This is a genomic window from Alteromonas abrolhosensis (assembly GCF_001953635.1).
Lineage (GTDB): Bacteria > Pseudomonadota > Gammaproteobacteria > Enterobacterales > Alteromonadaceae > Alteromonas > Alteromonas abrolhosensis.
In genome coordinates this window covers 519,044-576,714 of the sequence record NZ_MEJH01000003.1, presented here as the reverse complement: position 1 = coordinate 576,714, position 57,671 = coordinate 519,044, and the positions used below count along the sequence as shown (strand labels likewise).

The 57,671-nt window shown below is 42.8% G+C and carries 52 protein-coding genes (1 of these 52 cut by a window edge); 23 read left to right on the top strand and 29 right to left on the bottom strand.

The genetic code is table 11. The features are described from left to right. On the bottom strand, positions 1-1,068 hold the 5' portion of the coding sequence (locus BGK61_RS04680) for an XrtA system polysaccharide chain length determinant (protein WP_014999109.1). 501 nt of this gene lie to the left of the window's left edge; the window shows 1,068 of its 1,569 coding nt (coding positions 1-1,068); the start codon lies at positions 1,066-1,068; its stop codon lies off the left edge, out of view. A gap of 26 nt (positions 1,069-1,094) precedes the next feature. Further along, complete coding sequence (locus BGK61_RS04675; protein ID WP_014999108.1) at positions 1,095-1,727, bottom strand: XrtA/PEP-CTERM system exopolysaccharide export protein; 633 nt, start codon at positions 1,725-1,727, stop codon at positions 1,095-1,097. A gap of 151 nt (positions 1,728-1,878) precedes the next feature. On the opposite strand from BGK61_RS04675, the gene BGK61_RS04670 reads away from it, so the two are divergent. From BGK61_RS04670 to BGK61_RS04635, 8 genes are read left to right on the top strand one after another with little or no spacing between them, the layout of a single operon-like run. After that, the gene (locus BGK61_RS04670) at positions 1,879-3,291 is read left to right on the top strand and encodes a TIGR03013 family XrtA/PEP-CTERM system glycosyltransferase (RefSeq protein ID WP_014999107.1); all 1,413 of its coding nucleotides are present in this window, start codon (positions 1,879-1,881) and stop codon (positions 3,289-3,291) included. A 29-nt stretch (positions 3,292-3,320) separates the two neighbouring features. Beyond that, complete coding sequence (gene xrt / locus BGK61_RS04665; protein WP_076010970.1) at positions 3,321-4,685, top strand: exosortase; 1,365 nt, start codon at positions 3,321-3,323, stop codon at positions 4,683-4,685. Further along, the gene (locus BGK61_RS04660; RefSeq protein WP_014999105.1) at positions 4,682-5,761 is read left to right on the top strand and encodes a GNAT family N-acetyltransferase; all 1,080 of its coding nucleotides are present in this window, start codon (positions 4,682-4,684) and stop codon (positions 5,759-5,761) included. The genes xrt and BGK61_RS04660 overlap by 4 nt, the downstream gene beginning before the upstream one ends. Then, entirely contained in the window at positions 5,761-7,107 is a 1,347-nt protein-coding gene (locus BGK61_RS04655; RefSeq protein WP_014999104.1) for an O-antigen ligase family protein, read from the top strand. The genes BGK61_RS04660 and BGK61_RS04655 overlap by 1 nt, the downstream gene beginning before the upstream one ends. A gap of 17 nt (positions 7,108-7,124) precedes the next feature. Then, a complete protein-coding gene (locus BGK61_RS04650; RefSeq protein ID WP_014999103.1) occupies positions 7,125-8,045 on the top strand; it encodes a glycosyltransferase family 2 protein in 921 nt (306 codons plus the stop codon). Position 8,046: 1 nt separating this feature from the next. Next, the gene (locus tag BGK61_RS04645) at positions 8,047-8,988 is read left to right on the top strand and encodes a sulfotransferase family protein (RefSeq protein WP_014999102.1); all 942 of its coding nucleotides are present in this window, start codon (positions 8,047-8,049) and stop codon (positions 8,986-8,988) included. Continuing rightward, a complete protein-coding gene (locus BGK61_RS04640; protein WP_014999101.1) occupies positions 8,988-9,917 on the top strand; it encodes a glycosyltransferase family 2 protein in 930 nt (309 codons plus the stop codon). The genes BGK61_RS04645 and BGK61_RS04640 overlap by 1 nt, the downstream gene beginning before the upstream one ends. A 56-nt stretch (positions 9,918-9,973) precedes the next feature. Next, positions 9,974-11,557: a hypothetical protein gene (locus BGK61_RS04635; RefSeq protein ID WP_014999100.1), complete on the top strand. Its 1,584-nt coding sequence runs from the start codon at positions 9,974-9,976 to the stop codon at positions 11,555-11,557. On the opposite strand, the gene BGK61_RS19785 is transcribed toward BGK61_RS04635, so the two are convergent. Both BGK61_RS19785 and BGK61_RS04625 read right to left on the bottom strand, forming a co-directional pair. Continuing rightward, complete coding sequence (locus tag BGK61_RS19785) at positions 11,554-12,090, bottom strand: acyltransferase (RefSeq protein WP_014999099.1); 537 nt, start codon at positions 12,088-12,090, stop codon at positions 11,554-11,556. The genes BGK61_RS04635 and BGK61_RS19785 overlap by 4 nt on opposite strands. Before the next feature lie 84 nt (positions 12,091-12,174). After that, positions 12,175-13,023, bottom strand: a complete 849-nt coding sequence (locus BGK61_RS04625; protein ID WP_076010969.1) for a sulfotransferase family protein — start codon at positions 13,021-13,023, stop codon at positions 12,175-12,177. 208 nt (positions 13,024-13,231) lie between these two features. Between BGK61_RS04625 and BGK61_RS04620 the strand changes: the two genes are divergently transcribed. Then, positions 13,232-14,671, top strand: coding sequence for a lipopolysaccharide biosynthesis protein (locus tag BGK61_RS04620; RefSeq protein ID WP_076010968.1), 1,440 nt, complete (start codon positions 13,232-13,234; stop codon positions 14,669-14,671). Positions 14,672-14,887: 216 nt separating this feature from the next. On the opposite strand, the gene BGK61_RS04615 is transcribed toward BGK61_RS04620, so the two are convergent. The 10 genes from BGK61_RS04615 to BGK61_RS04570 form a co-directional block, all read right to left on the bottom strand. Then, positions 14,888-15,736: a glycosyltransferase gene (locus BGK61_RS04615; RefSeq protein ID WP_234349437.1), complete on the bottom strand. Its 849-nt coding sequence runs from the start codon at positions 15,734-15,736 to the stop codon at positions 14,888-14,890. Between the two features lie 269 nt (positions 15,737-16,005). Further along, positions 16,006-17,049, bottom strand: coding sequence for a glycosyltransferase family 4 protein (locus BGK61_RS04610; RefSeq protein ID WP_076010966.1), 1,044 nt, complete (start codon positions 17,047-17,049; stop codon positions 16,006-16,008). 1 nt (position 17,050) lies between these two features. After that, entirely contained in the window at positions 17,051-18,013 is a 963-nt protein-coding gene (locus BGK61_RS04605; RefSeq protein ID WP_240498940.1) for a polysaccharide deacetylase family protein, read from the bottom strand. Between the two features lie 19 nt (positions 18,014-18,032). Further along, on the bottom strand, positions 18,033-19,196 hold the full coding sequence (locus BGK61_RS04600; protein WP_076010965.1) for a hypothetical protein: 1,164 nt from the start codon (positions 19,194-19,196) through the stop codon (positions 18,033-18,035). Next, entirely contained in the window at positions 19,193-20,365 is a 1,173-nt protein-coding gene (locus tag BGK61_RS04595; RefSeq protein WP_014999092.1) for a glycosyltransferase family 2 protein, read from the bottom strand. The genes BGK61_RS04600 and BGK61_RS04595 overlap by 4 nt, the downstream gene beginning before the upstream one ends. A 5-nt stretch (positions 20,366-20,370) precedes the next feature. Further along, a complete protein-coding gene (locus BGK61_RS19780) occupies positions 20,371-20,883 on the bottom strand; it encodes a serine O-acetyltransferase (RefSeq protein ID WP_014999091.1) in 513 nt (170 codons plus the stop codon). 2 nt (positions 20,884-20,885) lie between these two features. After that, a complete protein-coding gene (locus BGK61_RS04585) occupies positions 20,886-21,782 on the bottom strand; it encodes a ThiF family adenylyltransferase (protein ID WP_014999090.1) in 897 nt (298 codons plus the stop codon). Between the two features lie 23 nt (positions 21,783-21,805). Beyond that, a complete protein-coding gene (gene prsT / locus BGK61_RS04580; RefSeq protein ID WP_076010964.1) occupies positions 21,806-24,538 on the bottom strand; it encodes an XrtA/PEP-CTERM system TPR-repeat protein PrsT in 2,733 nt (910 codons plus the stop codon). A gap of 172 nt (positions 24,539-24,710) precedes the next feature. After that, positions 24,711-25,607: a PEP-CTERM sorting domain-containing protein gene (locus tag BGK61_RS04575; RefSeq protein ID WP_014999088.1), complete on the bottom strand. Its 897-nt coding sequence runs from the start codon at positions 25,605-25,607 to the stop codon at positions 24,711-24,713. 167 nt (positions 25,608-25,774) lie between these two features. Next, positions 25,775-26,596, bottom strand: a complete 822-nt coding sequence (locus BGK61_RS04570) for a PEP-CTERM/exosortase system-associated acyltransferase (protein ID WP_014999087.1) — start codon at positions 26,594-26,596, stop codon at positions 25,775-25,777. Positions 26,597-26,867: 271 nt separating this feature from the next. Here BGK61_RS04570 and BGK61_RS04565 point away from each other — a divergent pair, with 271 nt between their 5' ends. Together BGK61_RS04565 and BGK61_RS04560 are read left to right on the top strand one after the other, a co-directional pair. Continuing rightward, positions 26,868-27,587 (top strand): S1 family peptidase, encoded by a 720-nt coding sequence (locus BGK61_RS04565; RefSeq protein ID WP_157187955.1) that lies wholly within the window; start codon positions 26,868-26,870, stop codon positions 27,585-27,587. 13 nt (positions 27,588-27,600) lie between these two features. Beyond that, a complete protein-coding gene (locus tag BGK61_RS04560) occupies positions 27,601-28,617 on the top strand; it encodes an NAD-dependent epimerase (protein WP_076010963.1) in 1,017 nt (338 codons plus the stop codon). Positions 28,618-28,641: 24 nt separating this feature from the next. Here the strand turns inward: BGK61_RS04560 and BGK61_RS04555 are convergent, their stop codons facing one another. From BGK61_RS04555 to BGK61_RS04540, 4 genes are all read right to left on the bottom strand, one after another. Continuing rightward, a complete protein-coding gene (locus tag BGK61_RS04555; RefSeq protein ID WP_076010962.1) occupies positions 28,642-29,535 on the bottom strand; it encodes a patatin-like phospholipase family protein in 894 nt (297 codons plus the stop codon). A 405-nt stretch (positions 29,536-29,940) separates the two neighbouring features. After that, positions 29,941-32,136: a malate synthase G gene (locus tag BGK61_RS04550; RefSeq protein WP_076010961.1), complete on the bottom strand. Its 2,196-nt coding sequence runs from the start codon at positions 32,134-32,136 to the stop codon at positions 29,941-29,943. Between the two features lie 98 nt (positions 32,137-32,234). Next, the gene (locus tag BGK61_RS04545) at positions 32,235-33,179 is read right to left on the bottom strand and encodes a LysR family transcriptional regulator (RefSeq protein ID WP_014950208.1); all 945 of its coding nucleotides are present in this window, start codon (positions 33,177-33,179) and stop codon (positions 32,235-32,237) included. A gap of 282 nt (positions 33,180-33,461) precedes the next feature. After that, a complete protein-coding gene (locus BGK61_RS04540) occupies positions 33,462-35,057 on the bottom strand; it encodes an isocitrate lyase (protein ID WP_076010960.1) in 1,596 nt (531 codons plus the stop codon). A 438-nt stretch (positions 35,058-35,495) separates the two neighbouring features. Between BGK61_RS04540 and BGK61_RS04535 the strand changes: the two genes are divergently transcribed. The 3 genes from BGK61_RS04535 (at position 35,496) to glsB (ending at position 39,178) form a co-directional block, all read left to right on the top strand. Continuing rightward, on the top strand, positions 35,496-36,455 hold the full coding sequence (locus BGK61_RS04535) for a chemotaxis protein CheV (protein WP_076010959.1): 960 nt from the start codon (positions 35,496-35,498) through the stop codon (positions 36,453-36,455). A gap of 234 nt (positions 36,456-36,689) precedes the next feature. After that, positions 36,690-38,168, top strand: coding sequence for an alkaline phosphatase (locus BGK61_RS04530; protein WP_076010958.1), 1,479 nt, complete (start codon positions 36,690-36,692; stop codon positions 38,166-38,168). Positions 38,169-38,269: 101 nt separating this feature from the next. Next, entirely contained in the window at positions 38,270-39,178 is a 909-nt protein-coding gene (glsB, locus tag BGK61_RS04525) for a glutaminase B (protein ID WP_014999079.1), read from the top strand. 77 nt (positions 39,179-39,255) lie between these two features. Here glsB and BGK61_RS04520 read toward each other — a convergent pair whose 3' ends face one another. From BGK61_RS04520 to BGK61_RS04480, 9 genes are all read right to left on the bottom strand, one after another. Further along, the gene (locus BGK61_RS04520) at positions 39,256-39,957 is read right to left on the bottom strand and encodes a VC0807 family protein (protein ID WP_076010957.1); all 702 of its coding nucleotides are present in this window, start codon (positions 39,955-39,957) and stop codon (positions 39,256-39,258) included. Positions 39,958-40,003: 46 nt separating this feature from the next. Continuing rightward, on the bottom strand, positions 40,004-40,543 hold the full coding sequence (locus BGK61_RS04515; protein WP_076010956.1) for a rhomboid family intramembrane serine protease: 540 nt from the start codon (positions 40,541-40,543) through the stop codon (positions 40,004-40,006). Positions 40,544-40,562: 19 nt separating this feature from the next. Next, entirely contained in the window at positions 40,563-41,729 is a 1,167-nt protein-coding gene (locus BGK61_RS04510; protein ID WP_076010955.1) for a glutathionylspermidine synthase family protein, read from the bottom strand. Positions 41,730-41,731: 2 nt separating this feature from the next. After that, positions 41,732-42,400, bottom strand: coding sequence for a DUF1190 family protein (locus BGK61_RS04505; RefSeq protein WP_014999076.1), 669 nt, complete (start codon positions 42,398-42,400; stop codon positions 41,732-41,734). Positions 42,401-42,410: 10 nt separating this feature from the next. Then, positions 42,411-42,827 (bottom strand): DUF350 domain-containing protein, encoded by a 417-nt coding sequence (locus tag BGK61_RS04500; RefSeq protein WP_076010954.1) that lies wholly within the window; start codon positions 42,825-42,827, stop codon positions 42,411-42,413. Between the two features lie 16 nt (positions 42,828-42,843). Beyond that, positions 42,844-43,488, bottom strand: coding sequence for a YjfK family protein (locus tag BGK61_RS04495; protein ID WP_014999074.1), 645 nt, complete (start codon positions 43,486-43,488; stop codon positions 42,844-42,846). A gap of 11 nt (positions 43,489-43,499) precedes the next feature. Further along, on the bottom strand, positions 43,500-44,555 hold the full coding sequence (locus BGK61_RS04490; protein WP_014999073.1) for a potassium channel family protein: 1,056 nt from the start codon (positions 44,553-44,555) through the stop codon (positions 43,500-43,502). Between the two features lie 147 nt (positions 44,556-44,702). Further along, on the bottom strand, positions 44,703-45,383 hold the full coding sequence (locus tag BGK61_RS04485; protein WP_014999072.1) for a PspA/IM30 family protein: 681 nt from the start codon (positions 45,381-45,383) through the stop codon (positions 44,703-44,705). Between the two features lie 23 nt (positions 45,384-45,406). Continuing rightward, positions 45,407-45,796, bottom strand: a complete 390-nt coding sequence (locus BGK61_RS04480; RefSeq protein WP_014950192.1) for a DUF2170 family protein — start codon at positions 45,794-45,796, stop codon at positions 45,407-45,409. 268 nt (positions 45,797-46,064) lie between these two features. Between BGK61_RS04480 and BGK61_RS04475 the strand changes: the two genes are divergently transcribed. From BGK61_RS04475 to secF, 6 genes are all read left to right on the top strand, one after another. Next, positions 46,065-46,340, top strand: a complete 276-nt coding sequence (locus BGK61_RS04475) for a DUF6471 domain-containing protein (RefSeq protein ID WP_014950191.1) — start codon at positions 46,065-46,067, stop codon at positions 46,338-46,340. 434 nt (positions 46,341-46,774) lie between these two features. After that, positions 46,775-47,821 carry a tRNA preQ1(34) S-adenosylmethionine ribosyltransferase-isomerase QueA gene (gene queA / locus BGK61_RS04470; protein ID WP_014950190.1) on the top strand — a complete coding sequence of 349 codons (1,047 nt, stop codon included), beginning with the start codon at positions 46,775-46,777 and terminating at the stop codon, positions 47,819-47,821. Between the two features lie 172 nt (positions 47,822-47,993). Continuing rightward, a complete protein-coding gene (gene tgt, locus BGK61_RS04465; RefSeq protein WP_014950189.1) occupies positions 47,994-49,106 on the top strand; it encodes a tRNA guanosine(34) transglycosylase Tgt in 1,113 nt (370 codons plus the stop codon). Positions 49,107-49,130: 24 nt separating this feature from the next. Further along, positions 49,131-49,466: a preprotein translocase subunit YajC gene (yajC, locus tag BGK61_RS04460; RefSeq protein WP_014979840.1), complete on the top strand. Its 336-nt coding sequence runs from the start codon at positions 49,131-49,133 to the stop codon at positions 49,464-49,466. A gap of 55 nt (positions 49,467-49,521) precedes the next feature. Beyond that, on the top strand, positions 49,522-51,366 hold the full coding sequence (gene secD / locus BGK61_RS04455; RefSeq protein WP_014979839.1) for a protein translocase subunit SecD: 1,845 nt from the start codon (positions 49,522-49,524) through the stop codon (positions 51,364-51,366). Between the two features lie 9 nt (positions 51,367-51,375). After that, a complete protein-coding gene (gene secF / locus BGK61_RS04450; RefSeq protein ID WP_014977044.1) occupies positions 51,376-52,317 on the top strand; it encodes a protein translocase subunit SecF in 942 nt (313 codons plus the stop codon). A gap of 74 nt (positions 52,318-52,391) precedes the next feature. Here secF and BGK61_RS04445 read toward each other — a convergent pair whose 3' ends face one another. Continuing rightward, positions 52,392-53,288 carry a LytR/AlgR family response regulator transcription factor gene (locus tag BGK61_RS04445; protein WP_076010953.1) on the bottom strand — a complete coding sequence of 299 codons (897 nt, stop codon included), beginning with the start codon at positions 53,286-53,288 and terminating at the stop codon, positions 52,392-52,394. Between the two features lie 109 nt (positions 53,289-53,397). Here BGK61_RS04445 and BGK61_RS04440 point away from each other — a divergent pair, with 109 nt between their 5' ends. Then, the gene (locus tag BGK61_RS04440; RefSeq protein WP_076010952.1) at positions 53,398-54,675 is read left to right on the top strand and encodes an acyltransferase family protein; all 1,278 of its coding nucleotides are present in this window, start codon (positions 53,398-53,400) and stop codon (positions 54,673-54,675) included. A gap of 147 nt (positions 54,676-54,822) precedes the next feature. On the opposite strand, the gene suhB is transcribed toward BGK61_RS04440, so the two are convergent. Next, positions 54,823-55,599 carry an inositol-1-monophosphatase gene (suhB, locus tag BGK61_RS04435; protein WP_014950183.1) on the bottom strand — a complete coding sequence of 259 codons (777 nt, stop codon included), beginning with the start codon at positions 55,597-55,599 and terminating at the stop codon, positions 54,823-54,825. A 255-nt stretch (positions 55,600-55,854) separates the two neighbouring features. Between suhB and trmJ the strand changes: the two genes are divergently transcribed. Both trmJ and cysE read left to right on the top strand, forming a co-directional pair. Beyond that, the gene (gene trmJ / locus BGK61_RS04430; protein ID WP_014999064.1) at positions 55,855-56,619 is read left to right on the top strand and encodes a tRNA (cytosine(32)/uridine(32)-2'-O)-methyltransferase TrmJ; all 765 of its coding nucleotides are present in this window, start codon (positions 55,855-55,857) and stop codon (positions 56,617-56,619) included. A 5-nt stretch (positions 56,620-56,624) separates the two neighbouring features. After that, positions 56,625-57,449: a serine O-acetyltransferase gene (gene cysE, locus BGK61_RS04425; protein ID WP_076010951.1), complete on the top strand. Its 825-nt coding sequence runs from the start codon at positions 56,625-56,627 to the stop codon at positions 57,447-57,449. Positions 57,450-57,671 lie beyond the last annotated feature (222 nt).

Sequence of the window (57,671 nt, the reverse complement as noted above, 5' to 3'; positions counted from 1 at the left end):
CTCAGCGATTTTTGTTTTTAAATCTGCCTCTTTAACGCTTAACGAAGCGATTTCACTTTGAAGACGGCTCATTTCTAGGCGGATTTCTTGAGTTAACTCATTCATCGGGCCCTGAATGTCACCCTCAGCAGCGGCGAGAAATGCGTCAACCTCTCTTTGTCTTGAGGCTTCCAAGCTTTCCAATAATTGCTTAGTTTCCACTACATCTGGGTGTTTATCAGTAAATCTTAGCTTTAACTTATCAAGCTCTTCTTCTAAGTTCTTAATTCGGTCGTCGTACCGGGTTTTAAGAACGCTATCTTCCTGATTAGTAACACCTAGGTTTGTTGAAGCAACTTGATTTTTAATTTGAGATTTTAAAGAATCAACTTGTTCATTAGTTTGGCGAATAGAAAGTACCGTTGCTTCAAGCTCTGAATTAAGCGTTTGTAGTCTCGAGTAGTATGTGCCCGATAGGGGAAGTATATTGTTATACTGTCTTTTGAAGTTAGCTAGCCGCTGCTCGGATTCTGATAGCCGGGCTTCATATTCCGCAATTTGCTCATCCAAAAAACGTCCCGCTGTGTCGGTATCTCTCCGATTGTTGCCTAGGGAGCCTTCCACAAATAAATCTAGTGTTTCTTGAACAACACGTTGTGCGGTTACTGCATTCGTATGTTCGTAAGATATATTGTAAATATTATCGCGACCCGCAGACTTGAGCTGAATTTCATAGGCTAACTGCGTTACCAAGTCTTCAAATTCGTTGGCCGTATTTGTGGTGATATCTAAATCACTTTCTCTTGCTATAGTCTCAACGTTTGAGCGACTAAGAAGAGTGCGCGCCATCATTTTTACTTCTGAATCGGGATCGGATTGAATCGCTAAACCTTTAAGTAAAGGTTGAAGGACTGACCGAGTATCCACATAAACTTGCGCCTTAGAGGTATACTCATCGGGTAGGGTGGCTACCATTAGGAAGCCAAGTGGGCATATAAGCCACGACATAATAATGACGTGGCGTTTCTTTATCCATATCCCTTTAGCTAAATCCAAGAACTGGAGAAGCGTTTGTTGTAAATCCTGCATTAAATTGTTCCGTTAACTGCTTAGAACTAAAACCATGCTTCCGGGATGATGACAATGTCGCCCGGTAAAATATCAACATTCTTTGATATATCTCCGCTGCGAATTAAATCATCAATGTCTAGGGTATAAGTTTTCTGTTGCCCATTGACCACGCGAACTAATTTCGCGCCATTACCATGGGCAAACTCTGTTAGTCCACCTACAGCTATCATGAGGTCAAGAAGCGTCATATGTTCAGTGTAATTAACGGCACTCGGGTTAGTTGCTTCCCCGATAACGCGCACTTGTTCACTGAGTGGGCCAGAAAAGCTGTTTACACTAACCGTAACACGTGGGCTATTAATATATGTAGAAAGCTGCTCTTCAATTTCACGGGCAAGCATTGACGGAGTTTTACCTGCCACATCAATGTCTTCAACTAAGGAAGTGGTTACTTTCCCGTCTGGGCGAACTACAAACTGGCCTGATACTTCGGGGTTCCTCCACACGAAGATAGTTAATGTGTCACCAGGACCTATTAAATATTGATATTGATTCACATCAGTGGTGAGTGATGCGCGGGTTGTAGCCTGTGGAAGTGTCGAGTTACTCGAACATCCAATTATTGTAGTGGCTAACGCTACGGTGGAAATAAAACGGAACGACTTAAAGCGATACATAAGAGATCATCCTACACTCGTATGGTTAATTTTTAGCGTGCTTTTTTGTTTACCCTACGGGAATTGACACTATAATGCCAACATCAATTCTAGTCTATTAGAATAAATCCCTTTATGATGGGTAATATAAAGTAGTTTTGGGAGGCCAGGGGTGGCAGTAAATAAGCGAAATCAGAATAAACGCTCAAATATATTAGTTATAACCGAAGCATTACTTATTGCTTATATAGGGTATATTACCCACTTTATATTGACGCAAATTGGGCTATCCTCCCAAGTTCCTATTGAAAAGCTCTTGGTAAATACCGGGCTATTAACGGTCGCGATTCTATTATGCTCCTTGTCGGTAGGACTCTATGAAGCAAAACTTCGCGAAACATTTAGAGGAATAATTCGACGAATTTTTGTAAGTGTTGGTTTGAGCTACTTTTTAGTTGAAGTAGTCAGCCGTGCTTTATTCGATCGACTGTTGATGGATAGCTACTTCTTACCTGCATCAGTTAGCGCAATCATTATAACGCTCGTTGTCTTCAGATATTTTACAAATCGTCTTGGTCTACTCGGACTTGGAAAAGTCAGAATTATCGTTTTAGGTGCAGGAGAGCGTGCTTCCATTATTGAAAAAAGAATGCGTCGTGATGTTGATCGCATTGGTTTCGAGTTGGTTGGATTCATCCCTATACCTGGCGACAATCGCGAAGACGGAATTCATAAAGAAAAAATTATTCATGTAAAAGTAGATGAAAATTTCCAACAGTTTATTGCTGATAACGAGATTGAAGAAATCGTTATCGCGTGTGATCAGCGTCGAGGAACGTTACCAGTAGAAGTCTTGTTTGATTGCAGATTGCGTGGCATTGAAGTTACCGAGCTTCTCGACTTTATGGAAAGGGAAACAGGGCAAATTGTCGTGAATCTCATGTATCCGAGCTGGGTTATCTACTCAAATGGTTTCAAGAGTCAAAACTATCTTCGCGACGCCTTAGATTATTCTATTAACGCAATTCTCGCCTTCATCATATTTTTCTTTGTTTGGCCAATTATGCTTGCTACAGCCATTATCATTTACTTCGATGACGGGCGGCGAACCGGTGTTTCTGTATTTTATAAACAAGAGCGTGTTGGCTTGAACGGACAGCTTTTTAAAATAATTAAATTTCGCAGTATGCGCCCCGACGCGGAGAAAGATGGCGCTAAATGGGCGAGTAAGAATGATGATCGAGTAACTCGAATTGGTCACTTTATTCGCAAATACCGCGTTGATGAATTACCTCAATTGCTTAATGTGTTTAAGGGTGAAATGTCTTTCATCGGCCCTCGTCCTGAGCGTCCAGAGTTTGTAGAGCAACTTGTTCGAGAAGTGCCGTATTATAATCAACGTCATAACGTTAAGCCTGGTTTGGCGGGTTGGGCACAGCTCAATTATCCGTACGGAGCGAGCGTTGAAGATTCAATGGAAAAATTGAAGTTTGATTTGTATTACGTAAAGCATCAGAGCTTGCTTTTGGATATTCTTATTCTCATCAGAACGGTAGAAGTTGTGTTGTTCGGTAAGGGCAGATAGCGCATTTTAATTGAATTAGGGAAGTATCAATGGAACTGAGGGTGCACAGACATTTTTGGGTTTTAATTTTTATCACACTATTGTGGTGTATATTCAACTACCCAATTATGGGCTCTTTATGGGCATATAGTTTCGATGATGGGACTTATTCACATGCTTATCTCGTACCCTTCATCATTGTTTACCTCTTCTATATTCTTGAAGAAGAAAATCGCGTCCTATTCCGAACACAGCCGAGCTTAGTGTGGATAGGGCTCGCGCTCACAACTGGCGTAGGTCTTGTACTCGCCACGTGGTCACAAACTAGTTTGCTTTATTGGGCTGCTTCCTTGGCTGTTCTATATTCGCTGATATTTTGTGTATTCAGATTTAATGTCTCTACTTTTTTCCCCTTTGCGTTCTTAGTTTTTATTTTCCCTTTTTGGGGGGCGCTTGCAGTTCCATTGCAGTCATTGTCGGTTTATGTCGTTACGGCGATAATGGGTTTAACGAATATCCCGGTTTATGTAGAAAATGAGTTCGTTACTATACCTGCAGGTGTATTTGAAATTGCCGAAGGGTGCAGTGGTTTACGATATGTGATTGTTTCCGCTGCGATTAGCAGCTTGTACATATTTCTATATCTTAAAACATTTCGCTCTGCTTTTATTTTTACCGCAGTTTCTTTACTTGGGGCTCTTGTTACGAATTGGCTTCGTATCGCTGCGCTTATCGTAATTGGTCATGAAACTGATATGCAAAGTAGTTTGATGACGGATCACAATAACTTTGGTTGGTACATCTATATTCCCGTCGCAATCTTTCAGTTTTATATAGGTAGGAAACTTGAAGATAGGGAGCATGCGGCAGGAAAAAGCGGAATAACCAGTAAACGCGATTTGAATTCGTCTTTATCACGTAGTGCGCTGATCATCGCATGTGGGCTTTGTTTAGTCCTATCCTCTAGCGTTGCCTTGATGATTGCAGATGATGTGTCGAATGAGGATTGCTCGGCTGCGACACTCACCATAGAGCCTAGAATATATAACTATGCGAGAGTTTGCAGTGTAACAATAGAAGATATTGAACTCGTAAATTTTGAGTTCGACGGAGAGCATTTAGACGATAAGGCCTCTTATTATTTGAATAACCCTATACCAGAAGGGTTTAACGTAGTTCGAAGTCTCGATACTGACAAATGGAATGTTCGGGAAGTTCGTGATAAATATACGAAGCGATTTTTGATCGCATATCGATATGGCACATCGTCTGGCTTCTACAAGTCGCCGTTTGGTTTAAAAAAATCCCGACTTAAGAACGCTCTTTCCGGCGATATGTCATCATCTATTCAGTGGATAATTGTGCCTTGCGAATCTAGTTGTAACCTGAGCAATATCGAAAGAGCGCTGCAGTGAATAGTGTGATAAGCACACGAATTATAAATAATGTTCATGAAATGAAGGCCATTCGCTCCTCTTGGTTAGAGTTGGAGCGCAACGCCCAGTTTAAAAGCGCATTTAATAGTTTTGATTGGGTATCCACATGGGCGGAATTTTACACAGAACATATCGAAAAGCTGCTTATTTTTACTAGTTGGGATGCTGAAGCGCTTGTTTGTGTATTACCACTTTATATAAGCAAAAGTAATTTAAAAACCGCTTGCTACATAGGTAGCTATGAACCAACAGACATAGAGACATGCAGTGAAGCACAGGACTTTTTGATGCGCTCTTCAGCAGTTGATGTGAGCGAACCTTTATCGGTCATTCAATCAACAATGAGGAAAGAAGGATTAAATTCCATTCGGTTAAGTAATGTGAGTCCCAATGCATTGATACTAAGCGCAGTGGAAAGAAGTGATTTTCCCACAACGATTAATCTGGTAAGAAGGCGCTATCTTGTTGATATCCCTGATGGTGCAGAAAAGCTTATACGAAAAACGAAAAGGCTTCGGAATGCCGCGCTTCGGGCAGGGATGCGTATTTGCCAAGTAACAACTGAGCACGACCTTGAACGAGTATTTAATGCTCTAATCACCCTAAATAGGAAAAGGTGGATAAGTAGGGGATATAAAGCGATATTCGATGCTCATGTGTTTCGAGAATTTCACCGTAATATTGCTCGTAAGCTATTAAGTACCGGCAGCTTGTCTATGTTGTATTTGGAGCAGGGAAGTGAAGTTATCGGCGTAAATTACGGTATACGCTCAAACAATACCGTCATTTTTTACCAAAGTGGTTTCGACGAAGACAAAAAGCCTAACGTATCTCCCGGTAAGTTGTTGCATAGCGCACAAGCCCAAAAGGCTAGAGAACAATCGCTGTCTCATTATGACTTTATGTCTTCATCACTTGATGAGACCTATAAACAGAGTTTGGCATCGAGCTCAGAGCCTGTTTATGAAGTAGAAATACATGCACATAAGCTTACCTGGGTTTTAGCTAAATTTAAGGTTTTTGCCAGAAAAATAAAAAGGCGTTTAGTTTTCTAATGGTTGCAGTTCCCCAGAAAAAAGCGTCGTTTGGCGCAAGTTCATCTACATCTGATGCTAAGTTCGGTTTTTTCTTACTTTGTGTATATACCGCGTTAGTCCTTATAAGACCACACGAGTGGCCCGTGCTGAATGTACAGTTTCCACTGCTTAGAATAGTCCTAATAATTACCTTTTTTGCTTATTTAGTTTCGTTAAGGCCGAAGGCATGGAACGTTCAATGCACAATTTTAATATTGATGTTCTTCTCAATGTTGCTTTCAGAAGTCCGAGCGTCACGTTACTTTAATGACCTTGGATATGTTATCGACTGGATCAATGCGAATATTATCCCCTTCATTCTCTTCTTAGGCTTTCTCACATCCTTCGGCCGACAAAAAGTCATTCTATTTATCTCTCTAGTTGCTTGCGTGATTATGTCTCAGCACGCCTACGTTCAGATATCCTCGCCATTTGGAGAAGGTTGGGCTGAAACAGTTATTTATCGAAACGACGGTCCTAATCAAATGGCCCAGGCGCGATACATTGGGGTGTTTAATGACCCGAATGACATGGGGATGTTTTTGGTAATGAATATCCCCATCGCCATTTTCTTTATGGTCAATACTCAACGTTTTCTCATGAAGCTTATGTGGCTTGCAGTAGCTGGTGTACTGGTGATGGGTATTTACTGGACAGGGAGTCGAGGTTCGCTAGTGGGTGTAATGGCTGTTTTATTTTCATTTTTCTACCTTAGGTTTGGTCGCGTAAAATCTTTGGTGCTAGCTAGTCTTTCAGTGCCAGGCGTAATTATCGTTATGAGTTCATTTAGGACGATAAGCAAAGACGATGAAAGCGCCATGCAGAGACTGACGGCGTGGTATGAAGGCATTCAAATGTTGTTCCACAGGCCACTGTTTGGATTTGGAAAAGAACGTTTTCTGGAGTATCACTACAAAGTCGCCCATAACTCATTTGTCACTGTGATGGCAGAATTGGGAGTTGTAGGTTACATGTTGTGGATGACCTTTGTTCTTCTGTGCATGATCATGTTGCTTAAAGTCATAAATCTCAAGAAAACGGAACACGCCAAAGATCCTAAACTTTCTCGTGAAATTTCACTTGCAATATTTTTGCAAGTTTCTCTAATTGGATTTTGTAGTACAGCTTTCTTTATTAGTAGAAGTTACGTAATCTTTTTCTACATTTTTGCAGCTATGACTGCAGCGTGCTTCATCCGTGTTTCGAAACAATATCCCGACTTAGGTCTATCAATTTCCAATAAAGAGATAGCCCAAACTTTTGTGCTTAGTTTGATGAGCTTGATAGGTTTATATCTAATAATAATATTTTTGATGAGGCTTTAGTCCTCAAGGAGTAAGAAGTGAGCAGCGTAAAAGCAAGTGTAATCGTGGCTGTCTACAATGGGGCGAAGACACTTACCCAAACAATTGAAAGTATATTGTCTCAAACCTACGATAATTTTGAACTGCTCCTTATTGACGATGGCTCCACTGATGAGTCGAAAAACCTAATAGAAAAGTATCTGGAAGATGAGCGCGTTAAATACTTTAAAAAGCAAAATGGTGGCGTAGCATCTGCTCGAAATTTTGGTATTGCACGAGCAACTGGTGAAGTTATTGGCTTTTGCGATCAAGATGATCAATGGCTTCCTCAAAAACTTGAGAAACAAATTCCACTTTTTAGCGACCCCGATGTAGGGTTGGTTTATAGCTGGGTGGACATTGATAGGCACGGCAAACGTGAATGCTCAACCCCTGAGTTTGAGGGGGAGTGTTTTGAAGCGCTCCTGAACAGAAATTTTGTCTCTTGTTGCACTGCTATGGTCCGTAGGACAGTGTTAAATCAGGTGAATGGGTTGGATGAAAGCCGAGAGCTACACGGAGTGGACGATAGGCACCTTTGGCTCAAGGTAGCGAGAATATCAAAACTTGCCGTCGCTAAAACCCCCTTAGCCATTTACTTTATTCATGGGGAAAACTACTCCTTGGATAATAAAAAAATGCTAATCGCTGACCTCTCCTGCATTGAAAAAATAGCGTCTATAGAAGACCTGACACCTCGAGAAAAGTCGCTCTGCAAAAACGCCAAGTACAATGCTTACAAGCATTACGCTAATAATTTTTTATATAGAAATTCACCACAATTATCGGCAAGCTGCTTCCTATCTGCTTGGAAGGTAAAGCCTTGGCATTTAGAAAGCCTAGTTGCAGCGTCATTATTATCAGTGATGCCTTCTAACCTACTCATTAAATTAAAACAAACCAAAAATCGAGTCCAATAGAATGCAAAATAAAGCACTTATCGTTATCGGGATGCACAGAAGCGGAACGTCCGCGCTTTCTGGTTTACTTGATGAACTAGGTATTTTTATGGGCAAAACTTTATTCGCAGCACAGAAAGGGGTAAATGAAAAAGGCTTCTTTGAAAACGCGGAATTGGTAGCGCTTAATGATCTCATGTTAGATGAACTAGCATCTTCTTGGGATGATCCGATAGCGGACATTGGCGATTATTCTATCGGCAAGGAGTCTTTCTTTATAGAAAAAGCTCACTCTTTGCTTAAGGAAGATTACGATAATCAGGCCTTTTGGGGAATGAAAGACCCCAGAACTACCTTGTTACTTCCTTTTTGGAAAAAGGTACTTAAAGAAAATGAAAAGGTATTACCTCATTATATACTGATGCTGAGATCTCCGTTCGAGGTATTCGGTTCACTCAAAAAGCGAGATGATTTTTCTTTGGAAAAGTCACTAATGTTGTGGATGAACTATACGTTGAGTGGGTATTATCACTCAATGCACGCACCTCGATTGATTGTTCATTACGACAAGCTCCTATCATCTCCGGAATCCGTGGCCAAAAACATTGCTGCATTAATCGATAAACCTTTTGATATCGCTGCATCACCGTTGTCTTTCGTAGATAAAAAGATGCGAAATCAACGCACTGAGCCTACTTTAGAAATTCCGCTTGCTGTGATGGCGCAGTCACTTTATGAACAGCTATCGAAGGATAAAGTAGATGAAGCAGAAGTAGATAAAATTAGAAATGATTACTTGAGTTATCAATCTAGTCTATCCAGCGTATTAAAAGAACACTTATTAGCAGTAAAAAAGGAAGAAGTGTTTTATAGGAAATTATTCGTCGATGCATACAATTCGTTTTGGTGGAAATGCAGTTGGCCAATTAAGAAAGTAGAAGAGTTGATTAGAGGGAAAAAGTGATGAGACACGTCGTTGTGGGGGTTATAACTTGTAGAAGGCCTGAATGGCTGTCTCGACTCCTCGATAGTCTACTCAAACAAAAAGTGCGAGAGGAAATAAAAATCACAATTGCCGTCGTTGATAATGCAAATGACGACAAAACCCGAAAAGTGGTTGAATCAAAAAAAGTTTCAAATGCATCAATTAACCTTCTTTACGATATCGAGCCTGAGCCTGGGATAGTGTTTGCAAGAAATAAATGCGTTTCCCTATGTCAGTCATTAGATGCTGACTTTTTAGCGTTTATAGATGACGACGAGTGGTTAGAGCAAGATAATTGGATTAACACGTTGCTCGAAGCATCTGAGCGATATAACTGCGATATTGTGACCAGTCGGGTTGTTTCAGTTGGAGAGAGTGGCACCCCTGATTGGGCTGTTAACCTCATTTACGGAAAAAATCCTTACAGTGAAGGCGAGCAAGTACCAGTGTTTTATACCAATAACTTACTGCTTTCAAAAAACGTTCTCGAAGCTACAGTTCCCTGTTTTGATAAGCGTTTTGCCATGACGGGAGCCAGTGATTATCACTTTGCATTAAGGTGTAATCATCTTGGGTTTCGTTGCGTGTACACAGAGGCTCCTGTACACGAAGAATTTCCTAAGAGTAGAGCAACAGTTAAGTGGTTTTGCAGAAGGGGATTTCGTTCCGGTATAGGATATACGCGATCTCACCTTTTTGAAGAAACGTATATCAAAGCGCTAGTTCGGGTTACCTTCATGACCATGGTCAGATTGGGGCGAAGCCTTTTGAGTTTCGTACAGGGCATCGTTACACTGAACAAAACAAAGTTAGTAGACGGCCTGTTTAGACTTTGTTCTGCGGCTGGTTCAGTTGCCGGCTTTTTCGGTATCAAACATGAAGAATATAAAGTGATTCATGGTAAATAATTCCGCACTGTGATTTTATGATAACGAAATAGCGGTTAAAGTTTACGAGGCTCTTTATGCAACGTTTTTACAATACAATATTCTTTTTCGTAGTGCTATTGAGCGCTCATTGCGCAATAGCCTCGGAAGGTGACTGTATAGAAAAAAATATTGCAGTGTATCAATGGGGAGTAAGGCACTATGCTGCGATGCCAGCATCACTATCTGTTCCTCCCGGAGATACACTAGATGCCTGCATTAAACTCACGGGTATTGGTACTAAACCTCTTGAGATAACGCCTAAGCATTACGATTTATCTGTCAACGGTGGTCCCTTTACAACAGGCAAGACGTTACAAATATTCGATAATGACGTGTTGCGTATAAAGCTTTTAGCACCCGCAAAACACAATGACCACAAGGTAACTCGTCTTGAGTTTTTTGAAACTGATAAAACTATGCGACGAGACGTTTTACGAATTGCTTGGCAAGTTCAAACTGACAACAGTAATACACTCCCTACCACGTGGTATGTAGGTTCAGACAAACGCTTTACTCAAGTATCTCAAGTTCTGGCGAAAGTACGCAGTGGAGATACAATTGTACTGAATAAAGCTGAAGTTTTTGAGCCATTCGAAATTAAATTTGTTTCGGGAAGTAAGGAGCATCCAATTACTCTGACTTCCAATGCAGAAAGTGCTAATGAGCGTCCGATCATAAGTGGTGGGGTGCCCCGTTTTGGCTGGGCAGTTGGTTTACGTTCATCCCATTTCTGGGTAGTTGAAAACATTGTAATTCAAGATGCTGCAGTATGTTTTCGAAATGAATCCCACGGTACGGTGTTGAAGCAAGTACTTATAAAAGGGTGTCATATCGGAGTGATGGGAACGGACTATAATGCTGGCAGTTTGACGATTGCTCACTCGGAAATAACTGAAAGCGGTGGGAGAGAAGCGGGTAAAAAGTGGGGCCACCCTATTTATGTGGCAAGCGACCCCCATACTTTTCCTCAAGCGCAGCTAGTTTTAGCGCATAACTTCATACACGATAATCAAGGAAACAACGTAAAGTCCAGATACGAAAAAAGCCTCATTCACAATAACTGGATAGAAGCCGGCAACGATAATCAAGCCCGTTATGTGCTTGAGTTAATTGGTTATGATGGGCACTATGATTTTACGGGTCAAGAATACGTTGTGCAAAATAATTTCCTTATTCACAATCGATACGGCTTAGGGAGCAGAGTTGGAGGCGACGGTAAGGGACCATCCAGAGGAAGCGTATCGTTTAAAAATAATTTATTTATAATTGGTTCGGGCTTTTCGTTTCCGCTTATTAGAACTTTTCAGGGACTTGGTGAATTAAACGTATTGAATAATTCTGTAGCGTATACAGGAGAGACAGCCCCTATTACTTTCGTGCAGGATGAGTTAAACAATACGGACTGGGTAAAGGGTAAGGCGAAAATTTCTGTTATTGGTAATACAGTTAATCAATCTGTTACTCTGCTAACTACGCTAGAGCGCAGCAGCAAAGCTGATCAAAGTTTAGTTGAAATAGAGAAAAACCGTAATCTTGAGCCTTTACAGTTATCAAGAGATATCCTCAATTCAAATCGTCCCATCCCCAAAGAATATGTCGGTGACATAGGGTTGAACTAGACAACGTAACCTACGCCTTTCTCCATGTCTTTATTCATAGACGCTTTAAGGTGAGAGGGAATATTATTTTCCGCCGTATATTCAGCACCGAAAATGGGAGAGTTTTCCATTTCCGCACGCCTTTTTTCAATATACGCATCATAAGAGCAAATGTGGCGAGCGGGCACGCCTCCGAAAACGCTATTTGAAGGCACGTCGGAGCTTACAACACTGCCAGCACCAATAATGACCCTATCACCTATCGTAACACCTGGTAATACGATACTTCCTGCCCCGATAAATACCTTATTTCCAATAGATACCTTTGCTAAGCGTGTATACCCTAATTCGTGTTTTGTACTGGCGTCATGAGCGAGAATATGAACATTTGGAGCCAAGGTTACATTATCGCCTATGGTAATGTGCCAAGCGTGATCCGGATCAATAATTACACCGCGCAACATATTAAAATGCTTACCAATTTTAGCGCCATTTTGAATTGCTACGTTTACAGGGTTCACCGGTCGCAATTTTCTCAAAATTTTTCTAATCATTTGGCTTCCTCTACGTTTACTCAATTTGAGTAAGTACGCACTTCAGTACCTAATTTATTGTCAGTAGAACCCGACGTACTAAACCTACTTTTTCCAATGTTGACTGACTAGGAAACAGTCTGCGAATTCACTTTGCAATTTACAAAAATCTTCCTCGAAAAGCACGTTTAATTGGGCGTAAGTTTTCTCATCTAGTGAGGGTACAGGTTTTGTAGCAGAGTTCTTTATACTGGCGATAATCTGGCCTGGTAAAACTCTCTTTAGAAACTTAGTGACTTTTTGTATATGCACGGGATTAACATGTTTTAGCACGCTAGCTGCTCCACGCCACTGGTAAGATTTATTTTTAGTTTTTTCTGTTTCGCCTTGCTGCATATCAACAGGGGAAAGTGAGAGAAAAGTGAGCAATTGCTGAAACACGTCATCAGTATTCTTCACAAAATCTTCAAAGAACAAAACCCGAATCTGTGTTTTAGGAAATACTTCCGCTATTGCGCTTAATTGCTGATAGTAACACGAGCCATTAAAGTGAGGTGAAGTGGGCGATGAGATAGCCTCTAAAGGCTCACCTCTTTCTACACCGTTTCTAATATAGTGCCAATACGACGACCAGGCACGCTTTGCCGGATCTCTTACTAGATAAATAATCTTAGCAGATGGATCAACCTTAAAGAGTCGATTAGCAATGTCCACAGTTTCGGATGTTTCGGTATAAGATGTTGACGCATCAACCCTAACCGAGGACGTACTATCGAATAGTGCATCGTACTGTTGCAGGCTACTTTCATTTACTTCATGAATTGCGAAAGTATCAGGCTCTTTTCCTTTAGCGAGCGACACATCGGGGTGTAAATCAAGAAGATCTGCAAGTTTTGTAGTTCCCGACTTCGCAGCCCCAACAAGATACGTATACCTTGCCTTTCCATTTTGCATTTAAAAAGTCTCACTCGTTATAAATTGATGTACTCACATGCATCAATATGAAAGAATAATTTCAATATCATACAGTTGTATCTGGCTAAGTAAAATAAGGTTGAAGCATCTTCGTGTAATTTTTATCTGTCAGTTCGAATGTTGTAACTCGATAATGAATTCGTTCATCTAGTTTGAGCTAAACGTATTTTTCAACCGAGAAGGTGCAATGAGAGAAACCGTACTCCACTCCCTTAAATGGGTCGCTTTTGGTAAGGCTATAGGTCAATCTGTAAGATGGGTTACCACCATCTTTACCCTGCAATTTTTGTTTCCAGAAGATTATGCAGTAATAGCACTCTCAACATTTTTTATGGCGCTTTCATGGTCATTTAGCCGAGGCGGTATTGCCCCTGCGCTTATCAGAGAAAAAAATATCGATGACCACCTGGTAGGGGAGTTCTTCACTTTATCAATAATTGCACACTTTCTGCTCTTCATCCTTTTGCAAATACTCGCGGAGCCGTTAGCGACATTCTATGGAGACGCGAGACTTGAAGATGTTATAAGGGTCACCTCACTAACTTTTATCATTTCACTAATAGGTTTTATTCCAAGTACTCTGCTAAATAGAGAAATGCTGTTTAAAAAACTTGCTATGGTAGATGCCATTGCAGAGTCTATAGGAGCATTGGCCACCGTTACTTTGGCTTGGTTGGGTTATGGTTATTGGTCTATTGTATTTGGCGTGGTGCTCACAGAGATTCTTAAGCAAGTTGGATACTTATTCAGATCACCCTCTTGGATTTGGCCTAAAAAGTTTACTGAAAGAATTAAGAATACATACGAATTTGCGTGGCGCGCTGCTACTCAGTCAGCATTAGGCTATATCATTTTTAACGTAGATGTTGCTATCGCAGGCGTCTTTCTGAGCATTACTGAGTTAGGAATTTATCAATTCGCGGTAGTGTTGGCGATGATGCCCGCGGCTAAAGTACTGCCTATGCTCCGACAAATCGCGCTACCGGTATATGCGAAGATCCAAGATGAACCTGCATCGTTAGAATGGTATTTCCTCAAAACTCAGCGTATCAGCGCGTTGATTTTCGTTCCTGTATTCTGGGGGATGGGGGGAACTGCGTTTGTACTTATCCCAACTGTTTTTGGAGAAAAGTGGAGTGACGCTGCAATGGTCATAGCGGTTTATTGTATTTCTATGCCTATTAAAAGTTTACAGCAACTCTTCAGCCCACTTATGAAAGCGACCGGCCATATGAAGGTGGTTCTCTCCAATACGCTTCTGTATGGCCTTATTCTCATACCAAGCTTTTTTGTAGGCGCTCAATTTGGTGGGGTAGGTATCGCCATATCCTGGTTAGCTGCTTTTGGTTTTGCCTTCTTTCTTGCGACTTACCGTTCTTGTAGAGCACTTAATATAAGTTTTAGGCACTATCTTGGCAGCATATATAAAGTGCACCTGTACGGTGGTGTTATGGCGGTAGCGTGTTTACTAATAGGGCACTATATTGACTTAGTCCATCCACTTATCACTTTGGCTATACAGGTGATAGCAGGAGCGCTCATCTATTTGGGTCTCATCTGGATTTTCTCACGTGGATACTTAAAAGAACTAGTAGAGATGTTCAGAGGAAAAATAGCTAAAACGTAGGCAGTTTATGCAATTCTTTTGCATTTGGCGTGTTGTCTGTTCGGGTAGACTTCTTTTGGGGATAAGATGGAAAAATTTAGTGCTTACCCTCAATCATGAAAAATGAGTAGGCTTGGGTAGTTCACTACCCAAAAGCCTTCCCTCCAAGTGATAGGGTGTGACTCTGTCTTTTGAGAGACACCGCGCGTTATCTGAATAGATATATCCGATATCCAGTTAGCGAAAAAGAGACATAATCTGTTTTGCTGAGTTATCCCACGTGTACTTGGAGATAGAATTCCTTATTTTTTCTTTGATCCATGTAGACTTAGGCAAGGTCAGCAGTGCTTGGGTAACCGAGTGAGCGCACTGAGGGTTAATGAATATACCTCCCACCTCAGGTATGAGAACCTCTGAAATACCTCCGACATCTGTAGCGATAACTGGAGTTCCTGTTGCTAACGCTTCCATAATAACGTTTGGTACACCTTCTCTATAGCTAGGCAAAATAAGTGCGTCTGATTGATGAAGTTCTTTTACCAGTGACTGATGAGGGATAGCACCTAAAAATGTAACGGCCTTTGTGAGTGATTTAGCACTTACTATCTTCATTAGGGCGTCTCTGCTTGCGCCTTCCCCAGCAATCCTTAGCGTCATGCGAGGGTTTAGATTAAGCGCTTCTTCAAAGCCTTCAACTAGTTCGAATACCCCTTTTGTAGCAATGAGTGAGCCGACAAATAAAAAGTGGTTAGATGGGGAAGAGAAAGGCTCTGTCTGTCTGAGCGCAAAAACGTCAAAATCAACCCCATTATAGATAACATGAGGATTTACATCTGGCACATGCTGCTTCACTGCATTAGCTAGAGCGACACTTTTAGTTGTAACTGCCGTACTCTTCCTAAATGCCCAGCACATCTGTCTCTTATGCAGGGGCTGTTGCATAAGAGCATTCACATCGCTACCTAAGCACTCAATTACTAATTTATATTTAAATAGCGCTTTGCCAAACGCCGCAACGACTGCCTCTGCATAGGCCCAACTTGCAATTACATTTTCACTTTTTGCTAGCCAGATTAGTGGCTTCACACTGATAATCAGAGAAATTAAAAGAAAAAGCGGGTGAAAAGATGTGAGTATTTTGGGCACATAGAAAAAAGGAAACAAACAAAAGCCTTCGGGACTTCTATAGCCTTTCAATACGACTTGCTTGAACCATGTAAACCAAGGTACAGGCATGAGCACCCTCACGTTTGCATGCGCCTTTAGGTTGCGTATTTCCTCGTAATTATACGTTGCCCGTGTGGGTTGCCAAGGAAGTGGATGTAGATTAGTAAAAAATAGAATACGCTTTTTCATTACTTATACGTGACTTCATAGATGGCTGAAACATTATCGATTGCATAGCATTGTTTTGTGAATGCAAACGCATGGCGTCCATTTTGTTTTAACTTACTTCGATCTTCTATCAACGAAAGTAAAATTGAATACCAAGACTCAATATCATCAACAGAGTATACAAAGCCCGTGTGATTATTCTTTATCAAGAGAGGAATTTGTCCCACAGACGTTGATAGGGCCGGGATGCCTCTTGCCATGGCTTCAAGAAGAGACATGGGTAACCCTTCAGTTGTAGAGTTAATCAAGAGCAAATCTTGTTGGGCATAGATCTGGTCTTCATCCAAAACCTCACCGTGTAAAATTACAGAACTTTGTAATCCATATTTCTCAACTATCTGTTCTATCTTCGACCTTTCAGGCCCATCACCAAAAATATTCAAGACAGCGTGATTACCAAGATTGCGGCGCCCAAACTCCTCTACAAGCTGAGTGATATTCTTCAACGGAACAAGTCGGCAGACTGTACATAAATGAAGTAGAGGTTGCTGTGCGATATCCTGTGGAATAGGGGGGCAGTAAACACCATTATTTACTACCGTTACCGTGTTTGAATTCCAGCCATAGCGCTTATTGATGCCAGACTTGATGCTTTCTGACACACCGAAAACCTTATTGATATAAAGTTGAGCAAGTGTGTGAGACCCCCTTACAAAGCTTATAGGCGGCTCGACTTCACCATGAATTGTGTAGATTACTCTCTTAGCCATCAGTACGGGAAAAATGGGAGCAAAAGCCTTTATCACGGCAGGAGAGTGAATGTGAATAGTGCTGAAGGACAGTAGTGTTCGTACTGTCTTCATAAGTCGGACAAAAATGTTGCCTTTGATGTTTGTAACCTTTACTCCAAGGGCCTTGATATCGTGCTGAAATGCGTCACACTCGTTGCCAAAAGAAAGCACCTCTACATCAAGACCTTTTTCGGACTGCGCTTTGACCAGATTCTTTACGCATTTTTCCGCCCCACCTACTTTCAGGCTACTTACGCAATGTAATATACGCATTTTAGTACCTCTTTGCGTAGCTGAACATACGTTTTAGGTCGTCTAATGACATGCCTGGCGCTATTGGAAATCGGTGCAAGTCATAAGGATTTTGACTGGGCGAGGTATTTATTCCAGGTTGGAAATTAAATGCGAGCTTATATCCAGTGTTCTTCAATCCCTCAATCACTTTTTTGTTGTAGGTAGACTTGTTGCCAACTGGATAAGAGAATGCAGAAATATCGCATTTTAGCTTTGTCTCCAGCAGCGTCTTCGAATGGCTCAATTCGTAGAAAAGCTCGTCTGCGGATAGTTTTGTCAAAATGTCATGGTTGTGAGAATGGGCTCCAAGTTCCATACCTGCGTCTATCAGTGCTGCTAAGTGATGCCAGTCCATGAATTCTGCTGGAGGGTAACCGTTTTGATGAAGTAATTCTTGTTCTAGCAAATTTATTTGTTGCTGAGCGGGTAATTGACAGCTTTTTATGGCTCGTAAAACATTCCGGATAAAACGCTCTTGGCAGTTTTCAAAAATCACTTCTTCTCGCCAGGCGTGCAAATGTAACTTACGAGGTTTGTGATTTTTTATTAGGTAAGCAACTTTATCCCACCAAGGCACCACGCTGTTCCCAATTAAGCCAGTAGCGATAAAAAAGCTAGCCTTAACATTATTTGCTTCCAAAACTGGCAATGCATCATTGAAATTATCGATATAACCATCGTCAAAAGTAAGACACATTAGCCTTGAAGAAGGTCTGATATCACTATCTAAAAGATCAGGTAACGTCTTTGGGTTTATGATGTCAAAGTGTTGTTTAAAGAATTTGATATGGCGGTCGAGTTCTTCAGAGGTGCATGAGTACACACAAGGATCAAACGCAGTCTCACTACTATTTCCAATTCTATGAAAGTTAACACTGTACAGTCCGTTGGGACGCGAGCGCCACGTAATTTCATCGAGGCCGAGTAGTCGACCTACTTTCATTTTAATTCTTGAAAACATGTTAAGAAAGCTTTTTAAAACTTGGAGCTGGAAGGAGATAATCCCTAAAATCGTTAGGGTTTCCTTCTTCTCCTGCTTCCGCAGCTTTTATTATGTTGTACATTTCACGAGCCGAAACGTAATGAAGTGCATAATCACGGCCGTCATTGTACTGCGTGGTCAAATGTCTGTGCATCTCTTTGATAGGATCGCCAAGCAACGTGTCCATATCTCCATCTTGCGCGCCATGAGTATGGACTTTAATGAAAATCCAATCCGGCTTGCCTTCGACATGAATACCTTCTTTAACCCAAAGGTCTACGCGATTAGGTGTGGGAGGAAATGTTTTTCTCACATCTGAATTTTCAATTTGTGGGAAAATGCCTTTCTTTCTCACTTTCCAGTTCAAACCTAATATTCCTTGAATAAGCAAAATATCACCCCACGCTTTACCGCCTTTAACTATCGCTTTGCCGGTTTCATATGATTTTGGCTTTTCAGGATCGTCTTTAGCGTAGTAGATGGTATTCAACATGGCAGGTTGTGATTCGTCTGGCGAGGGGAACGTAAAGTCTGCGTAGCAGCCAGTCTCTTTTAATACGATAAGTTCGTCGTTAACGCCACACCACTTTCCATGAGGGTGAGAGTTATCTAACACCCAATTACCGTGTATAAACGCATAAACTGGCTGACCTGTCTTGGGGTCGATACTCAACGCATTATGCTCTTCGTGAAGGCACTGTGCAAAGCCCGAAAGCGTGGCTCTTAGATTTTCACTAGTGTCGTTATCATGATGCAGATGAATCTCTATTTCACCGAATCCTTTGGCGCAAAGGTCTGAAATTTTGTCTAAATGTTCTTTTCGGTATTCTTCTTCAGGAAAGAAAAAACTGTGCTTGGGGTGATTGCCATCCGCATCCGTAAATTGGCTCGCCATCTTGGGGTAATCAACCATCCACCTATCAACGCGCTGCCTTTCAAGTTCAATATTATCTTTGTTCTTCCACTGGGGTTCGTAGTGGTCTACAAAGCAAAACATTACGTGTGTAGTGCCATTCACAGTAGGTTTGCTTGAAAATCGACTCTTCGTATAATTCCAAAGCCAACTTTGCATTTTTTTCTTCTTAACAATAATGCTAAATGCCACTGAAAATAGAATTAAAAATATCAGTAAAAACGCGATCATCTCGATGTCCTTTGCCATGTCGCTGTTAAATTAGTCGATAGAAAACGAATGAATCCTTTAAAGAGCGATATATTCATTGAAACAAAAAAGGTTATTAAGCTAACTATTTTTCCAATTATGGGAGTATTCTTGAAGAGACTAAGCTCACCCATGACCCAAAATGCGTAAAAACCAGCCTGACAGGCTAGTAGCAACTCATAAGTAGAGTTAGAATGCCAAATAAGAATAACATTAAGTATTAAAGCAATAATCATAAGGTGTGGGACAAACCAGCGAATGACCTTATGACTTAAATATGAAAACCACCGCCACTTATAGCGAGGGTGAAGTAACCACTTTAAACGTGAGAGCGATTGGTAGTTACCAGCGCCAATGCGAATACGTCGACCAGCTTCTTCTTTAAGAGTAGGGGCGATTTCCTCAGAAGCTAATGCTTCCTTGTTGTACACAATTTTGAAGTTATTTTTTGCGACGTTCATCACAATACAAAAATCATCTATGATGGTATTGTCTGGAAGAGGTTCGTATAGTGTGGTCCTTATCGCATAAATACCGCCGTTAGCACCTAGCAACGCGTCAATTTCAGACTCGTGAAACTTCAAAAATTGCTCATATTTCCAATATAGGTTGTCCTTGTTGTCACCTGAAAAAACATCAATTAAGTTGAGCTCACCACAAACCGCCCCCACTTGGTCTTCACGAAAAGGTGCAACAAGGTTCAATATCGCATCGTTTTCAAACATCGTATTCGCGTCTGAAAATACCGTAATCTCTGAAGTTACACGTGATAAAAGATCGTTTAGAACATTGATCTTGCCCCGATTCTCTTCAAAGCAAAAAACAGCAAGGCGTGGGTCGTCAAAACTATTTAGTATTGCATTTGTGTCGTCTGTACTACCGTCTGATGCAATTAGAAGACGAATTTTGTCATGGGGATATTCAAGAGATAGTAAGTTTTTAATGCGCTCTTCAATACATGCCTCTTCATTATAAGCGGAAATGACCACCGAAACTGAAGGCAAAGAATCGTCATTTTGCCTGACAACGAAGGTTTGGTTGTCCTTTTTAGAAAGTAAGCGACTAAGGGAGAATAGGATAACGGGATATAGCAAATAGCTGTAAACAATAAGAAAGCTAGCTACCCAAAAAAAGAATTCAATGTACTTCATATTATTTACTTAACAGTTGCTGGGATCCCTAATGCAGTAGAGTTTGAAGGGATATCCTTGACTACTACGGCATTTGCGCCAATTTTCACATCAGTTCCAATACTGATACCGCCGAAAGCTTTAGCGCCGGCTCCAAAAAAAATATTATCCCCCAGAGTTGGAGACTTTCCTTTTTCATCACCAATTACCACGCCACTTTCAAGCGTTATATTTTTACCCCCAACGACCTTTGAGTTAACTACAACCCCTATGGGGTGCATAATCACGAATCCTGGGCCAAAGTTTGCGTTCACGCCTATCACGCAACCATTGTATACTCGGTTGATGTGAGACAGAATTAATGCAAAAGGAGTGAGTAATTTCGATTGCGCGCAACGAAAAGCTAATCTATACAAAATATTAGCGCTCGTGCCATCAGTAAGCAAAGTGCGGAACGTTGATATACTCGCACCATCGTTCAGAAATATCTGCTTTTTTTGCTTTATGTCCGATTTGATAAGTTTTATTGTCTCAGACATTCTTAGTCTTCTTTGCTATCTTCTAATATTTGTTTGACTTTTTTGAACATATATTTCTGAAGCGGGTTTTTATTTCCCCAAGGACGCCAAGTTTTAATTAGATTATTTCTATAAGCATCGAAGTGCAGTCCTCTAGGAGCACAAACGACCTCTCCACGACCTAACAGTAGTTTTAATACATTGGTACAGAGAACCCCCGCGGCCAATGAAATCCCCATGCAGGTGGAAGGGACTTTCTTTTTCATGAAGTTGACAGAGGAGTTCTTAACTAAATAATGTCGCTGTTGAACTGACGGCGAAACGCCAATCACAAACCGTACAATATTATTTTCAAAATACTCTTCTTTTTCCTGTTCACTGGCATTCGAAGGAGCATCAACCATAGCAAAATAGTCATCAAAAGACATTTCACCCGGTTTGAAGCACAACATTGCTGTGCCCATTCCCATCGGGGCTGCAGTTATTGTAGGAATCCCCAATTCGTAGCAGCGTCGGAAAACCTGCCTGCGGATTTCGAGTGCAAATATATCTAAGCTATCTATGTAAACATCCACACCATCGAGAAATTCGTCAAGGTTTTCGAGAGTTATACCGCTCTTAAAATTCCTAATTGTCGCTTCTGGATTAATATCCTTCAGGGTGTTTTCCATCACCTCAGATTTTTCTTTACCGATTGTTGAAACAAACGCACCAGCTTGGCGGTTGAAATTGGCATAGTCGTAAGCGTCAAGATCTGAGATGTTAAAATTGCCTATCCCCATACGAGCACAAACAATGGCGTGGTCGCCACCAACACCGCCCAAGCCACCAATGGCAACCTTGCTATTTTTGAGTTTTAGTTGTTCTTCTTCCGTTACCCAACCAATATTCCTTGAGAAAGCATCATTGTAATCAAACATAATTGTCGAGCCCCAGGTTATTCCTAAAGTTGGAATTGTTGTTTCACTTGATTGAGCTGCGTTTCTTGCGCAGCGGTTACTGGAATAATAGTCGACGCTACTCGTTGTGCATCAATTTTTCTTCCGCCCCTCGCTAAAGCTCTAACGTATTCTATGCCGATAGAGACATTTTCTTTACTTATCACGAATGCTTCCTTTGCTTTCTCTATTGCAGCTTCGTGTTTTGATAAAGAGGAGAGTACAGCTCCGTAAGTGGATAAGATGTTGGGGTTGTTTGGAACGAGCTCGTTAGCTCTCTCAATGAGCTTTAAAGCTTTAGATGGTGAACCATTTTGATTAAGCAACCAAGCAAGGTTGTTTAACACGAGTGGGCTCTCTTTCTTCACGTTATCAACAAGATACGTATACTGTTCGATTGCAAGTACTGGTTCACGCTCAAGAAGATAATTGGCAAAGAGAAGACGGACTTTGTTGTCACTTTGCGCTCTTTCAAGGTGTGCTTTTGCAAAGCTAAGTATCTTTTCGTGCTGCTCTAACTGCACATATGAAGTAAGTAGCAGCAGTGCTAACTCACTAGATGGCGCGTCTTCGTACAACGGCTCTAGTGTGGATATTGCAGACTGGTAATTACCTTCAGTAATAGCTAAGCGTCCTTTTACTACCTGACCAATTAATGACTTTTTCGCTTCGTCAGGAAGTGCGTTATAAGCTTTACTTGCGTCTTTGTTTTTGCCTTGAAGTAGCTTTAACCTAGCAGCCAGCAGCTCAATGGTTGTATTCTTACCAAGGTTTCTGCGCGCTTCCTCGATAACCTGTTCCGCCTTGAGGTAGTCACGTTCAATTTCTTCAATTTGTATACTCTGTACAAACGAATTTTGAGAAGGCTCCAGTTTTCTCCATTCAGTGAATGCCTTTCGCGCTTCCTTGTAATTAGACTGTTTTGCATAGGCATTACCCAGCAACATCCAATATTTAGGGGTATCTTTTAGCTTTTGTTGATTTTCCGAAAGGTAATCCACTACAGTTTTGAATTGATTATCTAAAGAAAGCGCAGCGGCATAAAGGAGAGCGTATTTTGGTTCTTTCGATTTCCCTTGAGCTTCTTTCAATTGTTTAATGGCTGGTTTGATATTTCCTAAGCGCTGAGCCACTTGGAAAGAGCGTATTAACAGGCGAGTGCTCAAAGGATAGTTATCAATAGCACTTGAAAGCTGTTTCGATGCTTTTTCAAGCTCTCCATTTTTTATTGACTGCTCTATGAAAAATAGGGCCGCTTCAAGGTTTTTGGGGTCTATATCTTTTAGTTTTTGATAGGTTTGTTGTGCAGACTCAATGTCTCCGGCTGTCTGTTGAACAAAACCTGTTGCATTCAATCGCTCAATTTTATTCTCTTCACCTGTTAAGCGCGAATCTATAAGCTCGTAGGCTTTGTCGTAGGCCTTATTTTCAACATAGGCCACTAATAGCAGGTAGAAACTGTTTTCAGATTCAGGTGATATATCTAGGTTTCGCTCTAGCTCGGAAAGACCTTCCTTGCCAGTAATAAGTTTCAACAAACCGATATTTTGAAGCATCTTGGAGTCCGAAATTTGGTCCGACTCAATTTTGCCAATCAAGCGTTTTGCCTCGTCAAGCTCGTTCTTTTGAACAAGTAATCTGGATGTTTCAACGATGTACAATAGATCGTCCTGTCCAAGATCAGACATTGTATTAATTGTATCAATACCGTCCTGAACGTAGCCTAATTTCAGTTGAATGCTCGTATAAAGTCTTTTGGCGTAATGATCTTTAGGCAACGTGTCAATGATGACTGAAAGGTTCTGATATGCCTGCTCAAAATTTCCCAGTTGATAATGAGATATGGCGGAAAATAACCGAGTAATTTGGTTTGAGCGTCCATTTTTTATTGCTTTATCTAGGTAAAGAATTGCGCCCTCATAGTCCTTTTCAGAAACCAACAAGGTACCCTTTAACTGGTTAAAATAGGCTTGCTCAGGACTCAGACGTAAAAGTTGTTCAACAACAGGTTTTGCCTCTTCGAATTCACCAGCGTTTATTAAAACCGTTGCTAGTTGGGTTTTTACCTTATAATCAGCGGGCCTTAAAGAAAGCAATTTTTTACTGGTATCAATAGCACTCGACCAATCATTAACAAAGTTTTCTAGGGTAAATTTTAACTGAAGCGCTAGCGGCGAGTCTTCTATTTGTGCTGCATTGTCAACCAATACCTTTAAAGCTGCAGCAGGTTTCTCTCTTATCGTAGCGTTGTAAGCTTTCGCAAGAGATGCAATATCTTCAAAAGGTGAAGTCTCTAACTTTTCAAATGCTGATATCGCACTTGTCGGGCTCTGTGCTCGAAACAGAGCAATTGCTTGGTATATTTCTAACTTATCTTTAGTTTGGCCTTCGTTATCAATACTAAGGTCTTTGATGCTCTCGTATTCTTCAAGCCAAAGGTGGGTCTCTGCTAATGCGACTTTGCTTTCATCGCTTAATACGCTCTGTGCGCGTAGTAATTCTTTTTGCGCTGCAAGGTATAGGCCTTGTTGGAGATATGTTAAACCTAACATTTCTCTTGCCTTTAAAAGCGAAGGGTCGTCTTTTATTACGTTTTTGAGGGTAACTGACGCTTCTTGTAATTGCCCTTTTTCAAGCATTAATTCTGCGTCAGCCAGACGCTTTTCTGGAGAGTTGTCGCTACACGCAGACAACAAGCATAACAGCATGGCTACTGACAATTTAGAATAATTTTTCACATTAGCTTCCTTATTGCTTAACCTAGCTAAGGTAACGTATTCCAGATAATTTACAAGCTATTCAAGGACTTTTTCTAAGGCAATTCTGTATCACTCTGATAAGAAAAGAGCAAAAAAAAAGCTGCCTATTTAAGGCAGCTCTTTAAGTCTTTTGCTTGTATCCGTGTCGATATTATTTTCTACGACGACGTGAGAAACCGAACATGCTGATAAGGCCTAGGCTCAAAACTGCAACTGTTGATGGCTCAGGTACACGGAACTCTACAGTAACAGCGTGGTTATCGCTGATAAGCACTGTGTCACCATCTGAGTCGATTGGGTTAGCGATGTTATCTGCTAACTCACCAACAGTAACTGTTTGTGAAGCATAAAGCAGGATGTCAGTTAGCGTTGCAGTAATGTAATCTTGGAAAGATACGAAGTTACCTGAACTATCTTGGAAGTAGAAAACTTCTTGACCAGCTGGAGTAAGGCTAACTTCAGTAATTAGCGACTCGATAACTTGCTCACCAAGGTTAATTGAGCTTGTGCTGAACTCGCTTTGTACCAACAACTCTGCACTACCATTATCAACAGTAACAACATCAGGAGTACCGAAATCATAGCTGTACTGATAAGAGTAGATATCTAGAACACCGCCAGTGTAAGTAACAGAGTCACCACCTGGGTTAAGGAAACCGTCTAATTCGAAATCAAATGTAAGTGCAGTAACTACGATAGTAGGGAAAGTTGAACCGTCCACACCAAGATTGTTTGGCTCAGGGTCGTAAGTAAACGTGTTCGCAATAGCGCCATCGTCAGAAAGCACAAGGTCAGACAGATCAGTAAATCCAGCCATTGAACCGTTAAAGGTATAGCCGATTAGGCCAATACCACCGCGAGACACAATTTCGCCAGTCGCTGTATTTACTTCAGAAACTGAGTCGTATTGAAGACCTAAACCATCGATTGCACCGCGAGGGTTAACTACTGAATCGTCAGATAAGTCTAAGTAAAAAGGTGTCGCTGCTGCTTGTCCACTAAGCGCTAAACCAGCAGCCATCATTGTTGTAAGAAGTAACTTTTTCATTTCCGCTCTCCGTTATGTTTGCAGCGATTTCTTGAAGTCACTTGGTTAAAGCACTATGTGTGCCAACTTTTAAGTTGTTGATAAGTAATGAAAATTAATTATTCCATTTTCGCGGTGTAAATTATGCTGACAGCTCAAAGTCATAGTTGCGAAAGAGCTCAACGGCATCATCCTTGTTGTGATCTTAATGTATGTTTTATGTTTTTATACATTATTGAAAACCCTTTAGGGAGGTTTTTGTGAAGCATTTCCGGCGTGATGTGATAGGCAGCCCTCTTACCATGGTAATCTACGATCGGTCCAATCTGTTCAAAGCGTATTCCTATAAAACGCATTGACCGAGCAAGCCTTGGCTCCATCATTACATAGTTATGTTTAACACCTGAGTTAACTGAGACTGCTGCGGCGGCAAGATATAGTCCTATCGCAATGAAAGGGAAGCAACGTAACTCTGTTTCAGAATAACTCTCTGGATTGATAGCACCAATTGCAGCACCATCGAATTTATCCATCTGTCTTCGACGGAACTCATTTGGTACTGCAAGTCGAGAAATTTCACAAATCTCATGGCGGGGGAAGTTTCTAGGATCAAGTGCGCTATTTGTAATCGAATCACTACAGTACTTTTCTATAGGAAGAAGTTGATCTTCCTTATTCGGGCGAACCATTCGAACAGTACCCGCGAATCTCTGGTTTTGTACATGTTCGATTAAACAACACACCGAATAAGCATCGAATTCATCACTTTCTATTTCTAAAGGATTAGGTGGTTCAAAACCTTCTTCTGTACAATATACTTGATACCTAATTTTGAATGATTCATTTTTCAGAGCCTCGTCATGCGCTATCTTTGGCACTAAGTAAGTAGAAAAGTGGTGAGATATCTCTTTAACTTCTTGTAGTTTTTGATATCCCTTAAGTGCTTTAGTTACTCGACTATTGGCACCAAAAATATTCTGTACCTTTTGTACCAACTTTCCTTTTTGCATAACACTTTCTACCTGTCTTAGAGACTACGACCATTGATGCTGTTTAGGCAATGATGTTTTTATATTGTATTCAGCTAGAGTAAGTATAGTTTGTAAATATACGTTCATGTACGTATTATTTTTTTCGGCTCTCTAGCGCTTCATGAGCAACAATACCTCGTTGCAAGTTCTTATTTTTATAACAATATACTTCTATATGCTTACACAAAATAGCTCTAAAACAATATGTTCAGTGATTTTTCTTTTAATTTATACAGTTTTAAAGGCCCCAGTGTTTGCGGAAGATCTAGTATCTCTCACTAAACGCGTTACAGCGTCTACCGTTGCCATCGCACTTCACAGTCCTATTAAAAGCAATGCCCCTTCAATAAAAGGAACTGGCTTTGTGGTACACGATGGACACTATGTTGTTACAAATTACCACGTTGTTGAGCAAGAATTGGATCCTACAATAGTAGAATATTATGTAGCGATGCTGCCTACTGACGGGGGCTTTTCTTTCCAAAAACTTCAATTAATGGAAATTGATATAGAACACGACCTGGCGCTCTTCGCCACAAGTGAGGCGATGTCTCCTCTTGTTCTAGCAGACGAGGACTTGCAACCAGCGGGCACTGACATTGCCATATTTGGTTATCCCCTTGGAGCAGCCCTTGGTTTGTATCCTGCCGTTCACAGGGGAATAATCGCTGCGTTAACGCCCGACTTTATGCCTGCCAATGACGCTAGAGCACTAACAAGTAACCAGCTGAGGCGTTTAAAAAATCCAGAACTAATTTATCAATTAGACATAACCGCTTTTCCCGGCAATTCAGGCAGTCCTGTGGTAAACCAAAAAACTGGCGAGATTATTGCTGTAATAAATAAAGTGTATGTTAGAGACGGTAAAGAAAGTGCTCTCACTAACCCTTCAGGTATTTCCTACGCAATACCTGTAAAACACGTTATCGCTTTATTAAATCGTGCTTTATCGAAAGTGGAAAGTAATTGAACAGGAATAGTAAATGAAAATCTTAGTCACCGGAGCAGCTGGTTTTATTGGTGCGGCTGTATCGCAATACCTTATCAATCGTGGTGACCAAGTTGTCGGGATTGACAACATTAACGATTATTACGATATAAATTTAAAGCACGCCCGCCTAAACGAGATTAAGTCATCGACTGCTGCTGATTTATTTTCATTCGTTGAGATGGGGGTTGAAGAGCGCGACAAAATGGCTGTGCTTTTCGAAGAACACAAGTTCGATAGGGTAGTCCATTTAGCTGCCCAAGCAGGCGTGCGTTATTCTCTTGAAAATCCTAACGCTTACGTCGACTCAAATATTGTTGGTTTTGTGAATATTCTGGAAGGATGTCGCCATAATAAAGTCGAGCATTTGGTGTATGCGTCATCTAGCTCAGTCTACGGTGCGAATGAAACAATGCCGTTTTCAGAGCAGCACAACGTAGATCACCAAGTTAGCCTGTATGCCGCTTCTAAAAAAGCGAACGAGTTAATGGCGCATACTTACAGCCATTTGTATAACTTGCCTACCACTGGGCTACGCTTTTTCACTGTTTATGGCCCTTGGGGGCGTCCAGACATGGCACTATTCAAGTTCACCAAAGCTATTTTGGAAGGGAAAACAATTCAGGTATACAACTACGGAAACCACCGTCGTGATTTCACCTATATAGACGATATCGTTGAAGGCGTAATTCGCTCATTGGATAATGTGGCTAAACCTAACGAGAGCTGGGACGGTAGCAATCCAGACCCAAGCACAAGTAAAGCACCATATAAGGTATATAACATTGGCGCGCAAACGCCCGTACACCTTTTGAAGTTTATAGAAACTCTTGAAAGCGCTCTGGGAATAGAGGCGAAAAAAGAACTTCTTCCCATTCAGCCGGGCGATGTGCCCGACACCTATGCCGATGTTTCATCATTAGTGGCGGATACTGGCTATCAACCTTCTACAAATGTAGAAACGGGTGTTAAAGCATTTGTTCATTGGTATCGCAATTTTTATAACGTTTAACCGTTCGTCCCTCACAGAGGTCTTCTAGGGGACTTCAATTGCACTGCCTCTCATAAATCCCGCACACTTTTTGGGCAAGAACTCTTTCGTGGTTGAATAACCAAGTTCAAAAAGTGTGTTTTTAATCTCAGGTGACAGCGAAAAATCAACCGCAGATATTTCACCAGTATTCACCACTACCGTATTATGCCAATACTTTGCATTTACATACTCTCTGGATATTGCGGTCATAAACGTGCGAATAAGCATACTTACGTACTGAGGTAATTGAAGTAAGTTTTTCTTAATGGCTTTACGCTTTTGCTCAGTACTTTGCAGCCTGAAGCATATTGACGGTGTGCCATCGCCGCGCCAATCTTCAAAAAGTGCATCCTCAGACAATATTGCGCCGTCCACTAACAAATGCTCTTTAAATGGTTTGAATGAAAAGATGAGTGGTATCGACATAGAGTAACGTACCGCTTCAGAAACCCTCATATCAGGAGCCGTTTGCTTATTGAATAGAACTGGCCCACCGCCGTTTACGTCTGTAGCAAGTATGTGTAGGTCAAGAGGGAGGTCGCTAAACACTGCACCTTCTAGCTGGTCATCAATCCACCGTTGAAATACATCGCCAGATGATAACCCACCTTCACGAAGTAACCGTACGAGTGAGAATTCAGTAAACTGCTTGAAATCTGTGACCAGAGCCAGCTCTCGCATTTGTTCTACACTATAACCTTTGGCGTACAGCGATGCGATAATGGAGCCGCCCGAGACACCCACCAATGTGTCGAAACTCACCTTCATATCGTGCAGCGCCTTTATAATACCGATATGAGCGCTCAGGCGCGTTCCCCCACCAGAAAAGATAGGCACAATTTGTGTGAAATCAGGCTGTAAGAGGTTATTCGGGATTGTGGCCGAAGCTATCTGCATATGCATACTCCAAACTAGCGAGGCTATCCGTTCTCTATCTACTTCATGTGGACAACAAAACACAGTACCTCGTAGTAAAAGCGTAGTTGACTGAAAGACTATCAGCAAAATATGAGGGGGAGATATGCAATATCTTTAGTCTAAGCTGTTGCTATTTAGCTACATAATGTAATGCGAGGCTGTTTTATAACAGTAAATTGAAACGAGGATATAGAAATCGATTAGCTTTGGATAAGCCTTAGCAGCAGGCATAAAAAAGCTCACTTCTGACCTATTTCAGGAGTGAGCTTCTTATTCTAAAAGTTTGCTGGACTAAAAATTGACTAAACTCTCTCACATGCGCTATTGCATTGAGCTTACAATTTTCAATTTTCAATTTTCAATTTCCAGCTTTCGATTTCTGTATTAGCTCGCCGCAAGCCTTGCCTTCATCTCACGTCTTCGAGCGTGTAGTAAAGGTTCAGTGTAACCGCTAGGCTGCTCTTTACCTTTAAAGATAAGGTCGCTCGCGGCCAAAAAGCCAATTGAGCTGTCTAAATCAGGTGCCATCGGGATATATTCAGGGTCGCCGGCATTTTGCTCATCTACCAGAGTCGCCATACGAGCCAAAGACTCTTTTACTTGATCAACACTTACAATACCGTGCTCAAGCCAGTTAGCGATGTGCTGAGAGGATATTCGTAACGTCGCGCGGTCTTCCATCAAGCCTACATTGTTGATGTCAGGAACTTTCGAGCAGCCTACGCCTTGGTGGACCCAGCGTACAACGTAGCCCAAGATACCTTGAACGTTGTTATCAATCTCACGCTTTATGCTTTCACGTGTTAGCGTAGAAGCGTCCTCCAAAAGTGGAATGGTCAAAATATCGGCAAGACCATCGAAGTTTTTATCTAACGACTTTTGAACGTCAAATACATTTACATCGTGATAATGAAGCGCATGTAGTGTCGCAGCAGTAGGAGAGGGTACCCAGGCAGTATTCGCGCCGGCCTTCGGGTGGCCGATTTTAGTACTCATCATATTTTGCATTTCATCAGGTATAGGCCACATGCCTTTACCGATTTGTGCTCTGCCTGAAAGGCCACAACGAAGGCCTACGGCAACGTTGGCAGTTTCATAAGCCTTGATCCACGCCATTGATTTAAGCGCGGCTTTTTCTGCGAAAGGCCCCGCAAGCATTGAGGTATGAATTTCGTCACCAGTTCTGTCTAAGAAACCCGTGTTAATGAACACGACGCGTGAAGTAGCCTCGGCAATACAAGCTTGTAGATTGATACTCGTACGGCGCTCTTCATCCATTATGCCCATTTTAAGGGTGTTGGCTGGAACATCGATAATCGCTTCGATAGCACCAAACAACGCGTTAGAGAATGCAACTTCTTCTGGTCCGTGCATTTTAGGTTTAACAATATAAATACTACCTTCGCGGCTGTTTTTAAATTTGCTGTTTCCTAATAGATCATGCTTTGCAATAAGAGAAGTGACTAAACCGTCCATGATGCCTTCGGGTACTTCTTCACCGTCGAAGAGCATGGCATTGTTGGTCATAAGGTGACCCACATTCCTAACAAACATAAGGCTGCGACCAGAAAGTACTAGTTTGCCGTCTTTTAGTTCGTCTTGTGAAGCGTGTTTAGACGGCTGATAGCTTCTATCTTCATGCATAGCACGAACTAACTGTTTACCACCTTTTGTCATTTCAATGCTTAGCGTGCCTTTCATCAAGCCAAGCCAATTGCTATACACCAAGGTTTTGTCTTCAGCGTCAACAGCGGCAACGGAATCTTCGCAATCCATAATGGTAGTCAGTGCTGCTTCAACCAATACGTCTTTTACGTTTGCGGCATCGCTTTCGCCAATCGGGTGGGTCGGGTCTAGTTGAATTTCAAAGTGTAGACCGTTGTGGGCGAAAAGCAGACTAGAAGGGGCGCTAATATCGCCTTGATATCCTTGCCATTGCTCCGTATTTGCTAAAGTAGTCTCATCGCCGTCAGCAAGAGTAATCGCCAATTTACCAGATTCAATCTTATATTCAGTAACGTCAGCGTGGCTGCCTTTTGCTAGCGGTATCATGCTATCTAAGTAGCTTTTCGCTTTAGCTACAACTTTAGCGCCGCGTACAGGGTTATAGCTTTTTCCTGCCTCTGCGCCACCTTCATTACTGATAACGTCAGTGCCGTATAGTGCATCATAAAGGCTTCCCCATCGCGCGTTTACAGCGTTGAGCGCGTAGCGAGCGTTATTAATTGGCACCACTAACTGAGGGCCTGCCATAGTCGCAATCTCTGCGTCTACATTTTGTGTTTGTGCGCTTACTTGTGATGGCTGCTCTACAAGGTAACCAATGCTTCTAAGAAAGTCAGTATATTCGTTTCCCTTTACCGGGTTGCCGGCTTTGTGATAATCGTCGATAGCGCGCTGAAGCTGCTCCCGCTTTTCTAATAATGCGCGATTTTGAGGAATGAATTTTTCAAAGAGGGTTTCGGCACCTTGCCAAAAGGTGTCTTTATCTACGCCTGTACCAGGAAGTGCCTGTTCATTAATAAAGTTATCGAGCTGTTCGGCAACCTGTAGTCGGCCTCTAGTAATATATCCTTGCATAACTACCTCTATACATTTATCTGTTAACCCAGTGTAGTGTGTATAGAGATAGTTTTTTAATTTATGGTTTGTATTTTTGCCATATTTTTTGTGAATGTTTAGCCCGCGTTCATTTCACTAGCTACATCGCTTATCAACCGGCGCAACCAAATATGTCCTGCGTCGTGGTGAAGTAGAGCACTCCACGCCATTTTTAGCGCAATCGGTGGAATGTCGAAAGGTGGCTCTTTAATCACCACATCTGGGTCGTGCTTAAACAAACGGGCAGCTTTACTAGGTAAGGTAGCAATAAGCTTCTGCTTTTTCGCAATCTGAAGCGCTGCATGGTAGTGGCGAGTAAACACGCGAATTGCACGCTGCTTTCCAATTTTGGTTAGCTCAGCGTCAACCCAACCCAACTTTTGCACTTCATTCGGGTCAATACCTACGCCCACACCAAACCCAGTTTTACTCACCCAAATATGCTGGGCACTCAAGTAGCCTTCTAGGTTGCATTTTTCTACTAGCGGATGGTCGGAACTCATAACGCAGCTAAAGGTGTCATACCAGATAACTTTTTGGTGAAACGACAAAGGCAGTTCATCGAAGCGGTTGATTGCCATATCCACTTTACCTTGTTCGACATCGTGAAACGTCACGTCACTCGGCGTAATAAGGTCAAGCGTAATATTGGGCGCTAAATCCGCCAGTCTTCCAACAAGTTCAAGTAACAAGGTACTCTCTGCATAGTCACTGGTCATAATGCGGAAGGTTCGGTCGCTGGTTAACGGGTCGAAGTCTGTTTCAGGCTGAATAGAGCTTTCTAATCGGCTGAGTACATCGCGAATAATGGGTTGTAGTTCAAGCGCGCGCTTAGTGGGGGTCATCCCATCGCTGGTGCGAACTAATAACGGATCTTTGAACAGATCGCGAAGGCGCTTTAGGCCGTTACTCATTGCAGGCTGAGTAATACTTAGCTGATTAGCTGCTTTTGTTACACTGCCTTCGCGTAACAGCACATCTAAATAAACCAATAAATTCAGGTCGACCTTCGCTATATTCATTATTCTAATGCTCTTTTTAAACCTAATTAAACACAGCTATTATAAAGCTTTTTTATTTCAATGTCAGATAAGCGTTTAGTCTTAACTTACCTGGGTCTACATCTATAAGTCATTGAATATTATATGTTATATGAGTTTTTTATGGGTTTTAGAAAAATATGGGTTTCTTTATTTTTTGAAACAAGCATAAATGCAGTGAATAGCATGCACAAAAAAGGGCACCCGAAGGTGCCCTGTAGGAAAGGTTGGGATACTTTCCGTTTAACTCATTGTCTGTTCGTGTTACACATCAAACTGGTTCATGGTGTTGTCTTCACCAGATGCTTTAAGTGCACCTTCACCAGAGAAGTACTCTTTGTGCGTATCACCTAGATCAGAACCTGCCATCGCTTGGTGCTTAACACACGCTAGGCCCTGGCGAATCTCTTGACGCTGAACACCGCGTACATAAGCAAGCATACCTTCTTCACCGAAGTAACCTTTAGCAAGGTTGTCAGTAGACAGTGCTGCAGTATGATAAGTCGGTAGAGTGATAAGGTGGTGGAAGATACCTGCTTCACGCGCTGCATCAGCCTGGAAGCTCTTAATCTTCTCGTCTGCCGCTGCTGCAAGTTCGCTGTCATCATAGTCAGCAGACATAAGTTTCGCGCGGTCATATCCAGAAACATCTTTACCTTCTTCGCTCCAAGCATCAAATACTTGCTGACGGAAGTTAAGTGTCCAGTTAAATGATGGAGAGTTGTTGTATACCAGCTTAGCATTTGGTACTTGTTCGCGAATAGCGTTAACCATTTCAGCAATTTGACCTACGTGAGGCTTTTCAGTCTCAATCCATAGCAAGTCAGCACCGTGTTTAAGCGACGTTACACAGTCAAGTACTACACGGTCAAAACCTGTGTTCTCTTTAAAGCGGAACAGACCGTTTGGTAAGCGCTCAGGTTTAACCAGCTTGCCACCTTGCTTAAGCACTAAGTCACCTTCACTTAGGTCTTCAACACCTGCAACTTCAGTCGTTTTAAGGAACGCGTTGTACTGGGCAGCCAGGTCACCTTCTGATGTAGATACTGGGATCTTCTGAGTCAGACCAGCACCTAGTGAGTCAGTACGTGCAACAATTACACCTTCATCAACACCTAGTTCAAGGAATGCATAGCGTACTGCATTGATCTTCGCTAGGAAGTCTTCGTGAGGCACGGTTACTTTACCGTCTTGGTGACCACATTGCTTCGCGTCTGATACTTGGTTTTCAATTTGGATACAGCATGCACCGGCTTCAATCATTTGCTTTGCAAGTAGGTACGTTGCTTCTTCGTTACCGAAGCCAGCGTCGATGTCTGCGATAATTGGAACTACGTGAGTCTCGTAGTTATCGATTTCAGCTTGAATAGCAGCAACATCACCGCCATTTTTCTTAGCGTCATCTAGCTTGTGGAAAAGGTCGCCCAATTCACGCGCATCTGCTTGACGAAGGAAAGTGTAAAGCTCTTCAATAAGTGCAGAAACTGACGTTTTTTCATGCATTGATTGGTCTGGAAGAGGACCGAATTCAGAGCGAAGTGCCGCTACCATCCAGCCTGAAAGGTAAAGGTAGCTTTTATTCGTTGTGCCTTGATGCTTTTTAACTGAAAGCATTTTTTGCTGGCCTATGAAGCCATGCCAGCAACCTAGCGACTGTGTGTACTGAGACGAATCTGCGTCGTATTCAGCCATGTCTTTGCGCATGATACTTGCTGTATAACGAGCAATATCTAAACCAGTTTTAAAACGGTTCTGAACCTTCATGCGTGCAGCGAATTCTGGGTTGATACCTTCCCAAGTTCCGTTTTGTGCTGCCTTTAATGTGGCGAAGTTATCAATGTCTTGTTGATATTGCGACATGAGCGTCTCTCCCGACTATAATTAAAATACTTAACGTTGTTTGTGTTTACGCTGTAGGGCGTTCCCGTTGATTCCATTTCATCCTAGTGCCGGATTTGGAATAATAGAAATATATATTTTGCATTGCGGTCATTTATTTTGTGAATGTTTGGTTCTGGCGTATGCTTGAACTATCCTCTGCGAGAGAGAGGTATTCGCTCGCTTTACATTGGTTGTTTGATGTTAGGGGTGAAGTTACGAAGTGAAGGGGGCTTCGACATTAGGCATGAAGTCTTACAGGCGCTGGTTATTTCGTCTGTCTATTAGCTAAAAGGGTAATAGCTTTGCCACTGTGGGCAAGGTAAATTTAGGTCTAAAACATCATGCTAGACGAATTGGCCTTGAAGTGTTCGCCATATTCACTACAGCTTGTTGATTATAATATGAAAAGTGGGTGTTATGAGTAGCAGTGTATTGTCGTCGGTTGACCAAAGAACCAAGCTTGTGGGCGAGAACAGGCTTGAGCTTTTGATGTTTCAGCTTGGAACGCGACACATTTTCGCAATGAACGTCTTCAAGATAAAAGAAGTCATAAACGTACCCAAGCTCAATATAATGCCTGGCTCACATCACAACCTTAAAGGTGTGATGAATTATCGCGGAAGTTCCATCCCAATTATCGATTTGCGTCAGGCAATAAAAATGCGCGGTGCAGCCACACAGGCAACAGCGAAGAATGTCATTATCACTGAATACAACAGAAGTGTGCAGGGCTTTATTATCGGTGAAGTAAAAAACATCGTAAATACCTCTTGGGGAACTATTCAGCCACCCCCGAGCGGAATTGGAAAATCCAATTATTTAACCGCCATAACTCAGGTGAATGTTGAGGGTAAACAAGAGCTGGTAGAAATCATCGACGTCGAAAAAGTACTCGCGGAAATTATCGATTACGACACATCTATTTCTGAAGAAGTGCTGGATAAAGAGATAGTTAACCACTTTCTAGGTAAAAAAGTGTTGATAGTGGACGACTCAAGCACGGCAAGAAAACAAATAAAGGATACGTTAGAGCAGCTCGGTATCACGATTATCGAACGAAAAAACGGTGCTGAAGCGTTAGCATTACTCAAAAAGTGGGCCGATGAAGGTAAAAATCCTACCGACGAAATTCTGCTTATGTTCACCGACGCAGAAATGCCGGAAATGGACGGCTATCGACTTACTTCAGAAGTGCGCAACGACCCCCGCATGAGCAATTTATTTATAGCACTTAATACTTCGCTAAGCGGAAGCTTTAATGATGCCATGGTGGAAAAGGTAGGGTGTGACAGATTTATCTCAAAATTTCAGCCAGACATGCTGGTGGATGTTGCTCAACAGCGCATGCGTGAATACCTTGAGGCACAGAACAAGTAAGTCTCCCCATTCAGTAAGTTACCTATTTAACGAGATGACGACCTAGTCATCTCACCCCCTGGTTATTTTATCCAAAAGCTTTGAGCATCTTGCCTGCCTGTTTTACACTATTGCCTCTTATCGCTTTGCTAACACCTTTATGATCACCAAAGAATCATTCGCGATAGTGTCGATTTTGTAGTATCTGCGGGTAAAAATCCCAGTGGATACCTTTACTTACTCAGGGAAGTTTAAATGATTAAACAATTTGTTCGCACATCATTAGTAAGTTGTGCGTCTATTGCTGTTCTTGCGGGTTGTGGTATCACTGAATCTACAACCGAATCAGCAAGTGTAAACGGTACCAAAACTCAAAGCGTGCCGAAAAATATTATTATGGTCGTTGCCGACGGTATGGGGCCAGCTTACACCACGGCATATCGCAACTATGTAGATGACCCGTCAACACCGAAAATAGAGCCTGTTGTCTTCGACGACATTTTGGTGGGCAATGCTTCAACGTATCCTGCTCGCGTCTCTGGTTATGTTACCGATTCAGCAGCGGCCGCAACTGCTCTTGCTACTGGCATCAAATCGTACAACGGTGCCATTGGTGTCGATGTAAATAAACAGCCAATTAATTCAGTTATGTACCATGCGAAAAGTAAAGGCATGCGTACAGGTTTAGCGGTAACGTCTCAAATTGTTCATGCAACGCCAGCTTCGTACATTGCACACAACGAAAGCCGTAAGAACTACAATGAAATTGCAGAAGATTTCTTTGATGTTCGTGTCGACGGTAAATTTGTTGCTGACGTAATGTTGGGTGGCGGTACTTCTTACTTTGAGCGTGATGATAGAGATATTCTTGCGCAGTTTATCGATGCTGGCTACGAATACGCTGATTCATATAACCGTTTAGCTTCGGTACCTGTAGGAAGTAATGTACTTGGTCTGTTTGCGCCTGTGGCACTGCCAGCGGTGCTTGATGATAAGCGTAAAAACCGTCTTGAGTATTTAACTCAACACGCCATTAAGCACTTAGAAAATGAAAATGGGTTCTTTCTTTTAGTTGAGGCAAGCCAAGTAGATTGGGCTGGTCACGCAAACGACATTGCTTCTGCCATGGCTGAAATGCACGACCTGGCGCTAACCATGGAATATTTGCGTGATTATGTAAAGGCAAACCCTGACACCTTGGTAATCTTGACAGCAGATCACAGTACAGGTGGCTTAACTATTGGCGCTAACGGTGACTACCGCTGGAGCCCAGAGCACCTTAAATCGATGTCAGCCTCGGTAATGACGATTGCACTTGAAATGGCCAATGAGGAAAACCCAGGCGAGTTCGTTGCACAAAAACTTGGGTTGACGTTGAGCGACGAAGAGCTGGCCACACTAGATAGCGTATCAAATCAGGATGACAAAACGCGCTTTATGGCAGTAAAGACTTTTTTAGATACAAAAACAAATACAGGTTGGACTACCGTTGGCCACACTGGGGTAGATGTTGAAGTATTTGCTTTTGGTGCTGGCTATCAATCGCTTATGGGCCAAATTGATAATACAGATATTGCAAAGACAATTTTCAATTTTATCGATAAAAAGCAGCCAGTAAAAATCGATTCTAACTTAAATACAGTACCAAAAGAGACATCGACCAACATAGAGCTTACGTCAGATGAAGATGACGATGGTCTGTGTGACTTTAAGGAAGATTGGCGCTGTAACTAATCACTGCAAAGTAAGTATAAAAGCTAAAGCGCCGACGTTGATATAACAGGCGCTTTATTTTTATCTGTAGTAAACAGGAAAGGGGAACAATGAACAACGAAATGCTGGCTTTACTTCAAGATATATACGATGAAGTTGAACCTATGTTGGGTATGGGGAAAGTTGCCGACTATATTCCAGCACTGGCCACCGTCAACCCAAGACAGTTTGGCATTTCAATTTGCGATACTAACGGTGAAATCACCTCTATAGGCGATGCGAGTGTTCCTTTTTCTATCCAAAGTATTTCAAAAGTCTTTAATCTTGTGCTGGCCATCAACCACTATGGTGAAACCATGTGGGAGCGAGTTGGCTGCGAACCATCTGGCCTGCCGTTTAACTCTTTAGTGCAATTAGAATACGAAAACGGCATTCCTCGTAACCCTTTTATAAACGCAGGCGCGCTGGTTGTAAGTGACATGGTGCAATCTCGGTTTGCCTCGCCCTATATTGCCATGCGAGATTTTGTAAGGCGCTTAAGCTGTAACGGTGACATAGTGGTGAATAAGGTGGTGGCTGAATCGGAGTACGAGCACCGCTCTCGCAATGCGGCAATGGCGTATTTGATGAAGGCCTATGGAAACTTCGAAAATGACGTTGAAGATGTGCTACGAAACTACTTTCACAACTGCGCATTAGAAATGAGTTGTGAAGACCTGGCGCGTTCAACTAGCTTTCTTGCCAATGCAGGGTTTTCAACCTGTGCCAACCAACGTGTGCTAACCCCATATCAAACTAAACAGGTGAACGCACTTTTGGCAACCAGTGGTATGTATGACGAAGCGGGGAGTTTCGCTTTTAAAGTAGGCTTACCGGGTAAAAGTGGCGTGGGTGGTGGTATTGTAGCCGTTGTGCCTGGGCGCTTTTCAATATGTGTATTTTCACCGGCCCTTAATAGCGTGGGGAATTCTCAACTAGGCGTGGCAGCCTTAACGTCCTTAAGTGAACGCATAAACTGGTCTATTTATTAATAACACATCAATTTAAAGCGGCTCTTAGAGGACGCCGCTATCTTTTCCCGCCCTACAAGAGCACGGTGTCTTTACAATTATTGATTAATGAAGTTATCGAGTTCTTCGCCGGTAATTTTTTTGATTTGAGCGAACAGGTACCAAAGCGCTGCAATGAGCAAAATCATGCTTGGAATAACAATAACAGGGTAGCTGAGCGCAGTCATTCGACCTAGCTCTTCAGTGTATGCCGTAGTGCCCGGCTCACTAACTAAAATCATTTTAGCTAAGATATAGTTTAGAGCTGAAGAGAGGAAAAACGAACTTGCTACGATATAGGAGCTTACTGCAACTTTCTTTTTAAACTCACCTTGCTTGCCTTTCGCATCAAGTACCTGGTTTAGGTGTGGCCAATTTATGATCTGATCGTTCAAAATAAGCATTTTGACTAAGGGTTTATTAGAGTATTGGGTTACCAGCACAGCAATACCGATAATGCCTGGGATAGTGGCTTCTTTGATGGCAATATACTCGGCAGGTAGTTTTAGTAAGCTGAACCCACCGGTGAGGAGCACACTGATAATACCTAAAATGGAAAAGCCGTTAACTTTTCCTGACTCTTTTAAATCCCAAAGACCATACCCAATAGGGAAGCTAAGTGCCGCCACAATGCTCCAGGCAGGGCCTAAGTAATCTTCTGAACTTGCATAGCTCATCAGTACAACAGGAATAACAATGTTAAACGCTAGGTTGCCGAAAAAGCCTTGATTCTTTTGTGTTGGTTCTTGTACTGCTGACATATCTAATTACAACGTCTCATCTTAAGGCCAATTATACGTAAACTAATTAGCGTGCCCAGTGCCATGCGGCAAATAAGCCACCAATAAAGCCAAACAGATGATATTCAAAGGAAATAAATTTCGATGTAGGAAGCACACCAACCAGCATTCCTCCATATAGTGCCGCAACTACTAGTGAAATAAGTAAATACCGCACTTTGTTACTTCTAAAACCTGCCAACACGAGGAAACCGAAGTAGCCATATACCATGCCGCTCGCGCCAATATGTGTAGCGCTTCTACCAAACAACCATACTCCTAAACCACCTATGAGTAGTGCGCTTAACGTAGCAATGAGAAAGGTCCGTTTACCCCACTGCATGGTGAGCCACATGAAAAGCAAAAGAGGCACCAAATTAGCCATCAAATGGGTAGGCGTGCCGTGAAGGAAAGGGGCTGTAAATATATAGGGCAAGGTTGAGAGCGTACGAGGCACAACACCAAACTGATTAAGCGCATTGCCGGTAAGTAAGTTTGCTACTTCTATTACGATTAGCAGTGCACCTAGCGTCAGCAGAACGCGAATTTGGAAAGAAAACGGCTTCATCGAAAGGCCCTAAAGCAGATTACAAAATAATATGAGGAAGGTAGCGAGAGAGATCTTGGGTAATAGCAGATGCATCTTCTCGTACTGAAATACCTGCTGGCATGTCATCCACCAACCAACTACCTATGAGTGTATGATTACCTTCAAAAACGGGTAAAGGTTCAAATGCTTGAACAATATAGCCTTCTTCTCCGTAGGGACCATCGCTAAGCTTATTCTCAATTCCCCCTTCAATGATGGAAACATTCGCGCCCTCTCGAGAAAACAGGGGCTTTTTAATCCACTTTCCTGACAGCGCGTTTGTGTTTATTTCATCTGAAAAATAAGCGGCAAGCAGGTTAGGGTGGCCTTCAAATTTCTTCCAAAGCTGGGGAAGCAAGGCTTTATTGGAAATTATTGATTTCCACGGGGGCTCTATCCAATTAACTTGGGCGTCTTCTAACACGTCGCCAAACTCTTCGCGCAGCATAAATTCCCAAGGATAAAGCTTGAAGCAGTCTGTAATCGGCGCGTCTTGAAGATCGGTGAAAACGCCCGTGTCCGCCAACCCAATGTCTTCAATAAAAACAAAATCAGCCAAAAGCCCGGCCTCTTTAGCGCAGTCTTGTAGGTATTGCACGGTTCCACGGTCTTCAACAGTATCTTTGCAACACGCCATATGCAGTTGGTTAATATTGTAGTGCAGTGCTATTTCGCGAAAGCGATGAACTAACTTTTCTTGCAAGCTATTGAACTGATCAGCGTGCAGGGCGAGTTTGCCGGCATCCACATTTTGTGAAAGCCAAAGCCACTGCCAGAAACCAGACTCATATAAGCTGGTGGGGGTATCCGCATTGTTTTCTAGCAGCTTAGCTGGCCCTTTACCGCTATAGACAAGGTCAAGGCGGGAGTACAAGCTTGGAGCTCTTTCGTACCAGCTGTTTCTTACTAAGTCCCAATGTTGCTCTGGAATTCGAAAACGAGTAAGTAATTCCTCACTGTTAACCACATCTTCAGTTACCGCTAAGCACATCTGGTGTAATTCTGCTGTTGGGTCTTCGATGTCGTTTTCAATTTGCGCTAGCGTGAATTGGTAGTAAGCACTTTCATCCCAATATGGCTCGCCATACATGGTGTGGAAATGAAAACCAAACTCGTTAGCCAACTGCTGCCAGCCCTTGCGAGGCTGGCAAGGCATTCTAAACATAGTTATCCGCCCCAGCCGCCTTTACGGCTGCTGCTACCCCAAGACGATTTTGCACGAACACTACTACCAAAACCGCCTCGTTTCATTGTGCGATTTACGGTGGGTTTAGGTTTGTAGACGTCCTTATTTACGCGATACTTTCTTTTACGAATATCGCCGTCGAACACATAGCCGTCTGCGGTTACCCAGCGCGAACGAAACGGTGAATTGTAAGAGTATGATGTGTATAAAGGCTGTGAGTAGTAGCGATTTGGCGATAGCAGAGAGCTCACCATGTAGCCCGCCATGAACGGCATGAAAAAGCTGCCGCTACTATTATTCACATATTGGCACTGGTTAGGGCCAAATTCATGTTCACAGTCATATTCAGAGCTAAAGCGCGGACTAGTGCGCATGGCCTCGTCGACCGCTGTCTGGTATGCCGCTTCACAACGTTCTACAGCATCAGGAAAATCCTGTTTACAGTCTTCTAGCGAGGTATAAATGGTGGCGTCTTCTTTTTCGCCACCACAGCCACTTAAAATAACGCTGGCAACACCCAATGCTAAGGGTTTTACGCTAAACCCCTTACGCATGCGACTAAGGTCAATATGTTTGGTGCGCTTTAATATTGGTTTCTCACCTTGCACGCTATCAATAACATCAAGCTGAGTATTTCGTTTATCAGTCATCGCTGCCCCCTTAATAGGTCATGCAAGCAGCATTGAGTAAGCCTACGGCAATCGACATACTGGCAAGCATAACACCCGCTGAGACTTCGTTGTTATTAATACGTTCTGCAATTTTTGGCATAAAGCTGAAGCGTAAAATGGCAAAAGCGAGTGACTGTGCGACAACTGCGACCACAGCCCATATACCAAAGTCTACTACAGCAACAGAGTTTGATGCTGCGCTGCCTAGAGCGATAGCAAAGCCGATAATTGCGCCCCCAAAGCCAATGGCCGCAGCGACGTTTTTCTCTTCTTTCACCAGCTTCCATTCATCGTGAGGTGTGACCAAGGCGTACACCAACTTGAAGATAAACAAAAAGACAATCGACAAGCCGAAGTAAAGCGCAAAGTTATCCAAGCCTGCCAAAGATTGCATGATCGTATCCATAGTTATTCCCTTTTTATTAACCGTTTATAGTGATATCAGCAGGTTCAACATCAAACCCCGTTGAAATCACCAAACATCTATCTAAATTATTGCCTACTTGTTTCTCTTCACCCACAACGAGCAGTGTTTCGACTCTATCGTTACTGATGGGGCGTTCGTACAGCATCATAAACTGATCGGTGGTACTCACATCACCGTCTTCTTCATAGGTAGTTTCAGTGACGGCAACAGGCGGTGACTCGTCGCCTACCGCACCCCATACACGGGTAAAAACCTTTCCGTCAAGCTCATAGGTAGGCTGACTGATAACGTTTTTCAAACAGTCATTCCACTGAGCAGTATTACCAATGGTTTTAGTTTCGTAAAAGTGCCACAGCTTAACATCTGTAATGTGGTTTTCAGAAAGGCCGCCATCAGTGACTACCTGTAAAAATCCATCGTCGTCGGTGTAAAAGCGAAGTAGGGTGCCACCTGTATCTAAAGGCGCTTCGCCTACCGCTTGGATAAGCTGAGAACGGGCTGCGCCTTCAATAGTGAGCTCAGGCTCCAATAACGAAAGCTTCAAGTTATCTAACTCGAAAGAACCACCTAAATACAGACCCATTATTTCAGGCGACTTTGGTTTTTTAGGTTCTGATTTTTTAAATAATTTACTAAACATATTTGCGCCTCTTAATCAGCGTCAAGGGAAGACCAGTTAATTGAGTTTATGCGGCGCTCCGCTATATAAAACAAGGTGTCGCCAGGATTTAACGTAGCGTCTAAGGGCGGGTTTACCACCATTTCTTTGACCAGACTATTTGGCGCATAGCCAATAAAGATTGCATCGTGCTTACGCTTTAAATTAATAAATAATTTGGCGACAGAAATAGCTTTGCTGCTTGGAGGAATTTTTACTGAAAACTGCGCTTGGCCTTCTTCTACGCTTAGCAGGTCGTGATGGAGCATGCTTGAACCAGGATCGAAAGCCGCTTTTACTAGCATCTCTACTGCTACGCTCGGTGTACACTCTACTTTAGGGCAATGATCTTGCAACAAGTTTACTAAGCTATCGTCATCAAAATAGGCCACTTGATGAGCATCAGGGTTGCGCTTAGTACAATACAGCGCGGTCGTCATGGTGACATCGTCTTGAGGGTTATCGATAAGAATAGTTCTGGCTGTGGCCACACAGGCGCGATCCATATCTTCGTCTTTATTAAACGAATCAACTTTTACAAACTCAATTACCCCGGGCATTGGATTTGTTATATCTGCTTTCACACACAGCACGATATCTGGGCGCTCTGGCATAGCGTCGCGTTCTTTAAGAATTAAATCAAGCAATAGCATGGTGCGTTGCTCGTTCCACCCAATCACCAAGATATGCTCATCTAGCATCAAGCTATTCATACCTAACAATCCTTTCTTCCACGTTAATGAAACCCAAGCTGCAATCCGGCCAATGACCATGGCGAAAATACTTAAGCCCAGCGGAATGACGTAAAATGCTACGACTAATTTACCCTCAGGTGTAGTAGGCGACAAATCACCGTAACCCACCGTTGAGGCGGTGACCGCTAGCCAGTAGATAAAGTCGATGTCAGCGATTAAGTCATGCTCGCCTACGGCGTATAGTAGCCAATAGCTTGTTACAGCGTAAAATGCGGTTGCACCGACAATGGTGTACCAGCGAGACTCTGCAAAATACCGCAGCATGATTTTTCGCAGTTTTATCCATTGAGACATAAAAGAAACAGCCCTTGTTATGCGTGCCCTTACTCTGCCTTGAAGTGCTTGGTTTGTCTAGGTTAGCTCTTTGTTATCTAACAATTTTCGCAGAGATTTATGTAACAAGAATTAAAAATGGGAGCGCTTGGCTCCCATTCATTTACTTTACTTGCCTAGAATTCGCGCTAGCTCATCGTCTGCAGAAGTTTTACCCCCTTTGATGCCCGCTTCCGCTAAGCGTTTTTCTAAATCGCTGTTAGATTCATTATTCGCTAGCTCTTCAGCTGCTTGCAGCTCAGCGTTGCGCATCTTTTGCTTTTCCTGAATGCGAGACAGCGATTCAGTCGCGGTTTTCATTTTACTATTCGCGCCCATGTGGCGTGAAGAAACGGCGACCTGCGCTTTTTGAACACTTTCGGTAGCTTTTACCATATCCACCTGCTGCTCTAAACGACGTAAATTCGCTTTCGCCTGTTGGATATTTTGTGCCAGTTGCTTTTCTGACTGCTGGAACTGATCAAGATAAGTTTGTTCCTGATCTCGTTCTTCTTTAAGTTCTGACACCTTTTGCGCACAGTCGAGCGCTAGCTGGCGGTCGCTATCGATAGCCTTACGCGCGTGGGCTTCGTATTCCGCAATTGACGAATTGAAGCTATCTACTTTTTGTTGAGAAAGCTTGCACTTCGCCAAAATTTGGGTACGTGCATGGTCTGACTTGCGCAATTCTTCTTTGGCTTCTCTAATTTCTTGTTCCAGAATTCGAATAGCCTGACTGTCTACGACAGATTGAGCAGCTTCGGTTGCACCACCTTTTACTGCAGTTACTAATTTTTTCCACACTGACATTCGCTTCTCCTTAGAAGTAAATTTTAGTTAAGGTGTGTTTCGTAGGCATCTAAGAAAGATGCAACATTCTGAAACAGGGTTTCCACTTCAATAACGATACTTTCGGCTTTTGACTGGGCACTTAGCGCTCCAAAGGCAGTGTAGTATTCTTCACCACCAATGTTTGAAATGCCTACCGTGGTCAAAGGGAACACCATATGAGTAGACAATATTTCATGATCTAGCGCTGGCTTATCTTTTACTTCCGACGCTGCAAACAAAAGACTCTCTACTAAGATCTGCTCTCCGCTGATAGCAAGCCAGGCATCTATGCCGTCTTGATTAGCAATAAGTAAGCAGTTTTCCTCACGTGTTACCACAAAGTCATCATGCTCTTTAAATAAGGCTTCGATGCTTTCCAGTTCCCAGCTCATACCTTTCTCCTTTAATTATTGAAGCGATAGTTGTGAAAATGAATGTCGTGTAAGTGGTGTGTTATACAACTGCACTTTATTAAAAACAGATACTTTGCTGTATTAACCACCGAAGTTACTGTAACGACTATTTTCATCTTCGCCAATATCTAGACTTGCAGTGTAGACCTGTTGTGCCATAATCGTCAACATTAAATACATGCTATAAGTGTAAAAAAGTGTGTTTTTGTAAAATATATATCACATTTGTGTGATTTTTGGAGGCTGTGTGAACACTGGAAATACGCAAGGTGCTAAAAATGCGTGGCGGCAAACGGTAGCAAGAGTTGTGAAGTCTGAGATGTCTGTGCGCGGCGTAAAATATCAAGCGTTAAGCCAAAGGCTGGAAGAGATTGGCGTGGAGCAAAGCGCAGATAACCTTAGAAATAAGGTAAATAAAGGTATTATGGGCGCCGATTTACTTCTGCAGATTTTGTACGTGTTGAAGGCGCGTCCATTAGATGCGGCGCTTTTAGAGGAAATCTTAACTGATCTTCAGCAATAAACAGCGTAAAATACCGCCGTTTATAAGATATCGATATTCAACTAACCTGCCGCGCAGAGGAATCGAAGCTTCGCAATTACGTTGCGATGAGTGACGGTAGGCAGGGAAAATAAGCAGATAAAAAAATACCCAGCAAGTGCTGGGTACGAATGATAAGGAATGTTTATGGGAGAACATCATCACTATCTGTAGGTATCTTAACCGTTTAAGGAGTTAAGTGCTATTTAATAAATTGAATTGTACGTATAGTGTTCAATATAAAGTTATTTTATAATATACGTTAATTTTTAATTTGTTGATAATTAATGTTTTTTGTTTTTATTTTGACTTTGGCTTCATCTGTGAATCTATTTTTATTAGCCTTTAGTTGCAACTTAAATAACACTTAATATTCTACTTTTGTCTAACTTTTATGCCGTAATTTAGTCGTATTTATGAAACTATCAGATTTTAGCTTCGAGCTACCCGAAAAACTTATCGCCAAATACCCAACTCAGCAACGTACAGCGAGTCGCTTGTTACATTTAGATGGGAAAACTGGCAATGTAGCGCACACGATGTTCGCTGACATGCTGAAATTTGTAGAGCCAGGCGACCTCTTGGTGTTCAACAATACGCGGGTTATTCCTGCACGTTTACTGGGCAAAAAGGAAACGGGCGGGCAGGTTGAAGTGCTGATCGAACGTATAACGTCAGACAATACAGCGTTAGCGCATGTTCGCGCGAGCAAGGCACCTAAACCTGGAACTACGCTTATTCTTGAAGAAAAAGTGAATGTTACGGTGACAGGGCGAGACGATGCGCTATTTATTTTACAGTTTGACCACGATGAGACCGTATTAACGCTGCTAGAAGCCCATGGCCACATGCCGCTACCTCCTTACATCGACCGTCCCGATGAAAGTTCAGACAAAGAGCGCTATCAAACCGTTTACAATCAAAAGCCGGGCGCGGTTGCGGCGCCTACTGCAGGGCTACACTTTGACGATGCAATACTGGCTGCGTTAAAAGAAAAAGGTGTGAATTTGGCCTTTGTAACTTTGCACGTTGGCGCGGGTACATTCCAGCCTGTGCGCGTTGATAATATTCAAGAGCACAAAATGCACGCAGAGTTCGCCGAAGTACCACAAGACGTTGTTGACGCAGTTCTAACCACAAAGGCCAACGGTAAACGTGTTATTGCAGTGGGTACAACCTCTGTACGCTCTTTGGAGTCAGCGGCAAAGGCAAGTGCAGAGCGCGGTGACGAGGAAGTTATTGCGCCATTTAACGAAGATACTGAGATTTTTATCTACCCTGGTTTTGAGTTTAAAGTGGTAGACGCAATGTTCACCAATTTTCACCTTCCAGAGTCCACACTAATGATGTTAATTAGCGCATTTGCTGGCAAAGAGAATGTCATGAAGGCGTATCAAGAAGCGATAGAGAAAGAATATCGATTCTTTAGCTACGGTGATTCAATGTTTATTGAGCGCGCCTAAACACATTCGACCACGATACAAGGCATGTAAATCGGTATTTTGCAGGCCTTTCTAGCTTAGTTACAGATAAACATAGATACGGGGCATGATCTCAGCCGAATTACTGGTATAATCGCCGCCAATTTATTTTTATACCCAGCGCAAAAGCGCACCAAAGTGGGAATGCTTTCACATGCAATTTGAGTTGTTAAAAACCGAAGGCCGAGCACGACGCGGTCGTTTGGTGTTTGAACGCGGTGTTGTTGAAACCCCTGCGTTCATGCCCGTAGGTACATACGGTACTGTTAAGGGAATGACCCCTGAAGAATTAAAAGACAGCGGTGCACACATCTGTCTTGGAAACACGTTTCACCTGATGCTTCGTCCTGGTACAGGCATTATTCGCCAGCATGGCGACCTGCACGACTTCATGAATTGGGACAAGCCAATCCTTACGGATTCGGGCGGCTTCCAAGTGTTTAGCTTGGGTGATTTGCGTAAAATTACTGAAGAAGGTGTAACATTCCGCTCTCCGATAAACGGCGAAAAGATTTTACTTACGCCTGAAAAATCGATGGAAGTTCAGCGCGATTTGGGCTCTGACATCGTGATGATTTTTGATGAGTGCACGCCGTACCCCGCTACTGAACAAGAAGCGCGCGTTTCAATGGAAATGTCACTACGTTGGGCCAAACGTAGTAAAGAAGCCCATGGCGATAACCCAGCGGCACTGTTTGGTATCATTCAAGGCGGTATGTACGAAGGTCTGCGCGACGTTTCACTTGCTGGCCTTGAAGCTATTGGCTTCGACGGTTACGCCATTGGTGGTCTTTCAGTAGGTGAGCCGAAAGAAGATATGATCCGCATTATCGATCATACCGCGCCTAAAATTCCGGAAGATAAACCTCGCTATTTAATGGGCGTGGGTAAACCTGAAGATTTGGTAGAGTCTGTGCGTCGCGGCATCGATATGTTTGACTGTGTAATGCCCACGCGCAACGCCCGAAACGGTCACCTGTTCGTGACTGAAGGCGTAGTGAAGATTCGCAATGCGAAACACAGAAACGACACCTCGCCATTAGATGAGAATTGTGACTGCTACACTTGTAAAAACTATTCTCGCTCTTATCTACATCATTTGGACAAGTGTAACGAAATCTTGGGTGCGCGCTTAAACACCATCCATAACCTTCGCTACTATCAGCGTGTGATGCAGGGTCTTCGCGATGCGATTGACGCAGGTACGCTTGATGAGTTTGTACAAGAATTTTATGAACAAAAAGGGTTGCCGGTTCCGGCACTATAACAACGATAATATTTGGGGAATTTTATGAGCCTATTTATCTCTAACGCTTACGCACAGTCTGCTGGTGCGCCGCAAGGTGGCGGCATGGAAATGATCATCATGCTAGCTGTATTTGGTTTAATCTTTTACTTCTTGCTTTACCGCCCACAAGCTAAGCGCGTAAAAGAGCATAAAAACCTAGTATCTTCACTTAGCAAAGGTGATGAAGTGCTAACACAAGGTGGTTTGGTAGGCAAAATCACTAAAGTGTCAGATGAAAAAGACTTCATTGAAGTTGCACTTAACGATTCAAACAACATCGTTGTTCAGAAGTCTTCAGTAACTGCTGTGCTGCCTAAAGGCACGATGAAGTCACTGTAAGTAACAAAAGCCGGGGCCGGGACGCTTCCCGGTACTGGCACGAAAGGATTATCCAGTGCTAAACAAAAACTCTATTTGGAAAGTACTGAGTGCACTCATTGTGGTTGCAATGTGTGCACTTTATGCGCTTCCTAACATTTACGGTGAAGATCACGCCGTACAAATCTCAGCAGGCCGTGACGCTGTGGTAACTGACGCCACTGTGGAACAAGTAAAAGCCGCGCTAAGTGAAAAGAATATCTCTCCAAAACGTGTTGAATTTGAGAACGAACAAATATTAGTTCGCGTTTCGGATTCTGACACCCAGCTTGTTACGCGCGAAACGCTTGAAAAGGCGCTTGGTGATGACTACTACGTGGCTATGAACCTTGCCCCCGACACGCCAGAATGGCTTGAAGGCCTAGGTGGCGCGCCAATGAAGCTAGGTCTTGACCTTCGCGGTGGTGTTCACTTCTTGATGGAAGTGGATATGACCGAAGTGATTGCTAAGTCGCTAGAAGACGCAGAGGGTGGTTTCCGTACTTCACTGCGTGAAGAAGGCATTCGTTATCGCGGTGTAAAACAGGTTGACGATCATATCGACATTACGTTCCGTGATGAAGATGCGCTAGACAAGGCAGAGTTCTTTTTGCGTAACCAAAGTCGCGACCTTACCTTTAACCAGGTGGATGACTTAACACTTCGCGCTATTTTTGCTGAAAGCAAGCTTCAGGAAATTCGCGACAACGCGGTTAAGCAAAACATTACCATTATTCGTAATCGTGTAAACCAACTTGGTGTGGCTGAGCCGCTTGTACAAAAGCAAGGTGCTGATCGCATTGTTGTGCAGCTTCCAGGTATTCAAGACACCGCCCGTGCGAAAGAGATTCTTAATGCCACAGCAACACTAGAATTTCGCATGGTGGACCAGAAGAACGACATCCGTGATGCATTGAACGGCCGCGTTCCTCCTGGCTCTCAAGTGATTGAAGATCAGCAAGGCATTCCTCAGCTGCTTGAAAAGCGTATTATGCTTACCGGTAGCCATATTATTGATGCGAATAGCGGTGTTGATGAATATGGGCTTCCGAATGTAAACATATCGCTGGATTCTGAAGGCGGTAATAAGATGTCTCGCTCAACCCGTGGCAATATTGGTAAACCAATGGCTACGGTGTTTATCGAATACAAGTCGACTGGCGAACGTAACAAAGACGGCAAGCTGGTGTTTGAAAAACACGAGCAAGTTATCTCGGTTGCGACTATTCGTGCGCAACTGGGTAGCAAGTTCCAAATCACAGGTCTTGATTCACCGAAAGAAGCCCGTGACTTAGCGTTGCTACTTCGCGCAGGTGCACTGATTGCGCCAATTCAAATTGTTGAAGAGCGTACGGTTGGACCAAGCTTGGGTAAAGAAAACATTGAGCTGGGCATGCAGGCTATTATGTATGGTCTGGCAGCGGTACTTGTTTTCATGTTGATTTACTACAAAGCGTTTGGTGTGGTAGCGAACATCGCTCTGATTACAAACCTGGTTATGATTGTGGGCATAATGTCGATGATCCCTGGTGCAACGCTTACGCTACCGGGTATGGCAGGTATTGTACTGACCGTTGGTATGGCGGTAGATGCAAACGTGCTTATCTTTGAGCGTATACGAGAAGAGATACGTGACGGCCGCAGCCCTCAGCAGGCGATCCACCAAGGTTACGACAGTGCATTTTCTACCATTCTAGATGCTAACATTACCACCTTCATTGCAGGCTTAATCCTCTTTGCCGTGGGCACAGGCCCAATTAAAGGCTTCTCGATTACACTGATGATTGGTATAGCAACCTCGATGTTTACCGCAATCCTAGTTACGCGCGTTATTGTTAACGCAGCATGGGGCGGTCGACGCGTAGAGAAATTGGCGATTTAAGGAAGTAACATGCAATTATTAAAACTATCCGATACCGTCAATTTTATGCGCCTTCGCATTCCTGCGATGGTGTTATCAACGGTACTCATTTTAGGTTCGTTCGTGTCGCTAGGCGTTAATAGCCTTAACTGGGGGCTAGACTTCACTGGCGGTACGCTAATTGAGGTTGGCTATGAAGATGCCGCTAATTTAGAAGGCATTCGCGCCCAGCTAAACGAAGCAAATTTTGAAGATGCCATAGTACAGAATTTTGGCAGCAGCCAAGATGTACTTATCCGCATCGCGCCTCGTGATGGCGTTAAAGCCGTAACTATTGGTGAACAGGTACTAGCTGCCTTGCGCGCTGACGGTACTGAGGTTGATATGCGTCGTATCGAGTTCGTAGGTCCTAACGTAGGTGAAGAGCTTACAGAGCAGGGCGGCCTTGCGATGCTAGTCGCACTCTTGTGTATTCTCGTTTATGTCGCAATGCGATTTGAATGGCGATTCGCTCTAGGGTCAGTTTCGGCACTAGCTCACGACGTTATACTTACGCTAGGTTTGTTTTCAGTACTTCAAATCGAATTTGACCTTACGGTACTTGCAGCGGTACTAGCGGTAATTGGTTATTCACTTAACGATACCATCGTTGTGTGTGACCGTATTCGTGAGAATTTCCGCAAAATTCGTAAAGGTGAGCCTGTTGAGATTATCAACATCTCGCTAACGCAAACCCTAAACCGTACTATCATCACCTCATTAACCACGGTGTTGGTATTGGTTGCATTATTCTACAAGGGTGGTGCGCTTATTCACGGATTTGCCACCGCCTTATTGTTCGGTGTAGTGGTTGGTACTTATTCATCGGTGTATATCGCAAGTTCAGTGGCACTTGCATTGGGTATTAGTAAAGAAGACCTAATGCCACCACAAGTGGAAAAGGAAGGCGCAGATTTAGATCCTATGCCTTAGTTTTACACGCTTGAAACGCACAAAAACCGCATCTACGATGCGGTTTTTTTATGCTTTATCAAAAGTGGAATTTACTACTGATTGGGGGCTAATGCTTGTTTCAGATCATCTTTATATCGCCTAGAAAGCGCTACTGATTGACCGTTATTGAGCATTATTGTTCCATCCCCTGTTTCTTCATAACCTATAGACACAATGGCAGGTATTCGCACTGCGTGCGACCGGTGCACTCGCATAAAGCCTTGATGCGCTCCTTCTTCACAAAACCGGCCAAGGGTATAACGCAAGGGGTAAACGCCCACGTGAGTATGAAGGTTAATGTAGTTTCCTGAGGCTTCTACTCGCTGTATGTCAGTGACTTGAACTAAAAACTCCTTATTGAGCTTTTTCACCAATAAATAGTCGGGTAAGGTGCTGGCCACGTTGTCATTCGATATCTGTGTTGTGTCGCGTGCAATAGGCGATGCTTCACCAATTAAGCGTTGATAGCCAAACCGTGCAATATAGTAAAAAGTAATCAGAGTTATATAGCCCCATACATCCTTTCGATACTCGTAGATGAACTCATTGAGCCATATCCCAAAGTCATAATTGCGTTCAGAGAATAAATAGACAAGCTTTCGAAACGCTACCATTAATGATACATGGGCTATTGAAAATAAACTGGCGAAAGCAAAATGCCACCCAAACCATGTCGCTCCCATTTTTACCTTCTGATCGAGTATACGTATAGCGATAATTAATGGGATGACGAGCAAAGCCGTGCTCAAAGCACTCGAGTATTCCCAAACGTACGGCTCCCAAAGTGCTACGCTGTTATTGTCGCTTCGAGAAAATTCAGTCCAACTAGACGCAGCATTGATTGAATTGTTTATAAACAAATAGGCTGTAAGCAAAACAAATGCAGCGTATTTATGTTTTGATTCAGAATCCCTAAGAAACTGACTCCATTTTTCATCCCAGTTATTCACCGCTTAACCCTTTTTCCCTTAATTCTCGTCACTTAGGCGTTTGCTGTCGGACGTCTATCACATTAGATGTAACACGTTAGTTAAACACTATTGAATAGGAGTGAGGACATTGACGCAAGCATATGTTGGTCAGGAAGCAACGTTTGTTAATAGAACTTCAAAGGGGGAGGCGAGAGAGACGGCCGTGGTCGAGAGTCCTGTCACTCAGCGTTATTTCGAGTTGGATGCGCTGCGTGTCATCGCATTTGGTGTACTCATTTTTTATCACATCGGAATGTATTACGTTTTAGAGTGGGGCTGGCATATAAAAAGCGACGTGCAATTTCCACTACTACAAGACGTGATGATATTGACCAACCAATGGCGTATGTCTTTATTATTTTTGATCTCTGCCATGGTATTTACCGTCGTGCTGCGCGGCGCTTATGGCCAAACGACCTCTCGCTGGCGTGTATCCCTTTCACTACTGGGGAAGAGGGCGTTGCGGATATTAATTCCACTTGTATTCGGTATGTTTGTTATCGTCGCGCCACAAGTTTATGTAGAGTGGACAGTAAGCGGAGCACTAGCCATGCCGTTTAGCGAGTTCTACGTTGCTTACATCAATCCAAACACTGACTTGTTTATCGACACACAATCGGTAATTGGCTTACTGACGTGGAACCACCTTTGGTTTTTACCTTACCTTTTTGTGTACAGCGCTTTCATATTGCTGCTTTTCCCGCTTATCAGATTTGTGGAAGTAAGGGCGTTGAGAGTACTCGATAGTTTGGCGCTGTTTAGCGTGTTAGTGGTTGCGATCATGACTGCCATATGGCTGGAGCTACGAGTAGCATATCCAACGTCGCACGACTTGCTTAATGATTGGTATAGTCATGCAAAGTACTTTTTTGTGATGCTGGTAGGTATTGTGGTTGTGCTTAGACCCGCATTGTATGCTGCAATTATGAAGTCCCGTCACGTAAGCTTAACCATTGCGATAGTACTTTACAGCGTCATAATTTTAGACCGTCACGACATGCTAGGCCCTACAGGGCAGTTAATGGAGTCGTCGCCTGGGTTTCGTGTTTTGGTTGGTGTAATCGTTGTACTTAATCACTGGGCATGGTTGGCAGCAATATTGGGGTTCGGTCGAAAATATTTGTCTTACCCGAGTAAGGTGGTGAGCTATTTGAACAAAGGCGTATTGCCTTACTATATGGTGCATCAAACTATAATTGTGGTGGCGGCGTTCTTTTTGAGCTCCCGTGTATCGTCGACACTCGGAGAATTTATTTTAATAACGCTAATAACCGTTGTGGGGTGCGCACTGACATACGAAGTCGCCAAGCGCTTTTTAATACTTAGATTTTTGTTTGGCCTAAAGTTAAACGAAAACTATAAGTGAGAAAAAGAAAAAGGCGCTATGTCACGTCATTCGTGTCATAGCGCCTTTACTGTTTAACTGTGCTTGGTAAATCGGCTCAGTTTATATGCTTACAAGCAATTCATTTAAGCTGCTCTTACTTAAGATGTTTCTTATTTAAGGTGCTTCTTACTTAAGATGCTTAACTAGGCCTTGAACAACCTTCACGCTACCAGCAACAATTTCACCTTTGTGAAGCGGGTCGTTTCCGCCTTTAAAGTCTGTTACCAAACCGCCAGCTTCACGAACAATAAGCTCACCTGCTGCGATATCCCAAGATTTAATGCCTCGCTCCCAGTAACCGTCGTGGCGGCCAGCTGCAACGTAAGCAAGGTCTAGCGCTGCACTACCTGCGCGGCGAATGTCGCCCACTTCGTGGAAAATTTTGTTAAGGCTTAGTGCATACTCGCCAAATTGAGACTTGTTCTTAAACGGTAAGCCAGTAGCAATAATGGTTTCAGAAAGGTCACGAGGCTTAGAAGCACGAATACGATAACCGTTAAGCTGCGCGCCTTGACCACGGCTCGCAGTAAATAGTTCGCTGCGAATTGGGTCAAAAACAACCGCTTGATCTAGGCGACCTTTGTGAAGAAGTGCAATTGAAACGGCAAAGTGAGGAATGCCTTTTACAAAGTTAGTGGTGCCATCTAGTGGATCGATGATCCACTGATAATCAGTTTCTGTGCCCAACACTTCACCCGATTCTTCACCTAGGAAGCAATGGTTCGGGTAAGACTGCTGAATTTTGGCAATAATTGCTTGTTCTGCTTCTTTATCAACTTGAGTAACGAAGTCGTTTAAGCCTTTTGACTCTGTTGCTACTTCATTATGTTTTTCAAAACCACGAACAATAACTGTTCCAGCCGCACGCGCAGCGCGCACCGCAATATTCAGCATAGGATGCATAGATAAACCACCAATTGTAAAAGACCAATGAAACAAACTAACTGTACAAAAAATAGCTAGTTGTTTTCGAAAACGGGCGGAGTCTACCAGAATCTATGCGCGATGCAAATGAATTCCCAGCACAATAGCGTGAATAGCCATCTATACTGCCGCTGTGTTAAACTTAACGCTATTAAGGTCTGTAAGATAGTACGTCAAAAGCGCGTAATATCGAATTAAAGACGCTATCCAAATAAGTACGTAGGTATTACACGCATGCTCGAGAATATTCGCATTATTTTAGTTAACACGTCTCACACGGGAAACATCGGTTCGACAGCAAGAGCTATGAAAACCATGGGACTGAGCAGCTTATATCTTGTCGACCCAGTAAATGAGCCAGACGGCCAAGCCAGTGCATTGGCTGCAGGGGCTGGTGATGTGCTTGCTAACGCGAAAATTGTAAGCACGCTGGAAGAGGCTGTTAAAGACTGTGGCTTGGTAGTAGGGACGTCTGCACGCTCTCGCACTCATTCATGGCCTATGTTAGGCCCGCGCGACTGTGGCGAAAAGCTGGTCCAAGAAGTTGAAAAATACCCGGTAGCCTTGGTGTTTGGGCGTGAGAACAGTGGTTTAACTAATGAAGAGCTGCAGCAGTGTCACTTCCATATGTGTATTCCAGCCAACCCTGAATATAGCTCACTTAATTTAGCAGCAGCAGTGCAAACCCTTTGTTATGAAATTCGCATGGCCTATCTAAATCGCGAAACATATCCAAGTGTTGAGGAAGAATATCCACTAAATGACGATTTAGAGCGTTTTTATAAGCATTTGGAAACCACGCTGGAAGGCACGTCGTTCATTCGCAAAAGTCACCCTGGGGTGGTTATGACTAAGCTGCGCCGTTTGTTTAACCGAGCACGCCCTGAGTCTCAAGAGCTTAATATATTACGCGGAATATTGGCGTCTATCGATAAATCGGTGAAGAATGCTAACTCTGGCGACGCAGACCCTGCACCAGCGATAGAAGAAAAAGAGTAAACACTATGTTCGCCCGTATAAAAGATGATATTCAAGGTGTTTTTCATCGCGACCCAGCGGCCAGAAACACCTTTGAAGTGCTAACTAACTATCCTGGCCTTCATGCAGTGTGGCTACATCGCATCAGTCACAAACTATGGAAGGCTGAATGGAAATGGTTGGCACGCAGTTTATCAACCTTTAGCCGCTGGCTTACGGGGATTGAAATTCATCCCGGCGCCACGTTAGGACGACGGGTGTTTATCGACCACGGTATGGGTGTGGTCATTGGTGAAACAGCAGAAATTGGCGACGATGTCACCCTTTACCACGGCGTTACTCTTGGAGGCACTAGCTGGAAAGCAGGTAAGCGCCACCCGACCCTTAAAAAAGGCGCGGTAGTCGGCGCTGGTGCCAAAGTGTTAGGGCCGATTATTATAGGGGAAAACGCTAAAGTAGGGTCTAACTCTGTGGTCGTAAAAGATATTCCTGACGGCGCTACAGCGGTGGGGATCCCCGGTCGTATCATTATCTCGAAGCAAAAAGAGATGAATGCGTCGGTAAACCCCGAGCGAGATAAAATTGCCCAAAAATATGGTTTTGATGCCTATGCTGTCGCGCCAGATAACCCTGATCCTGTGGCCAATGCGATGGGCATAATGCTAGAGCACATGCACCAAATGGACACCAAAGTGGAAGAGATGTGCAAGGTCATTCAGTCGCTAGGTGGCGATGTGTGTACCGATAATTTACACAATATTAGCGCTGAAGATTTCGCAGAAACGGGTTTCGACCTAACGGAAACCCAAGAGCGAGAGAAGGCTCATTCTTCTTTCGACCCCGCTATTTGAGCTTTTCTTTTATTTAAATAGGGAGGGAACCCTCTCCCCTGAATTTTACAGATGTGCAACATTATGTTGGTAATGTGCCATCGTAAGACGTGTCAACTTTCTTTACTATCCCGCATGGCGTTTTTAAAATAGCTATTAAATACAGTATGTTAAGGCGTGGCCTGATTTATGCTAAAAGACTTATACTTCCTAAGACGAAGTCCATATCAATAATTTGCATAT

Coding starts and splice junctions, on each gene's coding strand:
- BGK61_RS04575 (WP_014999088.1), bottom strand. CDS start 25,607: ATGAAAAAGTTACTTCTTACAACAATGATGGCTGCTGGTTTAGCGCTT.
- BGK61_RS04585 (WP_014999090.1), bottom strand. CDS start 21,782: ATGTTTGATTACAATGATGCTTTCTCAAGGAATATTGGTTGGGTAACG.
- BGK61_RS04485 (WP_014999072.1), bottom strand. CDS start 45,383: ATGTCAGTGTGGAAAAAATTAGTAACTGCAGTAAAAGGTGGTGCAACC.
- secF (WP_014977044.1), top strand. CDS start 51,376: ATGCAATTATTAAAACTATCCGATACCGTCAATTTTATGCGCCTTCGC.
- BGK61_RS04635 (WP_014999100.1), top strand. CDS start 9,974: ATGCAACGTTTTTACAATACAATATTCTTTTTCGTAGTGCTATTGAGC.
- BGK61_RS04515 (WP_076010956.1), bottom strand. CDS start 40,543: ATGAAGCCGTTTTCTTTCCAAATTCGCGTTCTGCTGACGCTAGGTGCA.
- BGK61_RS04520 (WP_076010957.1), bottom strand. CDS start 39,957: ATGTCAGCAGTACAAGAACCAACACAAAAGAATCAAGGCTTTTTCGGC.
- BGK61_RS04550 (WP_076010961.1), bottom strand. CDS start 32,136: ATGCAAGGATATATTACTAGAGGCCGACTACAGGTTGCCGAACAGCTC.
- BGK61_RS04640 (WP_014999101.1), top strand. CDS start 8,988: ATGAGACACGTCGTTGTGGGGGTTATAACTTGTAGAAGGCCTGAATGG.
- queA (WP_014950190.1), top strand. CDS start 46,775: ATGAAACTATCAGATTTTAGCTTCGAGCTACCCGAAAAACTTATCGCC.
- BGK61_RS04625 (WP_076010969.1), bottom strand. CDS start 13,023: ATGCAAAATGGAAAGGCAAGGTATACGTATCTTGTTGGGGCTGCGAAG.
- BGK61_RS04480 (WP_014950192.1), bottom strand. CDS start 45,796: ATGAGCTGGGAACTGGAAAGCATCGAAGCCTTATTTAAAGAGCATGAT.
- BGK61_RS04530 (WP_076010958.1), top strand. CDS start 36,690: ATGATTAAACAATTTGTTCGCACATCATTAGTAAGTTGTGCGTCTATT.
- BGK61_RS04570 (WP_014999087.1), bottom strand. CDS start 26,596: ATGCAAAAAGGAAAGTTGGTACAAAAGGTACAGAATATTTTTGGTGCC.
- BGK61_RS04540 (WP_076010960.1), bottom strand. CDS start 35,057: ATGTCGCAATATCAACAAGACATTGATAACTTCGCCACATTAAAGGCA.
- BGK61_RS04505 (WP_014999076.1), bottom strand. CDS start 42,400: ATGACTGATAAACGAAATACTCAGCTTGATGTTATTGATAGCGTGCAA.
- yajC (WP_014979840.1), top strand. CDS start 49,131: ATGAGCCTATTTATCTCTAACGCTTACGCACAGTCTGCTGGTGCGCCG.
- BGK61_RS04510 (WP_076010955.1), bottom strand. CDS start 41,729: ATGTTTAGAATGCCTTGCCAGCCTCGCAAGGGCTGGCAGCAGTTGGCT.
- BGK61_RS04545 (WP_014950208.1), bottom strand. CDS start 33,179: ATGAATATAGCGAAGGTCGACCTGAATTTATTGGTTTATTTAGATGTG.
- BGK61_RS04495 (WP_014999074.1), bottom strand. CDS start 43,488: ATGTTTAGTAAATTATTTAAAAAATCAGAACCTAAAAAACCAAAGTCG.
- BGK61_RS04645 (WP_014999102.1), top strand. CDS start 8,047: ATGCAAAATAAAGCACTTATCGTTATCGGGATGCACAGAAGCGGAACG.
- BGK61_RS04535 (WP_076010959.1), top strand. CDS start 35,496: ATGAGTAGCAGTGTATTGTCGTCGGTTGACCAAAGAACCAAGCTTGTG.
- BGK61_RS04605 (WP_240498940.1), bottom strand. CDS start 18,013: ATGAAAGTAGGTCGACTACTCGGCCTCGATGAAATTACGTGGCGCTCG.
- BGK61_RS04600 (WP_076010965.1), bottom strand. CDS start 19,196: ATGATCGCGTTTTTACTGATATTTTTAATTCTATTTTCAGTGGCATTT.
- trmJ (WP_014999064.1), top strand. CDS start 55,855: ATGCTCGAGAATATTCGCATTATTTTAGTTAACACGTCTCACACGGGA.
- BGK61_RS19785 (WP_014999099.1), bottom strand. CDS start 12,090: ATGATTAGAAAAATTTTGAGAAAATTGCGACCGGTGAACCCTGTAAAC.
- BGK61_RS04560 (WP_076010963.1), top strand. CDS start 27,601: ATGAAAATCTTAGTCACCGGAGCAGCTGGTTTTATTGGTGCGGCTGTA.
- suhB (WP_014950183.1), bottom strand. CDS start 55,599: ATGCATCCTATGCTGAATATTGCGGTGCGCGCTGCGCGTGCGGCTGGA.
- cysE (WP_076010951.1), top strand. CDS start 56,625: ATGTTCGCCCGTATAAAAGATGATATTCAAGGTGTTTTTCATCGCGAC.
- BGK61_RS04655 (WP_014999104.1), top strand. CDS start 5,761: ATGGTTGCAGTTCCCCAGAAAAAAGCGTCGTTTGGCGCAAGTTCATCT.
- BGK61_RS04555 (WP_076010962.1), bottom strand. CDS start 29,535: ATGCAGATAGCTTCGGCCACAATCCCGAATAACCTCTTACAGCCTGAT.
- xrt (WP_076010970.1), top strand. CDS start 3,321: ATGGAACTGAGGGTGCACAGACATTTTTGGGTTTTAATTTTTATCACA.
- BGK61_RS04490 (WP_014999073.1), bottom strand. CDS start 44,555: ATGTCTCAATGGATAAAACTGCGAAAAATCATGCTGCGGTATTTTGCA.
- BGK61_RS19780 (WP_014999091.1), bottom strand. CDS start 20,883: ATGTCTGAGACAATAAAACTTATCAAATCGGACATAAAGCAAAAAAAG.
- BGK61_RS04620 (WP_076010968.1), top strand. CDS start 13,232: ATGAGAGAAACCGTACTCCACTCCCTTAAATGGGTCGCTTTTGGTAAG.
- BGK61_RS04595 (WP_014999092.1), bottom strand. CDS start 20,365: ATGAAGTACATTGAATTCTTTTTTTGGGTAGCTAGCTTTCTTATTGTT.
- BGK61_RS04610 (WP_076010966.1), bottom strand. CDS start 17,049: ATGCGTATATTACATTGCGTAAGTAGCCTGAAAGTAGGTGGGGCGGAA.
- tgt (WP_014950189.1), top strand. CDS start 47,994: ATGCAATTTGAGTTGTTAAAAACCGAAGGCCGAGCACGACGCGGTCGT.
- glsB (WP_014999079.1), top strand. CDS start 38,270: ATGCTGGCTTTACTTCAAGATATATACGATGAAGTTGAACCTATGTTG.
- BGK61_RS04675 (WP_014999108.1), bottom strand. CDS start 1,727: ATGTATCGCTTTAAGTCGTTCCGTTTTATTTCCACCGTAGCGTTAGCC.
- BGK61_RS04500 (WP_076010954.1), bottom strand. CDS start 42,827: ATGGATACGATCATGCAATCTTTGGCAGGCTTGGATAACTTTGCGCTT.